Annotated in this window: 60 protein-coding genes and 1 pseudogene (1 of these 61 only partly in view); 14 read left to right on the top strand and 47 right to left on the bottom strand. The window is 54.1% G+C overall.

From position 1 onward, the window contains the following. Nucleotides 1-136: the start of a methyl-accepting chemotaxis protein gene (locus ACQZ2L_RS12580; protein ID WP_430326309.1), read on the bottom strand. 1,805 nt of this gene lie to the left of the window's left edge; only the first 136 of its 1,941 coding nucleotides appear in the window; its start codon is at nt 134-136; the stop codon falls past the left edge of the window. 250 nt (nt 137-386) lie between these two features. On the opposite strand from ACQZ2L_RS12580, the gene ACQZ2L_RS12575 reads away from it, so the two are divergent. After that, nucleotides 387-1,667, top strand: coding sequence for a Y-family DNA polymerase (locus tag ACQZ2L_RS12575; protein WP_430326308.1), 1,281 nt, complete (start codon nt 387-389; stop codon nt 1,665-1,667). A 2-nt stretch (nt 1,668-1,669) separates the two neighbouring features. Here the strand turns inward: ACQZ2L_RS12575 and ACQZ2L_RS12570 are convergent, their stop codons facing one another. Continuing rightward, nucleotides 1,670-2,101: a translesion error-prone DNA polymerase V autoproteolytic subunit gene (locus ACQZ2L_RS12570; protein WP_314877478.1), complete on the bottom strand. Its 432-nt coding sequence runs from the start codon at nt 2,099-2,101 to the stop codon at nt 1,670-1,672. Between the two features lie 102 nt (nt 2,102-2,203). Between ACQZ2L_RS12570 and ACQZ2L_RS12565 the strand changes: the two genes are divergently transcribed. Beyond that, nucleotides 2,204-2,911: an SOS response-associated peptidase family protein gene (locus ACQZ2L_RS12565; protein WP_430326307.1), complete on the top strand. Its 708-nt coding sequence runs from the start codon at nt 2,204-2,206 to the stop codon at nt 2,909-2,911. 42 nt (nt 2,912-2,953) lie between these two features. Here the strand turns inward: ACQZ2L_RS12565 and ACQZ2L_RS12560 are convergent, their stop codons facing one another. The 7 genes from ACQZ2L_RS12560 to ACQZ2L_RS12530 form a co-directional block, all read right to left on the bottom strand. Next, entirely contained in the window at nt 2,954-3,163 is a 210-nt protein-coding gene (locus ACQZ2L_RS12560; protein ID WP_103438003.1) for a formate dehydrogenase subunit delta, read from the bottom strand. Next, nucleotides 3,160-6,045: a formate dehydrogenase subunit alpha gene (gene fdhF, locus ACQZ2L_RS12555; RefSeq protein ID WP_430326306.1), complete on the bottom strand. Its 2,886-nt coding sequence runs from the start codon at nt 6,043-6,045 to the stop codon at nt 3,160-3,162. Before fdhF ends, ACQZ2L_RS12560 begins: the two co-directional genes overlap by 4 nt. Further along, nucleotides 6,042-7,595 (bottom strand): formate dehydrogenase beta subunit, encoded by a 1,554-nt coding sequence (locus ACQZ2L_RS12550; RefSeq protein ID WP_430326305.1) that lies wholly within the window; start codon nt 7,593-7,595, stop codon nt 6,042-6,044. Before ACQZ2L_RS12550 ends, fdhF begins: the two co-directional genes overlap by 4 nt. After that, the gene (locus ACQZ2L_RS12545) at nt 7,589-8,074 is read right to left on the bottom strand and encodes a formate dehydrogenase subunit gamma (protein ID WP_181108103.1); all 486 of its coding nucleotides are present in this window, start codon (nt 8,072-8,074) and stop codon (nt 7,589-7,591) included. The genes ACQZ2L_RS12550 and ACQZ2L_RS12545 overlap by 7 nt, the downstream gene beginning before the upstream one ends. Nucleotides 8,075-8,599: 525 nt before the next feature. Next, nucleotides 8,600-8,854, bottom strand: a complete 255-nt coding sequence (locus ACQZ2L_RS12540; RefSeq protein WP_430326304.1) for a hypothetical protein — start codon at nt 8,852-8,854, stop codon at nt 8,600-8,602. Nucleotides 8,855-9,049: 195 nt separating this feature from the next. After that, nucleotides 9,050-9,682, bottom strand: a complete 633-nt coding sequence (locus tag ACQZ2L_RS12535) for a hypothetical protein (protein WP_430326303.1) — start codon at nt 9,680-9,682, stop codon at nt 9,050-9,052. An 11-nt stretch (nt 9,683-9,693) separates the two neighbouring features. Then, nucleotides 9,694-9,984 (bottom strand): hypothetical protein, encoded by a 291-nt coding sequence (locus ACQZ2L_RS12530; RefSeq protein WP_430326302.1) that lies wholly within the window; start codon nt 9,982-9,984, stop codon nt 9,694-9,696. Between the two features lie 351 nt (nt 9,985-10,335). Here ACQZ2L_RS12530 and ACQZ2L_RS12525 point away from each other — a divergent pair, with 351 nt between their 5' ends. The 6 genes and pseudogenes from ACQZ2L_RS12525 to ACQZ2L_RS12500 all read left to right on the top strand — a co-directional run bounded on the left by ACQZ2L_RS12525 (nt 10,336) and on the right by ACQZ2L_RS12500 (nt 15,961). Then, the gene (locus ACQZ2L_RS12525; protein WP_430326301.1) at nt 10,336-10,899 is read left to right on the top strand and encodes a type 1 glutamine amidotransferase domain-containing protein; all 564 of its coding nucleotides are present in this window, start codon (nt 10,336-10,338) and stop codon (nt 10,897-10,899) included. 546 nt (nt 10,900-11,445) lie between these two features. Then, on the top strand, nt 11,446-12,180 hold the full coding sequence (locus tag ACQZ2L_RS12520) for a hypothetical protein (protein ID WP_430326300.1): 735 nt from the start codon (nt 11,446-11,448) through the stop codon (nt 12,178-12,180). Between the two features lie 94 nt (nt 12,181-12,274). Beyond that, a pseudogene (locus ACQZ2L_RS12515) lies at nt 12,275-12,445 on the top strand (transposase); the annotation flags it as partial. 1,113 nt (nt 12,446-13,558) lie between these two features. Continuing rightward, nucleotides 13,559-13,885 carry a plasmid mobilization protein gene (locus ACQZ2L_RS12510; protein ID WP_430326299.1) on the top strand — a complete coding sequence of 109 codons (327 nt, stop codon included), beginning with the start codon at nt 13,559-13,561 and terminating at the stop codon, nt 13,883-13,885. A gap of 4 nt (nt 13,886-13,889) precedes the next feature. Then, a complete protein-coding gene (locus ACQZ2L_RS12505) occupies nt 13,890-15,083 on the top strand; it encodes a relaxase/mobilization nuclease domain-containing protein (RefSeq protein WP_430326298.1) in 1,194 nt (397 codons plus the stop codon). Between the two features lie 77 nt (nt 15,084-15,160). Continuing rightward, complete coding sequence (locus ACQZ2L_RS12500; protein WP_430326297.1) at nt 15,161-15,961, top strand: hypothetical protein; 801 nt, start codon at nt 15,161-15,163, stop codon at nt 15,959-15,961. Between the two features lie 31 nt (nt 15,962-15,992). On the opposite strand, the gene ACQZ2L_RS12495 is transcribed toward ACQZ2L_RS12500, so the two are convergent. From ACQZ2L_RS12495 to ACQZ2L_RS12460, 8 genes are all read right to left on the bottom strand, one after another. After that, complete coding sequence (locus tag ACQZ2L_RS12495) at nt 15,993-16,388, bottom strand: hypothetical protein (RefSeq protein WP_430326296.1); 396 nt, start codon at nt 16,386-16,388, stop codon at nt 15,993-15,995. Nucleotides 16,389-16,600: 212 nt separating this feature from the next. Further along, nucleotides 16,601-18,976 (bottom strand): phage tail protein, encoded by a 2,376-nt coding sequence (locus ACQZ2L_RS12490; RefSeq protein ID WP_430326295.1) that lies wholly within the window; start codon nt 18,974-18,976, stop codon nt 16,601-16,603. Between the two features lie 17 nt (nt 18,977-18,993). Then, nucleotides 18,994-19,794, bottom strand: coding sequence for a phage BR0599 family protein (locus ACQZ2L_RS12485; RefSeq protein ID WP_430326293.1), 801 nt, complete (start codon nt 19,792-19,794; stop codon nt 18,994-18,996). Beyond that, the gene (locus ACQZ2L_RS12480; RefSeq protein ID WP_430326292.1) at nt 19,754-21,439 is read right to left on the bottom strand and encodes a hypothetical protein; all 1,686 of its coding nucleotides are present in this window, start codon (nt 21,437-21,439) and stop codon (nt 19,754-19,756) included. Before ACQZ2L_RS12480 ends, ACQZ2L_RS12485 begins: the two co-directional genes overlap by 41 nt. Continuing rightward, the gene (locus ACQZ2L_RS12475; RefSeq protein ID WP_430326291.1) at nt 21,432-22,376 is read right to left on the bottom strand and encodes a hypothetical protein; all 945 of its coding nucleotides are present in this window, start codon (nt 22,374-22,376) and stop codon (nt 21,432-21,434) included. Before ACQZ2L_RS12475 ends, ACQZ2L_RS12480 begins: the two co-directional genes overlap by 8 nt. Then, complete coding sequence (locus ACQZ2L_RS12470) at nt 22,376-23,248, bottom strand: hypothetical protein (protein WP_430326290.1); 873 nt, start codon at nt 23,246-23,248, stop codon at nt 22,376-22,378. Before ACQZ2L_RS12470 ends, ACQZ2L_RS12475 begins: the two co-directional genes overlap by 1 nt. Before the next feature lie 37 nt (nt 23,249-23,285). After that, nucleotides 23,286-26,081, bottom strand: coding sequence for a phage tail tape measure protein (locus ACQZ2L_RS12465; protein ID WP_430326289.1), 2,796 nt, complete (start codon nt 26,079-26,081; stop codon nt 23,286-23,288). 302 nt (nt 26,082-26,383) lie between these two features. Further along, nucleotides 26,384-26,791: a phage pre-tape measure protein gene (locus tag ACQZ2L_RS12460; RefSeq protein WP_430326288.1), complete on the bottom strand. Its 408-nt coding sequence runs from the start codon at nt 26,789-26,791 to the stop codon at nt 26,384-26,386. Between the two features lie 211 nt (nt 26,792-27,002). Between ACQZ2L_RS12460 and ACQZ2L_RS12455 the strand changes: the two genes are divergently transcribed. Further along, nucleotides 27,003-27,449: a hypothetical protein gene (locus tag ACQZ2L_RS12455; protein ID WP_430326287.1), complete on the top strand. Its 447-nt coding sequence runs from the start codon at nt 27,003-27,005 to the stop codon at nt 27,447-27,449. A gap of 192 nt (nt 27,450-27,641) precedes the next feature. Beyond that, entirely contained in the window at nt 27,642-27,971 is a 330-nt protein-coding gene (locus ACQZ2L_RS12450) for a hypothetical protein (protein ID WP_430326286.1), read from the top strand. Between the two features lie 93 nt (nt 27,972-28,064). Here the strand turns inward: ACQZ2L_RS12450 and ACQZ2L_RS12445 are convergent, their stop codons facing one another. From ACQZ2L_RS12445 to ACQZ2L_RS12375, 15 genes are all read right to left on the bottom strand, one after another. Continuing rightward, on the bottom strand, nt 28,065-28,838 hold the full coding sequence (locus ACQZ2L_RS12445) for a hypothetical protein (RefSeq protein ID WP_430326285.1): 774 nt from the start codon (nt 28,836-28,838) through the stop codon (nt 28,065-28,067). Nucleotides 28,839-28,880: 42 nt separating this feature from the next. Beyond that, nucleotides 28,881-29,324 carry a hypothetical protein gene (locus ACQZ2L_RS12440; RefSeq protein ID WP_430326284.1) on the bottom strand — a complete coding sequence of 148 codons (444 nt, stop codon included), beginning with the start codon at nt 29,322-29,324 and terminating at the stop codon, nt 28,881-28,883. A gap of 10 nt (nt 29,325-29,334) precedes the next feature. Then, nucleotides 29,335-29,796, bottom strand: a complete 462-nt coding sequence (locus tag ACQZ2L_RS12435; protein WP_430326283.1) for a phage virion morphogenesis protein — start codon at nt 29,794-29,796, stop codon at nt 29,335-29,337. After that, on the bottom strand, nt 29,793-30,098 hold the full coding sequence (locus ACQZ2L_RS12430) for a phage protein Gp36 family protein (RefSeq protein WP_430326459.1): 306 nt from the start codon (nt 30,096-30,098) through the stop codon (nt 29,793-29,795). The genes ACQZ2L_RS12435 and ACQZ2L_RS12430 overlap by 4 nt, the downstream gene beginning before the upstream one ends. Nucleotides 30,099-30,288: 190 nt before the next feature. Next, nucleotides 30,289-31,239, bottom strand: coding sequence for a minor capsid protein (locus ACQZ2L_RS12425; RefSeq protein WP_430326282.1), 951 nt, complete (start codon nt 31,237-31,239; stop codon nt 30,289-30,291). After that, nucleotides 31,236-31,733, bottom strand: a complete 498-nt coding sequence (locus tag ACQZ2L_RS12420; protein WP_430326281.1) for a lysozyme — start codon at nt 31,731-31,733, stop codon at nt 31,236-31,238. Before ACQZ2L_RS12420 ends, ACQZ2L_RS12425 begins: the two co-directional genes overlap by 4 nt. Before the next feature lie 2 nt (nt 31,734-31,735). Next, on the bottom strand, nt 31,736-32,260 hold the full coding sequence (locus tag ACQZ2L_RS12415; RefSeq protein ID WP_430326280.1) for a hypothetical protein: 525 nt from the start codon (nt 32,258-32,260) through the stop codon (nt 31,736-31,738). After that, nucleotides 32,257-32,532, bottom strand: coding sequence for a hypothetical protein (locus ACQZ2L_RS12410; protein ID WP_179179368.1), 276 nt, complete (start codon nt 32,530-32,532; stop codon nt 32,257-32,259). Before ACQZ2L_RS12410 ends, ACQZ2L_RS12415 begins: the two co-directional genes overlap by 4 nt. A 68-nt stretch (nt 32,533-32,600) precedes the next feature. Next, the gene (locus ACQZ2L_RS12405) at nt 32,601-33,320 is read right to left on the bottom strand and encodes an HNH endonuclease (RefSeq protein ID WP_430326279.1); all 720 of its coding nucleotides are present in this window, start codon (nt 33,318-33,320) and stop codon (nt 32,601-32,603) included. A gap of 33 nt (nt 33,321-33,353) precedes the next feature. Next, nucleotides 33,354-33,734 (bottom strand): phage tail assembly chaperone, encoded by a 381-nt coding sequence (locus ACQZ2L_RS12400; protein ID WP_430326278.1) that lies wholly within the window; start codon nt 33,732-33,734, stop codon nt 33,354-33,356. A gap of 5 nt (nt 33,735-33,739) precedes the next feature. Further along, nucleotides 33,740-34,954 carry a hypothetical protein gene (locus tag ACQZ2L_RS12395; protein ID WP_430326277.1) on the bottom strand — a complete coding sequence of 405 codons (1,215 nt, stop codon included), beginning with the start codon at nt 34,952-34,954 and terminating at the stop codon, nt 33,740-33,742. Between the two features lie 159 nt (nt 34,955-35,113). After that, complete coding sequence (locus ACQZ2L_RS12390; protein ID WP_430326276.1) at nt 35,114-35,434, bottom strand: hypothetical protein; 321 nt, start codon at nt 35,432-35,434, stop codon at nt 35,114-35,116. A 295-nt stretch (nt 35,435-35,729) separates the two neighbouring features. After that, nucleotides 35,730-36,899, bottom strand: coding sequence for a P22 phage major capsid protein family protein (locus ACQZ2L_RS12385; RefSeq protein WP_430326275.1), 1,170 nt, complete (start codon nt 36,897-36,899; stop codon nt 35,730-35,732). 116 nt (nt 36,900-37,015) lie between these two features. Next, nucleotides 37,016-37,789: a hypothetical protein gene (locus ACQZ2L_RS12380; RefSeq protein ID WP_430326274.1), complete on the bottom strand. Its 774-nt coding sequence runs from the start codon at nt 37,787-37,789 to the stop codon at nt 37,016-37,018. Nucleotides 37,790-37,876: 87 nt separating this feature from the next. Continuing rightward, nucleotides 37,877-38,572 carry a hypothetical protein gene (locus tag ACQZ2L_RS12375; protein WP_430326273.1) on the bottom strand — a complete coding sequence of 232 codons (696 nt, stop codon included), beginning with the start codon at nt 38,570-38,572 and terminating at the stop codon, nt 37,877-37,879. A gap of 519 nt (nt 38,573-39,091) precedes the next feature. Between ACQZ2L_RS12375 and ACQZ2L_RS12370 the strand changes: the two genes are divergently transcribed. Continuing rightward, entirely contained in the window at nt 39,092-39,574 is a 483-nt protein-coding gene (locus tag ACQZ2L_RS12370; protein WP_430326272.1) for a hypothetical protein, read from the top strand. An 86-nt stretch (nt 39,575-39,660) separates the two neighbouring features. Here the strand turns inward: ACQZ2L_RS12370 and ACQZ2L_RS12365 are convergent, their stop codons facing one another. The 6 genes from ACQZ2L_RS12365 to ACQZ2L_RS12340 all read right to left on the bottom strand — a co-directional run bounded on the left by ACQZ2L_RS12365 (nt 39,661) and on the right by ACQZ2L_RS12340 (nt 43,158). Then, entirely contained in the window at nt 39,661-40,314 is a 654-nt protein-coding gene (locus ACQZ2L_RS12365) for a hypothetical protein (RefSeq protein WP_430326271.1), read from the bottom strand. After that, on the bottom strand, nt 40,295-40,711 hold the full coding sequence (locus ACQZ2L_RS12360) for a hypothetical protein (protein ID WP_430326270.1): 417 nt from the start codon (nt 40,709-40,711) through the stop codon (nt 40,295-40,297). Before ACQZ2L_RS12360 ends, ACQZ2L_RS12365 begins: the two co-directional genes overlap by 20 nt. After that, complete coding sequence (locus tag ACQZ2L_RS12355) at nt 40,708-41,526, bottom strand: hypothetical protein (protein WP_430326269.1); 819 nt, start codon at nt 41,524-41,526, stop codon at nt 40,708-40,710. The genes ACQZ2L_RS12360 and ACQZ2L_RS12355 overlap by 4 nt, the downstream gene beginning before the upstream one ends. Nucleotides 41,527-41,617: 91 nt before the next feature. Beyond that, entirely contained in the window at nt 41,618-41,878 is a 261-nt protein-coding gene (locus tag ACQZ2L_RS12350; protein ID WP_430326268.1) for a hypothetical protein, read from the bottom strand. Nucleotides 41,879-42,030: 152 nt separating this feature from the next. Continuing rightward, complete coding sequence (locus ACQZ2L_RS12345; RefSeq protein WP_430326267.1) at nt 42,031-42,702, bottom strand: GIY-YIG nuclease family protein; 672 nt, start codon at nt 42,700-42,702, stop codon at nt 42,031-42,033. Nucleotides 42,703-42,777: 75 nt separating this feature from the next. Next, the gene (locus ACQZ2L_RS12340; RefSeq protein WP_430326266.1) at nt 42,778-43,158 is read right to left on the bottom strand and encodes a histone-like nucleoid-structuring protein, MvaT/MvaU family; all 381 of its coding nucleotides are present in this window, start codon (nt 43,156-43,158) and stop codon (nt 42,778-42,780) included. Nucleotides 43,159-43,612: 454 nt separating this feature from the next. Here ACQZ2L_RS12340 and ACQZ2L_RS12335 point away from each other — a divergent pair, with 454 nt between their 5' ends. From ACQZ2L_RS12335 to ACQZ2L_RS12325, 3 genes are all read left to right on the top strand, one after another. After that, on the top strand, nt 43,613-43,942 hold the full coding sequence (locus tag ACQZ2L_RS12335) for a hypothetical protein (RefSeq protein ID WP_430326265.1): 330 nt from the start codon (nt 43,613-43,615) through the stop codon (nt 43,940-43,942). Nucleotides 43,943-44,076: 134 nt separating this feature from the next. Then, entirely contained in the window at nt 44,077-44,670 is a 594-nt protein-coding gene (locus tag ACQZ2L_RS12330; protein WP_430326264.1) for a hypothetical protein, read from the top strand. Between the two features lie 22 nt (nt 44,671-44,692). Further along, a complete protein-coding gene (locus ACQZ2L_RS12325; protein WP_430326263.1) occupies nt 44,693-45,304 on the top strand; it encodes a hypothetical protein in 612 nt (203 codons plus the stop codon). Here the strand turns inward: ACQZ2L_RS12325 and ACQZ2L_RS12320 are convergent. The 9 genes from ACQZ2L_RS12320 to ACQZ2L_RS12280 form a co-directional block, all read right to left on the bottom strand. Then, nucleotides 45,293-45,964 carry a hypothetical protein gene (locus tag ACQZ2L_RS12320; protein WP_430326262.1) on the bottom strand — a complete coding sequence of 224 codons (672 nt, stop codon included), beginning with the start codon at nt 45,962-45,964 and terminating at the stop codon, nt 45,293-45,295. The genes ACQZ2L_RS12325 and ACQZ2L_RS12320 overlap by 12 nt on opposite strands. 106 nt (nt 45,965-46,070) lie before the next feature. Continuing rightward, nucleotides 46,071-47,018 carry an STM4504/CBY_0614 family protein gene (locus ACQZ2L_RS12315; RefSeq protein ID WP_430326261.1) on the bottom strand — a complete coding sequence of 316 codons (948 nt, stop codon included), beginning with the start codon at nt 47,016-47,018 and terminating at the stop codon, nt 46,071-46,073. Nucleotides 47,019-47,080: 62 nt separating this feature from the next. Continuing rightward, on the bottom strand, nt 47,081-48,409 hold the full coding sequence (locus tag ACQZ2L_RS12310) for a DUF4055 domain-containing protein (protein WP_430326260.1): 1,329 nt from the start codon (nt 48,407-48,409) through the stop codon (nt 47,081-47,083). A gap of 35 nt (nt 48,410-48,444) precedes the next feature. After that, on the bottom strand, nt 48,445-49,962 hold the full coding sequence (locus ACQZ2L_RS12305; RefSeq protein WP_430326259.1) for a terminase large subunit domain-containing protein: 1,518 nt from the start codon (nt 49,960-49,962) through the stop codon (nt 48,445-48,447). Further along, nucleotides 49,959-50,396: a hypothetical protein gene (locus tag ACQZ2L_RS12300; RefSeq protein WP_430326258.1), complete on the bottom strand. Its 438-nt coding sequence runs from the start codon at nt 50,394-50,396 to the stop codon at nt 49,959-49,961. The genes ACQZ2L_RS12305 and ACQZ2L_RS12300 overlap by 4 nt, the downstream gene beginning before the upstream one ends. Beyond that, nucleotides 50,371-50,895, bottom strand: a complete 525-nt coding sequence (locus tag ACQZ2L_RS12295; RefSeq protein WP_430326257.1) for a hypothetical protein — start codon at nt 50,893-50,895, stop codon at nt 50,371-50,373. The genes ACQZ2L_RS12300 and ACQZ2L_RS12295 overlap by 26 nt, the downstream gene beginning before the upstream one ends. A 2-nt stretch (nt 50,896-50,897) precedes the next feature. Further along, nucleotides 50,898-51,383 (bottom strand): hypothetical protein, encoded by a 486-nt coding sequence (locus tag ACQZ2L_RS12290; protein ID WP_430326256.1) that lies wholly within the window; start codon nt 51,381-51,383, stop codon nt 50,898-50,900. A 22-nt stretch (nt 51,384-51,405) separates the two neighbouring features. Then, nucleotides 51,406-52,164 carry a hypothetical protein gene (locus tag ACQZ2L_RS12285; protein WP_430326255.1) on the bottom strand — a complete coding sequence of 253 codons (759 nt, stop codon included), beginning with the start codon at nt 52,162-52,164 and terminating at the stop codon, nt 51,406-51,408. 164 nt (nt 52,165-52,328) lie between these two features. Beyond that, entirely contained in the window at nt 52,329-54,518 is a 2,190-nt protein-coding gene (locus ACQZ2L_RS12280) for a replication protein RepA (protein WP_430326254.1), read from the bottom strand. Nucleotides 54,519-54,653 lie beyond the last annotated feature (135 nt).

The raw sequence follows: 54,653 nt of genomic DNA, 5'->3' as shown, positions 1-54,653 counted from the left end.
TTTCCCGCGTGCTGCCATCGACAAACTGCTCAAGGGCATCGGCGCGGATATTCAGCACCGATATAACCCCGACCACGCTGACCGGGATAAAGGCTACCGAGACGAAGGCGAGGATCAATTTGGTTTTTATTTTCACTGTCACAACCATCCATGTAGGGCGGGGGCAAATGGCCGCTGCTGGCCAGTAGTGGCGACCTGCTACTCACTCTGTTTCGGCCGCACGGATCCATATCTTTAGCCAATCTCCTGTACACAATTTAACTGACGATTGTTGTTGATCTACTAGTCAACTTTACCGATGACCCCGAGCCGGTGGTCGCTGCCAGCTTGACCGCACCAAACCTCAGCTGTTTACTGTATGCATATACAGCCAAAAGCCAGCCACCATGCCACCCTCCACCTCACCGGTATTCGCCCTGATCGACTGCAACAGCTTCTACGCCAGCTGCGAACGGGTGTTCCGGCCCGATCTGGTACGCACGCCAATCGTGGTACTGAGCAACAACGATGGCTGCGTCATTGCCCGCAGTGCCGAGGCCAAGCAGTGGGTGAAGATGGGCCAGCCGTACTTCCAGGTGCGGGATGTGCTGCGCCGTCATGGCGTGGTCGCGTTCTCCTCCAATTACGCGCTGTATGGCGACATGAGCCAACGGGTGATGACGGTGATCGAAGGCATGGTCCCGGCCACCGAGGTGTATTCCATCGACGAAGCCTTCGCAGACCTCAGCGGCGTGCCCGGCGACCTCGAGCAACTGGGCCGGGACATCCGCGAGCGGGTGCTCAAGTACACCGGCATCCCGGTCGGGGTTGGCATCGCCGGCACCAAGACTTTGGCCAAGCTGGCCAATCACGCCGCCAAGCGCTGGACCGTGCAAACCGGCGGGGTCTACGACATGCGCGACCCGGTGCGGCGCGACTGGGTGCTGAAAAAGTGCCAGGCCGCGGACGTCTGGGGCATCGGCCCGCGCATGGCGGCGCACCTGACCGCGTTGAACATCCGCAGCGCCTGGGACCTGGCTCAGGCCGACCCGTGGAGCCTGCGCAAGCAGTTCAGCGTGGTGGTGGAAAAAACCGCCCGCGAGTTGTCCGGCACGCCCTGCCTGGAGCTGCAGGCGCAAGAGCCGCCGCGCCAGGAGATCTGCTGCAGCCGCATGTTCGGCGAGCGGGTCAGCGAGCTGCGGCCGATCAGGCAGGCGGTGGCGACCTACGTCATGCGCGCCGCGCAGAAGCTGCGTGCGCAACGCTCCCTGGCGCGCAAGCTGCGGGTGAGTATTCGCACCGGCATGTTCAATCCTGAGGAGGCCAAGTACGCCAGCGGCGTGGTAGTGCAACTGCCCTACCCCACCGACGACGTGCGGCTGCTGACGCGCATGGCGCTGGAGGCGGTGGGCACGATCTTTAGACCGGGCTTTCGCTACAGCAAGGCCGAGGTGTTGTTGATGGACCTGTGCCAACCGGGGGAGTTTTCAGATGACCTGTTCGCCCCCAGACAATCCCCCACCTGTGATCGCCTGATGCAAGTGATGGATGACATCAACGCGCGCTGGGGCTCGGGCACCATGCGCGCGGCCAGTGTGCCTGCGGCGCCGGACTGGGAGATGCGCCGCGAGCTGATGAGTCAGAGCTTCACCACCCAATTCAATGCACTTTGGCGTGCCCGATCTTGACCTCAAGCCTTGGGATCATGGCTGCGCACGCTGAAGGTGACCACACCCCAGATCGCCAGCTCGTCGCCCTCGAGAATATGCCGTGGGGCAAAGCGCGGGTTGTCCGAACGCAGCACCACCTGCCGGCCGACCTTGTGCAGCCGCTTGCACAACGGCTCGCCATTGACGGCGGCGATCACCACATGACCGTGCTGGGCTTCGATCGAGCGGTCGACCAGCACCAGGTCACCATCGAAGATGCCGGCGCCCTGCATGCTGTCGCCGTCTATTCTCACCAGGTACATATGCGGCGCACGCAGGTTGAACAGCTCGTCCAGCGAGATCGGCTGCTCCATGTGGTCCGCCGCAGGCGAGGGAAAGCCTGCCGGCACGCTGAACAGATAGCGTGACAGCGCGCCTGCGCCGGCTGCGATGGGGCCGAGGATGGTAGTCATGGGGCACGCCTTGCAATTAAACTGTACGGATATACAGTTAATCGAGCGCCACGGCTTTGGTCAATTTCGGCGTAGGAAATTTCGACAAGTGGGAGACCTGCAATGTGCGGACGCTTTGTTCAGTCGCAAGGCCTGGCCGATTATCTGCGTGAGCTGGACGCCGAGCAGGATGTCATCAGTGGCTACGACAACGTGCCGATCGACCGCTACAACGTCGCCCCGGGCAGCCGTGTACTGATCCTGCACAGTGTCGCCGAGGGCCTGCGCATCGACCCTTGCCATTGGGGCTGGGCGCCGTTCTGGGCCACCGGCAAACGCCCAGCACCGATCAATGCACGGGTCGAGACGGTGACTACCGGCAAGTTCTTTCAACCCCTATGGCCGCAAGGCCGGGCACTGGTGATGGCCGATGGTTGGTATGAATGGGTGGTCGACCCGTCCGACCCCAAGCGCAAGCAGCCGTACTTCATCCGCCTGAAAAGCCAGGCGCCAATATTCATGGCGGCGTTGGCGCAAGTGCACGCCGGGCTTGAGCCGAACGAGGGCGATGGCTTCGTCATCATCACCGCAGCCAGTGACCAGGGCATGCTCGATATCCACGACCGCCGCCCGCTGGTGCTGGCGCCGGAACAGGCACGTGTCTGGCTCGACCCGCAACTGCCCGCCGATCAGGCTGAACAACTGGCCCGCGAACGATGCTTGCCGGTGGCTGATTTCGAGTGGTTTGCGGTGAGCAAGGACGTGGGCAACATGCGCAATGAAGGTGCCCAGTTGCTGGTGCTGGAGACGGTACAAGGAACGCTGTTCTAGGCTTAACGCAGCGGCAGAACGCCGCTGCGTGCCTCTCTTGCTTCAACCCTCCGCGAGGGCCTCACGCACCAGACCGTCCACACCTTCATCGGGATGTGCCTGCATCCACTCGACGATCTGCTTGCGCATCAGCGGCGTCCAGAAGCTGTGAATATGCTGGCGTACCCCCTGCACCGCCAGCGTCCGGTTAGGCTCGCTGTCAAAGTAGTGGGCGATCTGGTTGGCCATCTTGACCAGGCTATCGACACTCATCGGCGTACCTCAGCAGTTTCCGGTTGCTCGCTGTTGCGCCGCTCCTGCAGCAGACGCCGTTGTTCGTCACTGAACGCCTGATAGCGCTGCTGCCATTGCGACGGCTGCGACACGCGCACCACTTCTACCGCGGTGACCTTGTACTCGGGGCAGTTGGTGGCCCAGTCGGAGTTGTCGGTGGTGATGACGTTGGCGCCCGACTCGGGGAAGTGGAAGGTGGTGTACACCACCCCCGGCGCAACCCGAGTACTGACCTGAGCACGTAACACCGTCTGCCCGGCGCGGCTGCCGATACCGACCCAGTCGCCTTCGACAATACCGCGGCTCTCGGCATCGCTTGGGTGAATCTCAAGCCGGTCCTGGGCGTGCCAGGCGACGTTTTCGGTACGCCGGGTCTGCGCGCCGACGTTGTACTGGCTGAGGATGCGGCCAGTGGTCAGCAACAGCGGGTAACGGCTGTTGACCTTCTCGTCGGTGGGCACGTAACCGGTCAGCATGAAGCGACCCTTGCCGCGCACGAACTGGTCGATGTGCATGGTCGGCGTGCCGTCTGGCGCCGCTTCGTTGCATGGCCATTGCAGGCTGCCATGGCGCTCCAGTTCGCTGTAGCTGACGCGGTGGAAGCTCGGCGTCAGCCGGGCAATCTCGTCCATGATCTCTGACGGATGGCGGTAGTTCATCGGGTAGCCGAGGGCGTTGGCCAGGGCCATGGTGCCTTCCCAGTCAGCCTTGCCGGCCAGTGGCTGCATGACCTTGCGCACCCGCGAGATACGCCGTTCGGCGTTGGTGAAGGTGCCGTCCTTTTCCAGGAACGAGCTGCCCGGCAGGAACACATGGGCAAACTTGGCCGTTTCGTTGAGGAAGATATCCTGCACCACCACGCATTCCATCGCCCGCAGGGCGGCGGTCACGTGCTGGGTGTTGGGGTCGCTCTGGGCGATGTCCTCGCCCTGGCAGTACAGCGCCTTGAAGCTGCCATCCAGCGCCGCCTCGAACATGTTGGGGATGCGCAGGCCTGGGTCAGGCTGCAGGGTCACGCCCCAGGCCTGCTCGAACTCGGCGCGCACGGTAGCGTTGGAGATGTGCCGATAACCCGGCAGCTCATGGGGGAACGAGCCCATGTCACACGAGCCCTGGACGTTGTTCTGCCCGCGCAGCGGGTTCACCCCCACCCCCTCACGGCCGATGTTGCCGGTGGCCATGGCCAGGTTGGCAATGCCCATCACCGCGGTGCTGCCCTGGCTGTGCTCGGTCACGCCGAGGCCGTAGTAGATTGCTGCGTTGCCAGCACCGGCATACAGCCGGGCTGCCGCACGGATCTGCTCGGCCGGTACGCCACAGGTAGGGCCGAGGGCTTCGGGAGAGTTCTCCGGCAGGCTGACGAAGTCTCGCCAGCGAGCGAATTCCGGCCCTTCACAGCGGGCGTCGATAAAGCCCTGATCAAGTAGCCCTTCGGTAACGATCACATGCGCCAGTGCGTTGAGCATGGCCACGTTGGTGCCGGGGCGCAGTTGCAGGTGCAGCTCGGCGCGGGCATGCGGCGAGTCGACCAGGTCGATCCGCCGCGGGTCGATGACGATCAGTTTGGCGCCTTCACGCAGGCGGCGTTTGAGCTGCGAGCCGAACACCGGGTGCGCGTCGGTGGGGTTGGCACCGATCACCAGAATCACGTCGGCCTGCATCACCGAATCAAAACTCTGGGTGCCAGCGGATTCGCCCAAGGTCTGCTTGAGGCCATAACCGGTCGGCGAATGGCAGACCCGCGCGCAGGTGTCGACGTTGTTGTTGCCGAACGCCGTGCGCACCAGTTTCTGCACCAGATAGGCTTCTTCGTTGGTGCAGCGGCTGGAGGTGATGCCGCCAATCGAATCGCGCCCGTACTTGAGCTGGATGCGGCGCAGCTCGCTGGCGGCGTAGGTGACCGCCTCGTCCCAGCTGACCTCTTGCCACGGGTCGTCGATGTGTTTGCGAATCATCGGTTTGGTGATGCGGTCCGGGTGGGTCGCGTAGCCCCAGGCGAAGCGGCCTTTGACGCAGGCATGGCCGTGGTTGGCGCCGCCGTTCTTGTCCGGGACCATGCGCACCAGCTGGTCGCCTTTCATCTCGGCGCGGAACGAGCAGCCCACGCCGCAATAGGCGCATGTGGTAATCACCGCACGTTCTGGCTGGCCCAGTTCAACCAGGCTTTTTTCAGTCAGGGTTGCGGTTGGGCAGGCCTGCACGCAGGCGCCGCACGACACGCACTCGGAGGTGAGGAAGTCAGTACCGCCAGCCGCCGCTACCCGCGAATCGAAACCGCGGCCAGTGATGGTCAAGGCAAAGGTGCCCTGAATGTCTTCACAGGCGCGCACACACCGGCTGCAGACAATGCACTTGCTCGGTTCGTAATTGAAATACGGGTTGGACAGGTCCTTGGCGTCGGCAAGGTGGTTGGCGCCTTCATAGCCATAACGCACCTCGCGCAAGCCAACCTGGCCGGCCACGGTCTGCAACTCGCAGTTACCGTTGGCCGAGCAGGTCAGGCAGTCCAGCGGGTGGTCGGAGATGTACAGTTCCATCACATTGCGGCGCAGATCGGCCAGGCGTGGCGTCTGCGTGCGCACCACCATGCCCTCGGTGACCGGTGTGGTGCACGACGCCGGGTAACCGCGCATGCCGTCGACTTCGACCATGCACATGCGGCACGAGCCAAAGGCTTCGAGAGTGTCGGTGGCGCACAGTTTGGGGATATTGGTGCCGAGCAAAGCGGCGGCGCGCATCACCGAGGTGCCAGCGGGCACGCTGATGGCGCGGCCGTCGATATTCAGGCTGACCTGCACCTGGCTTTCACGCGCAGGGGTGCCGAGATCGGCATCACTGGCAGGGTCGAAATAATTGATCATTGGGCGGCCTCCGGGCTGGCCAGACCGAAGTCGGCAGGGAAGTGCTTGAGGGCGCTGGCCACGGGGTACGAAGTCATCCCGCCCATGGCGCATAGCGAGCCGTATTGCATGGTGTCGCACAAGTCGTGCAGCAGGTTGGCCTGGTCGGCGCGATAGGCCGGGTCGCTGCTGGCGATCAAGCGGTCGACCACCTCCATGCCGCGGGTCGAGCCGATCCGGCACGGGGTGCACTTGCCGCAGGATTCTTCAGCGCAGAACTGCAAGGCAAAGCGCGCCATGTTGGCCATGTTCAGGGTGTCATCGGCGACTACCACACCGCCGTGGCCGATCATCGCGCCAAGCGCGGCGAATGCTTCGTAGTCCAGTGGCGTATCGAACTGGCTCGGCGGCACCCACGCACCCAACGGCCCGCCGACCTGAGCGGCTTTCAGCGGACGACCGCTGGCAGTGCCACCGCCGTAGCCTTCGACCAGCTCGCGCAAGGTCAGGCCAAAGGCACGCTCGACCAGGCCGCCATAGCGCACGTTGCCCGCCAGTTGGAACGGCAAGGTGCCCAGCGAACGGCCCATGCCGAAGTCGCGGTAGAACTGCGCGCCCTTGGCCATGATGATCGGCACCGAGGCCAGGGTGAGCACGTTGTGCACCAGCGTCGGCTGGCCGAACAGGCCTTCGAGCGCCGGCAGTGGTGGCTTGGCGCGGACGATGCCGCGCTTGCCTTCGAGGGATTCGAGCAGCGCGGTTTCTTCACCGCAGATATACGCGCCAGCGCCGACCCGCACTTCCAGGTCGAACGCCACGCCGCTGCCGGTGGTGTCCAGATAGCCCGCCTCACGGGCCAGCAACACCGCCTCGTTGAGCGCGTGGACGGCATCCGGATATTCCGAACGCACGTAGATGTAGCCCTTGCTGGCACCCACCGCCAGCCCGGCGATGATCATGCCCTCGATCAGCAGAAACGGATCGCCCTCCATCAGCATGCGGTCGGCAAACGTCCCCGAGTCGCCTTCGTCGGCGTTGCATACCACGTACTTCTGCGCTGCCGGGGCATCACGCACCGTGCGCCATTTGATCCCCGCCGGAAACGCCGCCCCGCCCCGCCCGCGCAGGCCGGAATCGAGCACTGCCGCGACCACCTCTGCCTGGTCCAGCAGCGCGGCTTTGGCCAAGCCTTCGAAGCCGCCGTGGTTACGGTAATCGTCCAGCGACAGCGGTCGGGTGATGCCGGCACGGGCGAACAGTAAACGCTGCTGACTGCTCAGGTACGGGATCTGCTCGACCAGGCCCAGCGCCAACGGATGCTCAGCCGGCACCGCCGTCAGCGCATCGAACAGGCCCGGGACATCTTCGGCAGCGACCGGCCCGAAGCCCTGCCGGCCTGTTGGAGTTTCTATCTCAAGCAATGGCTCCAGCCAGTACAACCCGCGCGAGCTGGTGCGGTGAATCTGTACCTCGACCTGGCGCCGTTGCGCCTCGGCGCTGAGCGCGTCAGCCAATTGATCGGCGCCGACTGCGCGCGCCACCGAGTCGCAAGGAACAAAAAGCTTCAGCATGGTTTCACCTCCTGCAGGCAACCGCTGACCAGTGCGCTCAAGCGCTCCGGCGTCAGCCGCGCATGCACCTGGCCATCCAGCTCCAGTGCCGGCGAACAGGCGCAGGCCCCCAGGCAATACACCGGCCGCAGGCTTACCGCGCCGTCGGCGCTGGTACCGTGATCATCCAGCCCCAGCTGCTCACGCAACTGCGCCGCCAGCGTCTCGGCGCCACGGCTTTTGCAGGATTCGGCCCGGCACAGGCGCAGGATATGCCGCGCCGGCGGCGCGGTACGGAAATCATGGTAGAAGGTGATCACCCCGCGCACCTCAGCCTGGCTGAGGTTCAGCGCATGAGCAATATCCGGCACGGCGGCATCGGGGATATACCCAACACCGGCCTGGATCGCATGCAGGATCGGCAACAGTGCGCCGGGGGTGTCACGGTGGTGATCCAGCACACGCTGGATCACGGGCAGGTCAAGCGTCTCATCAGGCATACAGCGGACCTCGGCGTCGCGAGCGCAGGCAATACCTGCGCCCGACGTGTTCTGCTGCGGCGCACCGGCCACGTCACGGTTGCGTGGTCGCCGGGCACCTCCTTGCCCACGGCCGCGCATCTACGTGCACTGGCGTCGAGGGCATCCTGACAGCATGGCACTCCTGCCAGCACAAGGATGTGCGCCAGCGACCAGACGTATCCTGAAACCGACCTGATGACTGAAAGCGCAACGCCAGCCCTACGCGGTCCGTGTAGGAGCGGCCTTGCCGGGGCGCCGGACCGGTCGCGAAAGGCCAGCGTAGCTGGCCCGGCGATCTTGCGAGGCTGCGTAGATTTTGGGGCCGCTGCGCGACCCTTTCCGACCGGTCCGGCGCCCCGGCGAGGCCGCTCCTACATTTTCGTCCGCGTACGGCTTGCTCATAATGGCACCCTCCAGGCAAGTCGCTGAGCCGACTGTAAGGCCCAACCTGCCGATGCGGTCTGGCGGTTCTTTGTCCATGTGCAATCCTCCGACTTGGCTGATTCAGTGCAACGTCGGCTTGGTCGGCTCATCGATGCGCTGTAGCTGGGTGATTGCCGTATCCACCAACGCGCGAGCGGTTTCGAGCTCATGCATGATGGTCAGCATCATGATCAAGCCGGGCGTGCGCGGTAGAAGCAAGGCGGATTGATGGGCCACCGTCAGTGCGCACAGGACGTAATATGCGGCTTGGATCAGGGTGTCTTCGAGCGCGTGGAGGGCGTTGGGATGGGGTGGATCGGGGACGATCTTGATCATGTCGACTTCTCCTGCGGGGGAAAAGTCAGACACCTGTCCTTTTCAGAGGATGGGTGGCGGCTACGTACAGCCTGCAAAGCCGGGGCAGAAGAAGGAAACCCGGTAGGTCCGAAAACCTCCCATACGCAGCCACCATTGATCGAGCACTGGCATTCAGCGGCTGGAGCTGAGATAGCTAGGCGGACACCAGCGCCATCAAACCGCGAGATACACAAGCTTGCGTAATTCCCCAATCACCTCAGGGTTTCGTACCTCATGAACATCCGCCCGAATCCGCGCAATCACTGATTTGAGCAGCTCGGTCTGGCTCATCTGGGTGCGTTGCAGCAGCGCCAGAAAATCCTCGGCAATATGCGGATTGATCTTCATCGACAGCCGCCGCGTTGCAGCCGGGGCCGCCAGCCCCCGTTGACGCAATTGCTCATCCAGCGCCAGAACAAACGCCTCATGAGCAGCCTGCAGCCCGGTGGCATCGTCAGCCTGCGCCAGCGCCTGAAAGTAGTAGCCCAGGAAGAACTTGCGCAGATTCACCCCCGCATCACTGCTCACCTCATGCATAGCCGCATCCAGCACATCCAGGTAAACCGCAGGCAAGCGCGCCTCGATGGACTTGAGCTGCTGCTTGCGCGCGTCACGAATCGCTGGCGTGGACTGCGGTGGGATCGCCACCACCGTTTCGCAGCCGCTGCAGACGCCTACAAGAATGTCTCGCGCCTGACCCTGGCCGTCGCTGAATGGCACATCGCGGCGCCTGTAAACAAACGCCACCAGCGCTTGGCAGTGCTCGCACAGCGCCCTGCCGGTGTCGCCTTCAAAATGGATCTGCATGATCTGGATACTCACTGATGAACGCTGAGGAACCAGGTGTCTGGCTCGATGAAATAAAACTTGATGTACCAACCGTGCCGCCTCAGCACATGAACGATGACCTCAGGCGCCATGTGGTGCGCGCTGCAGCTGTGGTGAGCGCCGCTGCATGAACGGATCACCTCGATGACTGTACGTGCCGACACTGCACCCACCGCCAGCAGATTCTTGATCGCGATGTCACCCCGGGCCGCATGCAGATAACTGCCTGTCTCGAGCGCTGCAATTACCGCGCGCTTTGCCGCTTTGAAACCGTTGCCCATAGTCATCCTTGACCAGTACGAAAATCATCGTACATTTTTATAGTTTGGTCCAGTCCGCCTGTAGAGGGGAGCGACCAATGGTCGTCCGCCGCAAAAACAGAAGCGCACACCCTTGAATGACTATGGCAGGGCCACGCGCCAGAGCCCTTGCCGTACCGTTACCAGCCTTTACCCGAGTTTGCACAATGTGTCCGGCTACAGATTGGCACCGCCCATTTCAGGCGCAGTCGCCACCCGCGTGAATCCAGCTGAACTTTCGAAACCGCCCTGCCCTCACATTTTTACGTGTCGGGCAAAAGCATTCGACCGAACCATTTCCATTACCTTGATCGAGAGGACCGAGAGACCACCATGAGTAATCAACTGGCAGGTAAAAAGGTACTGTTCATCACCGCAAACACCGGCATTGAACGCGATGAGCTGGTCAAACCGCTGGAAGCGCTGAAGGCTCACGGAGCTGAAGTCACCCACGGGTCGAGCGAAGGCGGCACCACCCAGACATTCGTTGGCGACACCGAGAAAGACCGCACCGTCGAGTCCCAGACCGCTCTGGCTGGGCTCAGGGCAGCAGACTTCGATGCGCTGGTGATTCCAGGCGGCACGGTCAACGCCGATACGCTGCGACTGGACGAGAATGCCCAGCGTCTGGTGAAGGAGTTCGCTGATGCGGGCAAAGTTATCGCTGCGATCTGTCACGGGCCGTGGGTGTTGATCAATGCCGGGGTTATCCCTGGCAAGACCCTCACCTCGTACCCAAGCGTCAGACTTGATCTGGAAAACGCCGGGGCTGAAGGGTGGGTTGATGCTGAGGTGAAGCAATGCAAGGCCAATGGCTGGACCTTGATTACCTCGCGGACTCCGAAGGATATTCCGGCCTTCAATGACGCTATCGCTGCAGCGATTGAAGGTCAATAAGGAACGGACCGCGGCATGGCAGCCTGCCTGGGCTGCCATCAATCCCAGCCCCCTTGCATGGCCAGCATTCGTCCGATCTCATGCATCCTCCAGCGCCCCTTTGAAGCCTCAGGGGCGCAAATTCAATTTCGTAATCACTTCACCTATATTCGTCTGTCTAGAGTCCTATCAGGCTGGTGAGAACGATACAGTTAACCGATCCATCAGCTTTGTTCCATGCTCTAATTGTCGCCATGTAGATTTTTTTGCCCGCGATTCAGTCGGCAATGGCGCAGGTTGCGCTTGGCTCGCCAGTGCTGCGGCGAGAAGCAATTGGATATAAATGTTTACACGTTGAATATCCAGCCACGCAAACGCATCAGTTCAAGTGCCCGATCGAAGTAATGACGAAATTAATAGCGAAATAAAAAAAGCGTGCCTACTTCAACCCAACGAACATACCGACCCCAGCTTGCAATTCCGCTATTGACAAAGCCCCAACCCTCTCCTAACGTGCCATCACTAACAAGAAAGCATTAGTCATGCATATATACGGAGATACATGCCATGCCTGCAGTGAAAATACATTACAAAACAAATGTTCAGTCTGAAGCCACGTTTGACGGCGTAGTAGAGTCAAACGGTAGCACGGGGTATAAATTTTCCGGAACGCTTAAAGCCACTTATAAACTTTATCGAATCCTGGAAAGAGATGGCTTTGTCAACACGGTGCGCCTGGGACATGGCGGCACCTCTGGCGAGTACACCTATCTGGAATTCAAACCAGTCGGCAGTAGTGAAAATGTATTTTCCGTATCCGGCGAAGGAAACCGAAAGCCAAATGAAACTGTTGATTTTCGGATCGGCTTCAATGAAGGGTTAAGTGGCCAGTTTGATAGTTACTACAGTACTAAAGCAACAGTAGTGACCGGCGGCCCAGCGCAATCTGTCAAGCCCGTATACAGCGACAAGGACGGCCTGGGAAACACGCAATACGATGTTCGTTTTGATGGTACCGTGCGTGCTGACGGCCCCACGGGTTTTGTCATCGAAGGTGAGTTGTCTGGTTATGGGGGACCTGGCGCAGCAACAGAACAGTCATGCCGACTCTGGTATAAAGCAGGCAATGGCAGTGGTGACCATGTAGCCTACTATTGCAAGGATACCCCGGTTACAGTCAAAATTTACGGAACTCGTAAAGCCGGTGATAAAATCACCGTCGCGGTCGGCGCAACCAGCAGACTGTTCAATACGTATGCGTATGGCTCAGAAGTAACCGTCGGAATTCCAGATGAATTTTGAAGCCTGAATTGATTTGTATTGGCTAGGCTCGGTACGAAATCCCGCGAGAACCAGTCGGCGCCCTTCAGAAGCTGAAATTCTGGAGGGCTCCCGGTTAGATGGCGTGCTGCTCTGGGTACTCTGCTCAGGTGTTGCGTGGCGAGGCATTCCAGAACGCTCCGGCGCACGGTCAACGATGTATCAGCAGTCAGTTCCGGTGTTGGCGAAACCAAGGCGCCTTCGATCAGATGCTTAAACGCTACATCTGAGATTGAATGAGCAAGGCTTGACCGTTTCGACTTCACTACTTTTTAGGCGCAACCTGAGCCTCTTCTAAACCCTGCGACCTACTCTGACGGCACCCTCGATAGCCTCAGGTTCAGGAGACGCGGTTTCCCGTCGCTTCGCCCAAACCACCGCAGCCTGTTTGCGGACGAACGTCTGGCTCTCTTGGTAGACTGTCAGCCTGTCACGATCAATGCTGATCTGGACGAGGTGGCCAGTGCTGCCATCAAATCCTTTCTACGCGTTCTGGTCGTCGCCATCCGAGATTGGTACACGCCGTCGGACGACTGTTACCCACGGTTTAGTAAAAACGCCTACCCCCCGAGAATTGGTACAAAACACGTTGATCGACATGACCGCAAAATCAAGCTCAAAGCCACAAACCACGAGCCCTGAGCCCTCTCGCCGCTTCAGCGTTGCACCCATGATGGATGGGATCGACACAACCCTCTGCAGGCCTTGATCTTACTGGGATACAGCCTTCATAGACGCTACCTCGTGTGCACTCAGTGTGCAATTTCAGAATCACTCATCGCATCCCGCTCGACCTCCTCACGACCCCTTTTCGTTCCCCAGGCCTAAAATCAGTCCAGTCACCCTCTGAGCTCTACATCAGGTCTGTCTGTCCAACCCATGGCACTCACGACTGGCACTGCCTACTGAGGTGGGAGCGTAGACACGAGCCTTCCGCTCAATCGGGTTGCGACATGACCATGAGTCACTTTGTTCTACTGCGGCATATCACCCTCTCGCACAGCCTTCCAGCGACACGGGCGCAGTTCACTCTCATCGCCTGTGACAATTCCTAGTTTCGCACTCACGTACTGCGACATTGAGTTCAGCCCGCACCCCACGAGAGTAACGCTCATGATATATCGCATTGACAGTGTGCGAAGTTAGAAGTATATCGCGCCATTTGAGGCACTCTTATTGCCAGCGCTGGCACTTGAGTTGCCATTTTAGGCACCTTTATCGCCATTTAAGTCAAATATTTCTCATAAAACACTTCCACCACCCTTTGCTCCATTTGCATAATAAAACTAGATCTTATGAGTGGCCAGTTGTGTCTATGATAGACATTTAAGCTGCTCACTCTCCTTTGGAGGTTGCGCTGATGGACAATAACAATAAAAAAGGCAGGCCAACTCTTGATGCTTCAAAACGTCGGGACAAGCCACTCATCATTCGCTTGAGCGAGAAAGAGCGGGCAATTATCAAAGCCAGGTGCGAAGAAGCAGGCTACCAAGCTGCAGGGGCATTCGTGCGTGACTTCCTGGTCAACTCGAAGGTGGCAGGCAAGGTGCGCATTCCGCTGTCGCACATCCAGCTCTCACTAGAACTACAGCGTATTGCTGGCCTTATTAGCAAAGGCGAAGACAGCGATATTGTTGTTCAAAGGCTCGTAGACATTAATAACCGCCTAATGGACATCGGGGAATAATAAGATGATTGGTAAAATCACAGACAAGGGCATTGGCTCATTTCGTAATCGAATCGAGTATATATTCGGCTTGAGAAAGCATGAGCACGCACTCACCACAATCCGAACAATCGGCAGGAACTGCTTTTCTCCCGATCCGCTTCGCAATGGTCATGACAAAGACAAAATTGACGTCGAGGGAATGATTGCTGAGTTCGACGTTGTTGAGAAGCTCCGTAACAACGCCATCGACAGCGATCGGATTGTGAAGCCGGTTTGGCACGCGATCCTGTCACTCCCGCCAGGCGAGGAGCTCACAGATGCTCAATGGCAGGAAACCGTCGAGATGTACCTCCGTGATCTTGGATTCGGAGATGACAACAAATGGGTGGCTGTCCTGCACGGCGATACTGACCATCAACATGTGCATGTTGTGGCCAACAGGATCTGCATGGATGAAGAGTTCTCAATGGTCAAGGACAGCAACGAGCGCTCGCGCAGCTGCGACAGCACAAGCCGCATCGAAGATCACTTCGGCCTCAGCAAAGCACCTGCTCCCACTGAAACCTGGGGCACCGCCATCTCCCGCAATGCCCTGGAAGCCGCTGAACGCGAAGGCACGATCCCCCTGAAACACAAAATGATTGCAAAGATCGCGGGAGCTGTAGAAACAACTGCTGCAGCCCAGGGCGACATGTTCATGCTGGTGTCACTCCTACGCCGGCAACAGGTCTACGTTCACTTCACGAAGAACGCTGATGGCCAGCCGACAGGCATCAGCTACGAGTACCAAGGCACCGTCATCAGTGGCCGTAAGCTCAAACGGAGCCGACTAACATTCCAAAAACTAACAACACAGGAAGGCATCGAATATGACCCGGAAACCTTTCCAGCTCTTGAGAGAGAGGCTGCTCGAAGAGATGAGGAGCGCCAAGAGCGAGTGCGAATCTTCTACCTCGTCTTGCGAGCCCGTAATCGCAGATCCATCCGTCTTAGCTTCCAAGCGAAAAAGCAGCAAGAGCTCGAAGTCACGATCAAGCTGATCATCGCCTTGCTCCTGAGCCTATTGGGCATCCGGGCAAACTGGGATCTTGAAGACAAAAAGCCGGGCGAGCACTACTGCCAGCTGCGATCAGGGTGGGCTTCAATCTCGGAAGCTGAGCAGCAGGAGGATGTCAGTCAGATCTGGAAGGATGAGAAAAATCTGGAATATACCTAAAGATAGGCTTGCCGGAAGCTTGATCACCCTATTGCTCACTGCGAAAATACAAATATGGGTGATCAAGGAGAATAGTGATGACAGGCATTACCGTCGTGAAAGCTGATTCCGAGCTTGAGATAGAAGTTGCTCGTGAAATAGAAACTGAATTTCAGATGCGATTCAAATCAGCCAGCCGTAGAAGACCACGTTTTCACACCAAGACCCATATTCGATTTCATATGCCCAACAAGCCAGAAAGCATACGGAAACTCGAAGAATTCAATGCCCAGTCGCAACAGCCACTGTTGGAGGCAGCTCAGGCCAGGTATAAGCCTCGGGCAGATAAGACGTCTGTCATCATGGACTTCCAAAGCAACGAACATCAAACTCTTTGCAGAGCAGAGATCTTGCAGGCCAAAAGCTACCCGAGATTTGTGAGTCTAGAGAATTACTCTGTAGCGCGAATCTACATGCCCCAGAAAATCTGCCAATTCCTTGTTGATAACGTCGGCATTTTAAGAACCTTGGGTTATATCAAAAGCGAATGTAGTATAGAATTTGCAACAATAAAGGAAGCTTTGACATTTAGCGTCGCATACAAGGAGACTGAAAGCGGCAATTTGAAACCAGGCTGGATCAACTACAACCCATATGAAGTTAAATTCGGAGTAATTGACATTTGCGATGTTGGCTCTAGCGAAAAGATTTGGGATACGGAGATCCTTATAAGTGCCATCTACAAATGCCTCATCGACAACATTGGAAAGAAAACGGCGAGCTGCAGAACACTGAACTATGAAGACTTATTTGATATCGGAGCCATCTCTCGCTCCGATTTGCAAAACCTCAGCTCTAAAGCGCAAGATGCCATATTCTCGATGGATCTGGGCCTGTAATCAAAAAGCCCCGCAGTTCGGGGCCATTGGATCATTCGGGAGAGTTCATGTAGAGGATCAGCTCTTGCTCTTGATGGGCAAATGCAAGCAGTTCCTCCTTTGGAAGCATACTGAGATCATGGAATCGAATAATCCCCAGCTTCAGCAACCGTCCAAGGCTATCAATCACCTCTTCGCTCCAACTCGATGACCGGCGAAGAAGAGCATCTGAAACCCGGATTCTGAAATCCTTTGGATCGCATTGATCATACTTACCAGGCTTGAAAACCCTGTAGTTCATCAAGTGGTAGCTGCACATGTAGAGATGTGCCTTCTGATTACCAAGAGCAACAAGGGCATTATCCAGCTGATCATAGCTCATAGTCTCAGCCAGGGCTTCAATAACTGATACTGGATCAGATTTTTCAGTGTTCAATGTGATGTTCATGGCCTTGTCCTTATTATTAATGGCACTTACCATAATAATACCAATGAGCCATTCCCCGTACAACCTTGCAACCCTGCAAAGCCAAGGTATACAACAAACATTTTGCAAGAAAAACCCTACCCTCCCAATAACTAAAAATCCCTGGAGTTCAGGGATTCTAAGTATTTTGGCGCTTGAGTAATGATTCTGAACGCAGAGCTCAGATCCCATCATCACTCGGCGAGAGCAGGTCGAGTAACTCTGACGACGATGGGATCTGAGCTGACGCCACCACTGTAGGTGCTAACCCTAAACTCCAGATCCCCCCGCAGCACCCCACCATTACTACTGGCCTCGCCCTCATACACCCAGGAATTCCCGGTCAAATTATCCACCTGTTCAACCTTCACACCATCACTGAAGACTGCAATCGACACGCTGCCAGCAAAGGCTTGGTCATGATCGTCAGTGTAGAAAGCCACCTCCTGCGCACCCCCACTCCGGTACCTCCAGGACACCTCGGCCAAACCACTAATCACTCCACCATCAACCCCATTCACAAGCACCCGAGCAGGCGGGAAAACCTGGTCATTGACGGCTTTGACGACAAAGCTTTTTTCGGCTGCTTCGTCTTCGGTTTGACGCCGGGTTTGAGTTTTGACCAAGGTTTTCAGATACACCGCAGAGCCTGCTGTGAACTGGCCCAGGGTAATGCCGTAGCCCTCGCTGACTGCCCAAATTTTGGTGGCCGATGGGTGGGCCTTGGCGGTGCTGCCGAACAGTGCTCTGCGGACGTTTTTGAGTTGAGCGGTCGAGCTGGTCAGGATCGTGAAAGTCTCGTAAGACAACCACTCGCCGTCGATGTACAGAATGCCCAAGGCCTCGCGGTTTTCGTTTTGGCTGTAGTTGTCGAGAAGGCTGATGTCGCCGGAGATTATTGGGCCGGTGGCCATGGTTGCTGGGGTTGCAGGGAGTGCTTCGCCGAGCGTGAAAACTGGCGTGTACGGGTAGTCGCCTTGCTCCGACCAGGACTCTATTCCCTGCCTAGTGATCAGCTTGTAGTTCTGGCCAGCAGTTGGTTGTTCAGCGAGCACCATGACCGTTCTTGTGAGCCCTGCCGTCTCGTTGAAGATTGCCGGTGCTTCGGCTATTTGAATGCTTGGTGGGTCGACTGGCTCGAAAACTGGTTTCGTCCATGTGCGCTCGCCGCCGTCTGCATATACGGTGTTCTGAACGCCGAAAACGTCTTGCGTGAGGCTCAGTTTGATCGAGCTGTCGTTCAAGCTACCGACGTCAACGGACATCACACGCATGACCAGGCCTTGGACATTGAGTGGCGGCCAGTCAAGAGTGACAACGTCGAGCATTTCGATGTCGTACATGCTCCTGTTGCACTCAACGATGCAGCTCGCCAGTGGCACCGAAAGCGGTCTGAGCTCTCGCTGCGCGACCTTGGCAGCCAGTGCTCCAGTGGAGATGGACATGAAGTCGTAGCTGACGCCGTCGCTGTCGCCCTTGTGGATTCGCAGGCCCAGATTTTGCGCCGTGGCGGTACGCTCAGTGAAGCCGTCGGCAATAGATATATACTTGATTTTGACTTCATTGGCCGCTGTATCTAACGAGCCTCGATTGAAGTTGCTGATGCCTTTGATGTTGCTGGCATTGAGCGTTGGAAGGTCGGAGATCAAGTAGTCTTCGCGTGCTAGCTTGAGCTTCAGCTGACCGGTGCCGGCGTCGGTGACGAGAGATCCATTGATAACCTTTAGAATGTCGTCGATCACCGCTGACGCCTGTTTTGCCGAATCGACCGCGCCGCTCACGCCATAGCCTTCGTCGTAAAGGATTTGGGCGCAGGCCTCAATCGTCGACTGATCGACCAGAGAGGCAGAAATGGAGGCTCCAAAGCGCTTGTCAGTCAGAAACTCGTAGATAACAAAGGCCGGGTTTGCGTCATCACCGATGACCTCCAGGGTTGCGTTGCCACTGGGTGATTTCGGGAAGCGGCTGCAGACAAAGGAGATCTTGGACGGGGTCTCAGTATTGCCAATATAAAATTGCTCTAAAACGGCGTAGCACACACCCCGCAGCCCAGACACAAGGTCGACACCCACCACACGCTGGAGGTACGCATTTGCTTTTTGGAGCAGCCCGCCGCTGTAAAAACTGACCGTGCCCTGGACACCACCACCGCTCTCTTCACCGCCGAACAGGTCTGGCTTGTTGATGGTGAAAGATCCAGACGAGACTTGGCCTGACCATGCCTTGTCGTCGTCAAACCACACCTCACGCAAAGTAACGTCCGGGCCGTGGCAGATACCAAGTTGCACGCCCATAAAGTACTTATAGCCGATCGTCATTTTTTTTGACGAAAAGCCAGACTTAACTTTCTTGGTGATCTCTTTAGAGCGAAGATCTCCATACCAGAGAACGTTTGCCCCGCCGAGCTTTCGAGTCCCATAAAGAACTTGAATTGGTCTCTCTGCAGCAGTCGGGAAAGTGAAATCCTCTAACCCGGCAGGCTTGCGGTCATCTTTTACTTTGCTGCCAATAAACATAATCGCGACAGCTATAACCATCATGATTATCTGGAAAATTGCTAAAGCGCCCATTTTGTTTCTTCTTATTTTTATAGGAATGGGTTTTCGTCAGGAATGGTCAGGCATCCTGAGAAATTGTCAAAGTTGTTGAACGAGTGGCAGGCCTTGGCTGATCTGTCACAGCCCTTGGCTAGCCTCACCTGGTTGCCGGCGCTTAGGGAGTCCATGCCTGAGATCATCGTTACTGAGTTCTCTTCAGGGTTTACCTCTAAGATCATTCGGTAGTCAGTTTCGTCAAAAGAGACCAGGCCTGCTAAATAGTATTCGGCTTCATGGTTTAGCGTTGACAGGTAGATCTTTGCGCCGCCGTCTTCGACTCTAAGGACTGTCTGAGTTTCCTGATACTGCGCGATGTCTAGAGTGCAAAGATTGTCGTATAGATGGTGGTTGCATTGACTTTGGTAGCCGAAGCGCAGGATCTGGCGGCGAAGCAAAGCGCTGGCGGGGTTGCAAGTTAGTGTGGCGATTGAGTTGTTCCATGCGACAGCACTGACTTCGCCAGCAAAGACATTCACATACAGGCTCTTGTCGTCGCGTTGGGATCTGAAGATTTTGAGGTTTACGTGCTTAGCGGGCAGGTGCGATCGGAACAGCAAGGGCACCGGAGAGTCGCCAGGGAGATCAATTGTCAGCTGGTTTTTGTAGTCTTCAGCAGTTCTCTGGACTTTGCCACGTTTCATTGCCAACGGTTCATAGATGACACCATCAGTGTGAAGATGTGGCCTAGAACCGGACGTATAGGCAAAGAACTGCGAGCCAAATTCGAACAGATACAGCTCGACTGGCTTGTTAAGTGAGAGTGACCTCTCGATTGATTTCAGGGTCAACATAGATCAGCTGCTTTATTATTTTTGTTATGGAGCTGTCAGCAGGCGTATCGAAAGTGTGAGCAAACTCATCAGACTCGAAACGACCTAGAAATAGAGGCGCTATGTATTCAACGTCATCGATTTTGATGTTTTCGACTGGCTCCTGAAGCGTAACTACTTCGGTGTTGTCCTGACCTTGGGTCGCACTGTCGACGTTTCGATATAGCACAGTTCCATTATACAACTTGAGTGCAATCGCCGGGGCAAAGGTGTTGGACCTCAGGAAGTTTTTGTAGTTAGCCTCGCCAATGGTGATTTCCAGGGTCGCTGCTTCGATATCTTTAGCCAGTCTCATGGAAACTAGCGCGCTCTCGATATAGAACTCGCCCTGAGCACCTCGTTCAAGCTCTGCAAAGTCATCAAAGCGCTTTCGGGAACTCTGGTCAAAGAATCTCCAACTGTACTGGAGATATTTCACTGCGCCCTGCACGCGATCGTGGATGAAGCGCCTACCGATAGCTGGGTCTAGTGTTTCCCTCAAGCGTTTGTATTGAATAGTGCAGTCTTTTGAGCGGTCGGGCCTAATGTCTAACACCCGTCGATTGTTAAACATGGTGAAGTTGTCAACTGGAGCAGGACGAAGCAGCTCGACTTCGTCGAAATCTAACGATACCCCCGTTATCTCTACATCCATGCCATGCGCAACTGATGAAACGTCTTCACCGATCCAGGCCTGGCTTACTGGAATCAGGCGAGAGCCGCTTCGATAGTTTTTCTTAACCAAATCACCAAAGACCACTTCCCTGCCAGCAACTGACGCAACCTTGCACACTTCCCACGTATCAGCGTCAGACAACATCACTCGGCAGCCTGGCACGACCCATGCGCTCAGATCGGACACAATGGCTTTGCTTTCAAACCTCGAAACAGGCTCTGCGAGCTCGGACTGAAACGGCCAGAGAGGCACCAGGTACCGGCCTGAAAAATTGCCTACAAGGTTGCTGAAGAGGTACTGATCCGCATCAGCCAGGCCAAACTGGTAAGTGGCCGACAGCCGAGGTTGGTCACGAAGGGAAATCCTCTGTTCAATGCCACTCCAGCTCTCGATCGTCTCCGTCAAGTAGCTGTGCCGAAGCTCCGGCTGCATGCTCCAGTCGATCTGAAAGTGCAGCACGATGGCATGTGAGGCGCTCAGCTTGAAATCGTATGAGCCTGCAGATCCGAAATCGAAGGCCGCTCTGTATGACGTATCGCTGTTTGTTTGGTTAAGAGAAACCAGGTATTTCGTCGACTCAAAGGCGTTTACAGAGCCAGATTTAGTGCCAGTCAGCTCGACGCTATCCCCCCCAAACTCCGCGATGCCCTGGAGCTCAATGCTCGATCGATAGGTGTGCCAGATCGAAAACTCAAAACTCTCGTCGCCGGTAACGAGGCCTGCATCAATCACTGCCGGCGATACGAAAACATTGTCGAAAAACACGTCTCCCCACCCGCCAGCTTCGAGCCCTTGCCAAGCCATGTTCAAACCCGAATAGCCGACGTAACCATACCCACCTCGCACCATTTTTCGGGTGGCGATAGGCCGAGATCCGAGCACGAAGTCATACCCGGCGTAGCCAGGATCTTTCGCAGAGATCGACAGAAACCGTGGTGAGATCTTAGACATCGACCTTCACCGCAAAGCCCAACTGGTACAGAGGCCCAGTGCGAACAGCCGGGATCTGCTTGCCCAGGAACGGGAGAATTTTGAAGGTCTGGTCACCCACCACGTAGTCTTGCTCAGCGGCCATCAGATCGCAGTTCACGAAAAACAGATCGCTGAACTCCGAGTACGGGCACCAGGCGCCGCTGTGCCTCACATACATGTAAATCGGCATCAGTCCAGACAGCCCATTCAACCTATTCGAACTTCTCGCCGAGCTTCCGACGCTCCCAATCTGACTCGTCGATCCTGGGCTGAAATTTGGCACTCGAACAAGGTTGGATGACGAGAACGATGGGCAGATGCCTTGGTTTGCGATGTAGCTATCGTTAGTCAGCCAGCCCGTGAAATCAGACTTCACGACTCGCACGGAGGTGGTGTCTGTCGACGTGTCAAAAGGCACAGACCACTCAGCAAATCTTGCCCCCTGCGTGCCCGCTAAGAACTGCCCACCAGTGCCACCGACATGGGTGTTGAGCAAGCCAAACAGGACGTGGGAGTACCTGCCAGTTTCGTACTCCGCAACCAGAACAACCTTGGAAGCGTCCGTGAACAAGTGATACACCCCAGAAGCCCCGGTTTGCACGTAGCGTCCGACTGACGAAAACCCTGGCTGTTCGTACCAGACGCTCGAAGCGCTGTAGCCAGTGCTGACGCGAATATCAATGCCAGTCTTCCCAAATCCAGTGGCTTTAACATCACGCGCAGGATCGTAGTCATCGAAGTTCCGGAGGCTCACATACACATCACCACGGTGCAGGTGCAGACGCTTACCAAAGGTCGTGTCAGCAGCATCCACGTAGACATGAGAATCAGCAGTCCAACCCTCAGCCGCCAGCTTGTCCTTCAAGAGCTGCAGGAGGTTTTCGGACGACGAGTAAGAGCCAGTTTGGTATTTCATTATGCGAGCCTGAATGCGTAGTACTGAGCACCCCGGTACACGTTCGGGACGAGCAGATATTGAATGGAATCGATGGTGATGACTGACTCGGCAGAAGCCCCAGCATTGCTGCAAGCGAAGATCCCATCTAAGTATCCAAGCCACAGTCCATCGTCAGTGCCGTCCCCCACTGCAGGAGATCCAGACACGATCATCGCGTTGTAAATCACGTGATCCCCGGCAAGGGTTTTGCCCAGCCCGCCGACGCCGCCGTCGAATGGCCATGTGTACGCATAGTCCGAGCTGTAAGTGGGCTTAAAGTCCAGAGTGTCACTACCCCCACTCTTAGCTACAGCTTGCCAGCCACCACCAGGAAGGCAGACCTGGCTAGGTCGTGAGGTGCCGCCGTACCACGGGTAAGCGCAAGCCTGGGTAGCGGTAGAAGACCAAAGCTCAGCATCACCACTCCCACCCGCAAAACACGGGAACGGATAGCTCTCCGTATTCGCAAACGGCAGCAGCAACCCCAGGTAGAAAGAGTGGTAGCTATTCGAAATCCTACACACACCCGCCAGGCGCCTTTCCGAGACTGACAGCCAAACCTGAAATGCCTGGTCATGCAGCGGCACCCGAGGCAGCTGGTACCCCCCGACAGGCGTCTTGATCGCACCAATCTGATCACCAATGGCACGCCCAGGGTCGAATGATCGAAACGCCTGCAGCTCGATATTCACGCCATCAATCAACAGCGCAACATAGCCCCCAGCCGGTATACGCAAGACCTTCGAAGAAGCAGAATCCGACTCAACAACCCACCCCTCAGCCACCACGTTGGCAAGGAGTTTGGTCACAAAGTCGGTGTGTGAGGCAGCAGTGAAAGTGTAGAGAGCCATGTTGTTATTCTTCTTGGCTTTTTATTTATTATAGCACTTAAAGCCTTTTGATTTCAGCGCGATTTGCTCGTATGAAGTTCATAAAGACACTCTCCCCCTCGGGGCCTTCCATTGCACTTGCGATGCTTGGTGCGTCGATCATGTTGTTGATCGTTAAGCGAGGTTGATCACTGGCGGAATTACTGGCGCCCTTGCCCAAGTTGTTGCGGTGCCGGGGGTCATTGGCTGTCAGCATTTCCTCGCCTTTCTCAGCAATGATTGGTACCTCGTTTGGCTTGAGACCGATGAGCCCGCCAGTGTGGTACTTAAGAGCGCCGGCAAATGCCCAGTCAGACATTGCCCTGGAGCGACCACCAGAGCCGATGATACCCCCGCTGTGCTGAACCTCTTTGTCTAGCCCGGCAAGGTTACTGAGTCCGGTTGTCGTGCCACCGCTGACCATCCCCAACATCGACTGAATCGCATATTGCACAAGCAACTGAGCAATGACCTGCATGATCGTGCTGATCATGGCAGCGCCCATGTCTGCGAAGGCTTCCTGTGCCGTTTTGGAGCCGGTGGCGATCGAGGTGAACACGTCACCGAGGTCGTTGGACATGCTGCCCTGCAGGTCTTTCCACGTCTTGCTGAAGCTAAAAACCTCCGACCTCGCTGATTCCAGGCTGTCCTTAGTGCGGTCAACGTCATCCCGGTTGCCAGTGGTTTCTGCAGCTTTCTCGCCGCGATCGCCAAGGGCATTGACCTGCTGCAGGTAGTCCTTGGACGAGATCTGATTGCTCTCAAGCTTCCTCTTCAGCGCAGCGTATTGCCGGTCGATCTCATCCAACTCGATCTTGGCTTTTTTCGCGTTGACGAGTTCCTGAGCAGCAGTGGAATCCTCACCCATCGACTCCAGGATGCGTTTGGTATCAGCAAAATCACGCTCGACTTCCAGCAGATCGGCTTTGAAATCGCTACCCCGAATACGCAGCAGGTCGACTTCCAGTTGATCCTTGATCGCCTGCACCTGAGCCTGGGAATCCGCAAGCGCAGAAGCCCTATCAGCCTTTAGCAAAGCCTCCTGATTCGCCAAGGCGCTGGTCAAATTCAGCTGCTCCTGGCGCTTCACTGTTATCCGAGATTCGATGTCAGCGATCGCACCAAGCGCAGTGCCACGCTCCGAATCAATGGTCGACTGACCCAGGACTTTTCGCTGTGCCGCGAGCTGGGCCTGCAGCACCTTCAAGTCTTCGCCGATCGAGGCTTTGCGCTGATCGCTGATCTCGCGGTTTGCTTTCAAATCAATAGCGAGCCTGGCTTCGGCAATCTCACCTGCGGTCAATTTCTCTGCGGTTGCGCGGGCGTCGAGGGCCTTCTGGTCGAGCTGCTGTTGCGTCTGAATTCGCTCGATGTTCTTATCGATGGCCATCTTCGCGAGATCGGCCTGGAGCTTGGCCTGAGTCGCTGCCAAGGTTGCTGCGGTCTGCGTATTTGTCAGTGAGTTCTTGGCGTCACCGCCCTTGCTCGTACCAAGTTTTGCGCGCTCCTGGTCTTGCTTCACCAGAGCCTCGTTCGCTTTGTTCAGTTCGTCGCCGCGAGCCAGAATTTGCTGAGTGAACCCTTTGATCGCACCAACAGTTCCGCCCTCGCCAGTAGCAAAGGCTTTCGTGGCTTGCTGGCCAAGCTGATCGGCGACCTTACTCAACTTGTCGACTTCAGCAGCCGCGCCCGTCAGCATTCCGCCTAGGTTGATGGTTACGGGCTTGTTGAGCTCTGTTGCATAGCTGCTTATCGACTTCTGGACGCCCTCCATGGCCGCCGCCATCGAGCTCGCCATGCTGCCTGGAATCTTATCGAGCAACGCTTTGATGCCAGGTACGAAGCTGTTGGCAACAAGATTGAGGACGTCTGCAAATGCCTGGCGATAGAACGTGACAAAGCTGCCAGCAAACTTACCCACGTAGGTGAGGATGGTGTCGATGCCAAGCAGGAAGAATTTGACGAAGTCGGCTCCGTAGGTGACCAAGCCGAATAGCAGTGCGTACAGCCCATCGACTGCTCTGCCGAGCCTCGCAAATCCATCTCCGACGGCCTGTATCACTGAACGCCATATCTCCCGGCCAGAGGAACCCATCTTGTCCATGTCACTGGAGGCCTGGGTCGCACCCTGAGTGATCATTTCAAAGAGTGCCTGAACCTCGGGGGCAGCATCAGCCACACCCTTTTTGAATCCAATGCTCAGAGTGCTGGAGAGCTCATTGAATGAGCGATTCATCTGCTCGACGCTTTTTGCATCCAGACTGCTGAGTGTCAGGCCGGCTTGTTTAGCGCTAGCCATGAGCTCTTTCATTTTCCCGGATCCGTCCTGCAGCAGCGGAAGCAGGTTGCGTAGATTGTCTGAGCCAATCTGATCCAGGAACGTGAATTGAGCAGACGTCGACATGCCCTTCATTACGTCCGAGATTTTTTGAAGTTGCTCTAGTGGGTTGAGTTTCATGAACTCAGCGCTAGAGGTTTTCATAATCTGGAAGAAGTCGATCGCACCACCTGATTGGATCGAATTCATTTCTTCGATTTTTATCCGGACTTCTTCAAGGGCATCAACCAGCTGCTCCGCACCAACCCCAGTAGTCTTGAATGCAGCATATTGAGCAGCGGTAAGATCCTCTACAGTTACCCCCAGGCGGCGAGCAGCAACATCCAGCTCGGTAAGCTGACTTACTGTTTCTTTAATTGCACTTGCGCCTGCAAAAGCTGCAATGAGTCCGGCAATCTTAGCAGTAGCACTACTAAGGCCTTTGGACATGTCGTCACGGGCTCGCAGAACGAGCTGAATAATTGTACTTCCAGCCATTTGTTATTCTTCTTTTTGGCTTAATTGGTCGATTAGATTCTTGAACTCTTTCCCGTCGCCTGTCGCAATTGCAATGCGAGACATATGGTCAGCGATGATTCGGGTCATGAGCTGGTCACGCAGACGCTCTTTATGAACGCCAACCAAATGCAACAGGCGCTTGATTGAGTACTGATAGGGATTCAGCCCGGCATGACCATTAGCTATCAGCAGTTCGCAACATTCGATAAGAACTAGCGCGAACTGCTCCGGGTCTTGCTCTTCAGTAGCCTTAGACTGCTTCCTTGACGCTTCAAACTGCTTTACTTTTTCAGCAGCGGTAAGATCGTCGGCAGCAGCTTTTCCAGACTTTTTTTTAATCCGCCAGGGAATGTCAGCGCGAAGACTGTCGCCAAGAGCTCAAGCTGGATGGGAAATGGTAGGTTGCGGACGTATTCCTCAGCACTACGCTGTTTACAAGCAGATGCAACACACGCAGCAGCAAACCCTGGAAAGCTCATCAAGATCTCTTTCGAAACATCCGGATCAGCTAGCGACTCTTTTACATTGCGTAGAAAAATCGCAGCTAGGGCATCACGATAACCGTCGACAAGATAGATGAAGTCTTCAGTATTCAAACCGAAGACATCAATGGTTACTTCCGGTTTGTCAGCGGATGCCTGGGTAATTGTGATAGGCCGCGAGGGGATCACGAGATCTGAGAGTGCCATGCTTTCTACTTATTATTATGTGTGGCTTTTCTCCATTATACCGAACCCCACAACCCCCGTGGGCCAAACCCCGTTTGACAACAAAGGAAATCGAGGTATGACATTCTTCGCTGTATACCTGATCTTTGCTGACTGCATAGTAGATCGGACAAAAGCTCAGGGGTAACATAAGAATTGTGGAGAGAGCCACATAACAACAAGAGAGAGCGCCATGACCACCACAAATTCCGACATTGAGCAGATTCGCAAAGCACTCGCTGCATACAACGACTTCTGCTTTGACTACCACGCTACCTCTGGCTCCTGGCACGCCAAGGCCGTCGCAGAAGTAACCAGCCGCCTGGGCTTAACAAGCGAAGAAGCAATTGAGCTGAGCGAAACAATTCATGGCATCGCTGATGAGTTCGCAGAATCTCGAATTGATCCAGATGCTGAGTGTGACTACACCGTTGCTGCTGATGAGTCTGATATTCGAGAAGCCGTCAAAACGACTGCTGGTGATTTTGAATTCTGTTCATTCGCAGATTTCAGAGATCAGGCAAAGTCTGACGCGCACGGCGAACTGTGCATTCGCGTTGAAGACGAGTGGATTCTTGATGAAGCGATCGATGAGTTTTCCTCCGTGGCACTGGCGTCATACGAAGAGGAGGAAGCGTAATGCGTACTTCTAATCCAGTTGATAGAGCAGCCATCGCACTGGCTTACACATCAGTCACAGTCAAAATGAGCGATTTCCGAGTTGAAGTGGCTGCAGAGCTGGAACGGCAGGGCCTCACGACTGACAACTTGTCCAGGCTCTGTGCTGCCGCATGCCGCTTCGCAAACCACTTCCCTGCCCAGGAGAATCGCTATGTTTGATCCACGCCACGATCCATCAATTATCCAAGATGGCAACGGACTCACGCTTCAAGAAGAGTTGGAAATCGAATGTGCGAAGCTCAAGCGGATGATGACCCTTGGCACTCCAGAGAACGTCATTTATGAACGCCAGCTCATCGACGATCTTGCCGCCTGGATCGAGAACAACTCCCTAGATGTCATCGATCTAGACGAAGACAAGGACGTGTTCCGGTTCAATGCGCTGATTCATGTCCGAGACAGTCATCGAAACGCCAAATTGATCAAAGATCGGGTCAAGGTAGCGGCAGCAAATCAGGTCTGGCACAAGTTCAACCACTGACTGTCATGGCACCAAGCCGGCCTCGGGGCCGGTTTTTCTTTGCGCGCAAAAAAGGGCCCGTAGGCCCTAGTTGTTCATGCGGTGACGCAGGCATTACACGATGTCAGCATGCTCTTCTTTGTAGTAGCGAGACAGGCCTGCTCCGGTGATGTGCTTAGCGAGCTGCACAGTGCCCTTGAGCTCCAGCTCACCGAAGTCGGTACCGATGAGCTGACGTTGCGCCATAGGGGACAGTGACACGTTGTAGATGGTCACTTTCACCGGAGCCTTGCCCTTAGCTACGTTCATGCCATCAAACACGATGCAGAGCTCGATGTCGCTGTCGATCAAGGCTTCCAGGCGCTTCGTGCTCACGGTGGCATATGTGACAGTTACTTCAGTGCCATCTTCGACCGAACCGTCTTCGTAGAAGTGAATGTGACCGTTGCTGACAACGTAGTCTTCTCCAACAACCAGCGGTTCGCCCCCCGCAGTAATGGAGGTAACGGATGAGATGATTCCGTCAGGGACGATGGAGCGACCCTTGTACGCGATATCGGTGTAAGTCTTGTTCGCTACAGCGGCATCTTTCACAACAGAGCTGTAGGCACCAAGCGCCACGTTTTCTGCGCTAACTGACTTGAGTGTGAACGTGGCTTCGACGGTAGTCTTGATAGTCTTCGACTGAGCGACACCTAGAGACCCAGACATGGTGTCTTGCATCTCAACTTTGTCCGCCGTGATAGCCATCAGTGCAGAGCTAAGCTGACCCAGGTTGAAGAAACCGCCTAATGGCTTTCCGGTGGATTTTGAGATGAGGGAGGCAAGAGCTGGGCCATTGCCGATGAACCCAACGGTGTTGTCGGGGGAGTTGTAGCCGATGGGCATGTTGTCACCTATTTTTGTTGTTATTGGTGTAATGCTGCTGGATTAACCGATGATGATTCTTTGAGTCCAAACGACCTGCCATGCAGAGAAGCTGATTTTATTTCCAAACCCTGAAAACAGCTCCTCTATTGACTGGAGCTCGGGAAGCTTAGGGTTGGTTTGTGGGTTGCCGTAAAAGTTATCAATGGCGCTGGCGATTTCGTTAGCAGTAGACATAGCCTTCCTGCTTAGACCCTTTGTGTCGTTATCAGCCTTCGCGACAACAAACGCCCCGAATACAGCCTCGCACTCAAGATTAATGCGATCTTTTTTTGGTGGAATTGGGCCGCCTGGGCAACCAAGGTAGACGTAACACTTTTGACCATCAAGCGTCAGCTTTTCCAGGGACTCGATCGAAAGAGTGCCCGCGAATAGCTCCACTTTCGGCTGGCTCGGAAGTTGCTCTATCAGGGACTTGCAGGCTTCGAGATGTTCAGTAAGGTTCATGGTTTTATTTTTATTTTACTACAGACGTACTGGTCTGGAGGGCGTTTTCGATGTTTTCGATAAGTATTTTTTCATATTCCGCCAACCAGGTTTTTGGAACACCCTGCTGATCTGGCAGGAAGCGCCGCTGTTTGACTGTAATGCCAAGCTGATGATTGTCGGCATATATGAGATTGGAAGCCAATTCGAGATTAGTGCCCCGGACGTTATGCTTGATGCTATTCCTGAGGCGTCCAGTATCGAGTAGTGGCTGGCCTTGCCGGTGTGTGATGGGCGCCCAGGGCTTGCCGTATGGATCTATTGACCGCTGAAAGCATACTTTGACCCTGGCCACCCAGCGCACGCCGATCTGATTGAGACCTTTTTTAACGTGAGCATTGTTTGGCCCGAGCTGATTGACCTTGCGGACTAGCTCCTGGAGGGCCGCCGTTGAGACCTCCAGGGTGATAGGCTGAGATGCCGCAGTGATCACGAGCGAACGAGCCTAACATTATGAAAACCGGACTTCCGAGTCTCTTTCTCGGCTACCCGCAACCGGTTGCGCCCAGTGCCAAGTCCGACGAGCCAATCGATAGCGTTTTTGTAGCGAGCAGTGATCGCTTCAGATGGATTGTCGTAGACCAGGTATCGAGAGATATCCAGGATTGGGCCCTGGAGGTCTAGGACTGCATTTGGATCGGTAACGGGAGTGTCCAAGCCTGCAGCGAGAATGTAGCTGTTGGCATCTCTGGAAGCCCGCTCAATCGCACGGACAACACGGGCTTCGCCCCCCATCGGGAGGTCATCATCTCCGAATTCGGTGACGTAATCTTGAAATGTCGAGTACATAGTTTTTCTTAACCAATTTACTGGGTCTATGGGCTCCCTCCCTAGGATCCTTACCCTCAACCCCTCCTTCTATTTATAAAAGGAAAGAGACCGTTGAGGGTGACTGTGAAGACCTTTTGGTTAAGAGAAACGCTTTTTATGACAGTGACAGGCCTTTCATTTCACTCAAAGGAATGACGTGATGGGAGTCCTGGTCAACGAAACCATCAAGCGGCATACCCTTTTTCCACATTCTGAATCGAGTGGGGCCGAGGATCTTCATCTGATCATCTTCATCCAGACCCTTTAAGAAATCGTCGAAGGTACCTGGTACTGGCTCATCATCCGGATCGAACATGGCGATCATCGTTGTGCGGCACCCTGGGTGGAATGGAGGCACTTTCCGCTTCGGATCTGAGACCTTGAATTTCTTGCCATTGAGCGAAGCGCAAATGAGCGTGGTACGAGTGTCCAACACCGAGCTCAGCTGATACTGCTCCACGCCAGCCTGCTCAAACCCAATCATGTCCGCATTCGCTGTGACATGGGCCGCCGCCGTCCGAACCAAGATCTCCACATTCCGCCGCGAAGCATTGAATGGATTAACAGGATCACTCACCACCGCATCGACGATCTTGCTTACCGGCAGCCCATTCACGACACCCAGCCGCACAGCCCGCTTGACCGCATTCTGTGTAGCCAGGCTCTGCTCGCTGACCCATTCCTTCAAAAGTTTGCCATCAAAGGGATCGGACTCGATGAACGATCGAATGAAGTCCTCACTCGTCTGAGCACCGCCAATGTCGACTTCGAGGGCTCCGGAATTCCAGTCCGATTGTGACTTGTAGAGCTCCGTAAGCTCGTCGACCAAGTCTCGTTCCATTGCTGAATACTGATCGTCGATCGCTCTGTCGATCCTCTTGAGCCTGGCTTTCGACTGAAAGATCGTAAGCATCGAGCTGCGCTTCAAACCGTCCTGAAGCTCTGCCGCTACTTGCTCCCTCAACTGTTTGAGCTGAGCTACAGCACCACGCGCAATCCGGGTGTACTGCCCCCTCAACTGTATCTGCCGCCCGATGGCCTTCTTCGCAGTAATCCTGGCCATCATGCAGCCCTCGCGAACAATTCAGCCTCAGCACGACGACGCCTGACCAGGCCAGGAAGCTTTACGCCTCTGGAGTACACCCATCGCTCTAGCTGCTTCGGAACTGACCCGAAGTCCCTGCGATTTACGACCTTGCGAAGCGCCGAAATCCGCAAGTTTCCGACTCCAGCGTTGAAGACGAAATCGATCAGCGCGGCAAACTGGAACACGTTGAGCTGAGTCGTAATTTGGCTCTGGACGCCTTTAGCTGCGATACCTAGATCGACCATCAGCAATGCCTTGGCTTGGTCTACGGTGATCGCCGGGTACTTCTCCAGCGGCTCCCAAGCGACCTTCGACAGCAAATGTCCGTACCCAATCGTTGGATACCCCGAGGGATCATGGTACGGCTCAATAAGCGCGGTGCGCTTGTTCGGATCATGCAGGCTGTCGAACTGTGGGCTCGTGACCAACGCGTGCGCAATCTTGATAGTCTGAGCCAGGAAATCCGCGTCCATTTTTACTTACCCGACATGTGACGGTGAAGAATTCGCCCGCCGAACCAGAATGAGATCACAGCCGCGAGCATGGCTTCGTCAAACTCTGTCCACGAGGCCTTGAGCGCATCAAACCCCGTCAGTCCTGCAGCTTCAAGGGCATGGAACACCGCCACTTTGTAGAACATGTAGAAGCCAACCATTAGGTACGTGATTACAGGCCGGCACATGCGAATTACAAAGTCGACATGCACACCGACCAGGGCAACGTAGCCGCGAATCCAAGTGGGCAGATTCCCGCCACCCACGGAGGTAATCAGTTTTTCCGCATAGGGCTCTTCAGGCTTGTGAATCGCAATCGACTCCTGGATATCAGCCCTGGCGTTGATTTCCTCCAGCTTCCAGATGTGCTCGGAACTGGCCGACTCCATCCGCAATTTCATAAGCTCAATTTCCTGCTTATGATCCTGACTGGACTGTAAGTAATCAAACACCTTGGGAACAAACGGCCCCAGGAATCCAAAGATGGCAGATACGATTGCGATCATTTCGACACCCCCTTAACAATAAGGGCATCAATCCTCACACTGATCTTGTCGAGTTTGTCTTCAATACGCTTGCTGTCTTCTTTGCGCTCAATCTGATAAGTCTGGATTTGAGCTGAGACGATATCGACGCGCTGATCCAGGAGTTCGATTTTCTTGTCGAGACCTGAATAAGCCCAGACTCCTGAAACCACCAATGACAGCAGTGGAATCAGGGCATACAGGGAAATAACCAAGTTCGAGGCGTTGGTGGGCGCCGGAGGGGTTGCTGACATTGTTATTCTTCTTATTATTAGTCAGAAGAGCTCTTCGGCCCTTTCTTATTATATTACCATAGCCAATATCAGCTAGTGGGCTTACTCATAACTCTTTTATGTAATTCCTGGAGTTCTTCGCACTCATTCCGACTAGACTCGTTTAGCAACTCAAACAGCTCGTTATGACCCATCCAATAACCGGCATGATCCACTCCCGTCTGAAGCTGAACGAGCTGCTGGTGAGTGAGCTTTGCAGACCAAGCCCGGAAGCTCATCTCGACCTTCTCGCGCTTCTCATGGCAGTCAGGGCACAGGGCCCGCAGGGCGCTCAATGGATATTCCCAGGGATGGAATCCGTTGCTCATTCGAGCGTAGTAACAGTGGTGTGCTTCAAGTCTGCCACCAGCACCGCAGTCTTGGCATTGTCGCTTCGCCACATCCTTGACCAGGTCGGCCTTCCGCTTCCACCTGGGGTCTCTAAGGAGCTGTGCGTACGACGATCGAGGTGGTGGTGTGAAGTCGTAATCTTCAATCGGGTAAATGCCCAAATTCCAGCTATGGCCCATCTCGTACCAGAACCCAAATGACTCAAAAATATCGTCGAATTCAGTGGTGTCACAGCCAAAATTCAGCATGTGATGAACACTGCTGCTGTCGAACACAAAGACATATGCAGCGTCGTTCAGCCAGCTCTCACCACGCTGCTGCCAGTCTGCAGGTGATATGAAGAAGGCATCTCCCAGAAGCTCCTCGCGTACCAGCCAGTCTTCAAGCGCTAGTAACAAACGTCGTAGATTCGCTTCCATGTCGAGCTCCCAGTGATTGGAAACCACATGCTATCACCAAGGCTTTTGCGGCCAAACAACACCTGCGGGGTCAGAGGTTTCTGGGATGTCGCGCAGTGCCTGACGGTAAGCTGCCAAGGCATGGCGCGTTTCGTGATCGACCTCGGTGCCTGCGATCAGGGCCTGGTCATTCAGCATGCAAACCCTTGCGTCGGCTTCCTGCAGTAGCTCTGCGCGTTTCTCTCGGACGGCTTTCATCAGAGCTGCGCGGTTGGGCTCGAATATGAGCTGACCACCTCGGACTACTGGCACCAAACCCTGGCTGAGGCTGGTTGCTGTCGCGAGGTCTTCTGGAATTTCTAAATATTGAAGTCCTGGCATGTCAGCAGTGGTGATACGAAAGACGTAGCCTGAGGCATTGTAGTAAGCGCGCATGATCGTCACTTTTTGATGTAGTAAGCCAGATTTAGCTCTGGTCGAGCTATGTTTGGCAGGATGAGCGTGAAGCCAGGGCCGAAGTCCGCTGCATTCGTCTGCACGCTGCCGCTTTGCCCCATCAGCGATCCCGTTGAGCCCTGACCGCCGACAAAGACAAACTCGTTACTCAATGGGTCGAAGTCAGCGTCTGCGTATCCCGACATTACCGGAGCCTGCACCCAGGTGGCGCCGCTGTCGAAGGAGATCATTGCGGGGGTGTTGGTTTCTGGGACTGCGACGAGCACGCTTGAGCCGCTGTTGACCGCCACCAATCGCTTTAAGCTCATCAGCCGAGGAAGACTAATCGGAAAGCTGGACTCGTACTCAAGCGCCCTGAATTCAAGGCCACTTCTGCTTGTGTAGATGTAGACAGCACCGAACCCAGCGCTCTCGATGCACCCGTGCGCAACGTCAGCAGAGATTTCAAGCATCAAGTCCGTCGAGACCCCTTCACCATCCAGCGTGAGTTTGTAAACACCCTGGACACCTCCGATGGTCAACTGAGCATAGATCTCACCCGATTCTACAAACTTCATCGGCTTCAGAACGTCGGCAGCGATCGTGCCAGATTTGTTAAAGCTTACGCCGTCATCAGATCTGTAAATCGTTAGGACACCGGACTCGACCACGGCGATGATCGTATATCCATAGATGGACTCCGCAGCACCTGCGACACTTTCAAAAGAAGCGTTGAGCGCAACTGCGCCGACGTCCTGAAAAACAGTGCCAGATGTACCATAGAAAACATGGCTGGATGTTTTGAAGACAGTCATGTCAACCGGGTAGTTGCTTGGTGTGGGATTGCCAGCCTGGAACAGATGCCAGTACCCGTCCGTCTTCGCTAGGGTCGCCACACCGCTTCGGTATACGTCAGTGTAGAGTTCAGTACCAAAACGGAGCTCGGAGTTTTCGTTTAGCGCCACCCGAGCGGCACCGTATTCCTCGAAATTCAAGGCTGCCTTGAGGTCATCAAGACCCTGGTCATACAGATACGAGCCATCGCACTCCAGCAAGCCCTCGTACGTTCCACGCGGCTTAAGCATGATGTCGCCGACCCTCGCGGCTTTGGCCGCAACATCCCCAATCGACACGGCCTCGGATGCCCCAGGCTTGTGTGCATGCAAGCGCATCTCTACATCACCGCCCCAGGCGGGCAATTCACTGATCGTTTTGCTCATAAATCACTACGTCATTGTCGTCAGTTCGTTCGAATTCGTACTGCCCTTTGGCAATCTCATAAACCATTGCGTTGAGAGGAATCAAAGGCGCCGTGCCGTCGAAGCGCCGATACCCTTTGCTCAGCACCCCAAAAATTGCGAAAGCTCCAACTCGCCTTATCATTTGACTGCATGCACCCAGCATTCAGCGGCGTCGACACCGTCCATCAGCCGCACCTGCAGCACGGCACCTCGATCAACGGCGATAAAGGTTCCTCCACGGGCATCCATGGGCGCTGAGTCAGTGCTGACAACGCCTCCAGCGGCCACATGGATGAGAGAGTTGCAGAAGAGATAAGCGGCCTCAGATTCGCAAGGCTCAGTCACAAGCACCTCATCGCCAGAAAGCTCTTTCCGCCCCAAAAGCTCAGCAGGCGCAACGATCGGCAACGGCTCCCGCTCTCTTGTCTGAGCAGTGAACAAGCCAGGGCGCTTACTCATCACCATTCACCTCTACAACGGCCTTCCGACCCCGCCGCTTCGGCTTCTCATCAGCAACACCAGGTTCACCAGGAGCAGATTCGACCGCAGCCGAATCCTGATACCCCAGGCCCAGCCAATGACATTCAGCAGATGTTCCACGGTCGACAAACACAGTGTGATCACCCAACTGCAGGCTGTAAGTCTCGATTTCTCGCTTCACGTTTGTTCTCAAAAGGGTCGTGTTCCACGTGGAACATATTATGGCGAATAGTTACTTTCACTCTGAAGAAAGGGCCCCGCAGGGCCCAGTCTGTCAGTGGCCGCCAAAGCGAAGTGCCAGCTCTGGATTGAAGCACTTGATGCCGTACAGCGTGTCCAACTTCCAGGTGGTGTTGTGGGTGTACATGTCGTAGTGAGTCGACAGGCGCAGTGAGAAGCCGGTGACTGGGTCGGTCATCTGGTAGATCTTCACACCTTCAGTGCTTGCCGGGCTTTCCAGGGGACGGAAAGCGATGCTGAACGCTTCAGGCTGGAATGCAAGATCAACCCTGTGTGACTTCATTACAGTAACGGCAGCGCCCGAGGGGATTGCGTCGAGCAGAGCTGGAGCGATCGTGACAACAGCCCCGGTCGCATCAGCTGTCACGACATGAGTCTGATCATAGCCAGCGATGGAAACGATATCCCCGTGCTTGAAAGTAGAAGCTCCCACACCATCCAGATTCAGACGGTCGGAACCAGCAAACCCAGGTGTCGCCAGTGTGATGCCGTTGTTCAGAGAAGCAGTACCTGCAATGTGCATCGGTGCCGCAGCATCAACAAACATGTCGAAGCCAAGCTTGCGACCCAGCGCGCCTTCACGCACCAAATTGGTATCGCCAGATTCGTTGATCTTGGAGAACTCCATCGCCAGCGAGCCCTCGGTGACAGGATTGAGCACCATATTCTTAGGGCCGAGAATGTTCTTTTCCAAGAACGCCGTTCGAGCTACACCAAGGTCATCTTTGGTGCGAGAATTGGTGGAAGTAGGATCACCGCAGACGCTATAGACTTCACGGTACATAGAGAAGACGTCGCTGGTCATGCGAGAACCCATAGCTCTGAATCCAGCCTTGACCGCGCCTGGAATGATGTTCTTGCTGAGAGAGCCGAGAGCTTCACGTTCAGTCATGCTCCACTGTACGAAAGGCTGTTTATTCAAGATCAACGAGCTTTTGCTGGTGTTGATCGCCTGACTGGTTGTTGGAGTCCCGTCAGTGGGGTGCTCCTCAGCGGGCTTCATCACGATTGGTCGAGGCACGCTGATTGTTTCGCCCTTGTATCGAGCCTCATCTTCAAAGGATCTGTCGATCAGCTTCACAATCGTGGCGTGAGGATCAATTGCCAGGAAGCCCTCAGGCAAGAGAACTTCCTGAATAAGTGCATCTAGGTCGTTACCATTACCATGTCGCATAAGGGCAACAAGATTGAACATTGCAGACATTATTTCACCTTTATTTTTATAGTTGTTGGTGATTAATAGGAGGCATTACTTTGAACGATCAACTCACAGAGTTTCACGGCTTCTGGCCCTGCCAGAAAGGCCCGAAGGCCTATAGATCAGTGTTGAATTTCAATCTCGCCGTTACTGCGCTTTGCGAGGAGAGCTTTGCGCTCTTCAGGAGATGCAGTTACTAGAGATGCTTGCCAGTTCTTTAGGCTGACAACTTTAGCTCCAGACTGGCCACCACGAGCTCCAGTTCCTGGCATATTTTTGAAATAATGGGGCTTGGTGCTAGTTAGGCCCTGAACCCACTCAGCAGGCGTAATCGGAGCTCCATTCTTGCCGAGCATGATGTTCCCAGAACCGTCACGGGCAACTAGACCACCATTGTCACTGAGTTTCCAAGTCTGGCCAGCGGCATGCATCAGATCATCCAATGCGGACTGTTGGAAAAACTCATTCTGCAGTGCGACTTGAGCAACTTGAGAGCGAATCTGGAAGTCCTGGAGCTTCAATTCCCTATCCGAGATTGCTTTGCGCAGATCCTCAGCTTCCTGATCTTTTGCGCTCAAACGATCTTGCCAGTCTTTGTTCGCGGCGCCGACACGCTTGTCGAGCAAGGTTTGGAAATCGAGTTGACCAGCCTTCAGGGCTTTGAGGTCTTCCTCTTCTTGAATGCCAGACTCAAACTTACGAAGGGCGTCCTGGGCTTTTTTCTTTTCACCCAGCAATTGATCAGCCTTGGTGCGCAGCCCTTCCGTTTCTTTGGATACTGCAGCAGTCAAGAACTCTTTGAACGCTGGGTTATCAGCAAGAGCATTGAAGTCGATTGGCGGTACCTCGTCTTCACCGAATCGAATGAGACTTACGAGCTTTTGTGCTTGAAACATTAGTCCCCCCAAGGGATCTTGTTTTCTTATTGGTATGTCCCATTATACCAACGCCAAAACACAAAGGGGGAAACAATGCAAACTATTTTAGGCTTCTTTCCGAGCATGGAACTGCTTAAGGAATTGCTGCTCAGCTGGTTTGAGTAGATTCAGTGCATTATAGAATGACTGGCTCGGAGCAAAACGCCCGGTCTGCGCCTTATATAGAATGTTGTGAACAAACCCAGTTTCCACCATCAGCCCCATGATCTCCGCGCTCGCAAACTCTTCATGTCCCTGGCTATTAAACGGGACAACTTCATCCAACGCCTCGAAAGCATCGTAAAGCTCCATGGCAGTAAGCTTTCGCTCGGGCTTTCGACCAGCCGGCAGCTTGTGCAGGTAAAACCGAACGAGCAGCATGCCCACAGCAAACTGGGAGTTCATCAGCGCACCAGAAATCTGCGGAATGACCAGTTCGTCCTGATGCTCTTGCAACTGGTTCAGCAAGCACCGCACCAGCTCGTAATCGCCGCTGACCCCAGCCCCGCGCTGACAACCTAGCAGCACCGCCACAGGCCCCACCAAGGTAGCCAATTCCAGCAACTGCTCGCGATACTCATCAGACAGCGGCTTGCTTTTGCCATCAAAGCCAAGGGCGTGCAGGTGATCGGCGATGTCAGCCAGGAGCTGCACTGTCCCTGCCTGTAGCTCCTGCTTGTCCAGATGGTGACGGATGGACTGGAGACCCCGGAGGTTGCGGGCCTTGAAGTGTTGAAAGACCAGCTCAGCTGCTTCTGACATAACTCACCATTCGTTTATTTGGGCCAGCACCTCCCATGTCAGGGAGTCCAGTGTCTCTTCGTCAAACATATCGACGCGGAATTCGTAAGTCGTGTGCCTGAATTTGAATCGCCCCGAGCTCAGCAGGTACATGACCATGCATTTGAAAATATGCCAGTGTTGCGGGTCGCCAAGCTCGGCTTCGATACCCCAGTCTTGGAGAGCTTCCTGCCGCTGGCCTCGAAAAAAATGCGAGACGCCAGGGTACCAGGTCTTAGCTTTGTCATACCCGCCGCACAAGTACACAGCACATAGGTGTCGAGAGGACTCGTCACATACAACCACGGGCTCGACCAAGAATTTTGAGGTCATAAGGGGTTACTCTTTATTATTGTTTTTATGCTTCATTGTTACTCATGATCTAACGCAAAGTCAATATCATGGCAGTTACTAAAAGCCATGGATCGGCTACGTCATTAGCACCAGAGGCGTGTAAACTGGCGACACGCCATCAGCTCGCCAAAGTAAACAGGATTTACGATGAGAAAAGTACAGATAGCAGCACTTGTGTTCGCAATACTACCTGCCAGCGCGTTCGCCGAGTCCATCTTCCTAAACTGCCAGCAGATCTCTGGATCAGGCTTCGATATCGCCCAGGCCTACAAAGTAGCGCCCAAGAATCCTAGAGAGCAATTTATCCAAGATGCCCTTGAGCAGGGGATTATCGGCTTGTTCGTCGAACCGCCAAAGACTTGGGAGGTGAATCTCTCTGAGAAGACGATTATCTCGCCGGAGCAAAGCCACAAGATATTTTCGCTCACATCAAATTCTGGAAACAAAATCGAAGGAGCCTATCAGTCCGGGGCATTTCTTTCTTTGAATAGAATCAATGGCGTAATGGACTACAGCTTGCCTGTAAATGAGAGTGCCAGAAACGCCTGGCATTCAGCTCACGGAGGGAAAATACCAGCCGTGCTCTCGTACAAATTAAAATGCCAGTCCCAGGGGAAACCGGCTATCTGACCAATACCCCAAGCGATGCAGAAGTGGTCGCTGGGCTGCCATGATTATCTTCTGCATCACAACAAGTACAGCTTCTCTTAACCAAGTCACAAGCCAAGGTCAGCTGCAGTTAGCTCGTCAACCAGATCGGCCTTTCCGGCGTCCAGCAATCTCTGCCGAAGCACAGGCATGAATTCAGAATCATTGCGCAGAAACCTGTCGCACTCAGACTCTGTCTTGCACTCATCGAGAATGGCAGCCCGCTCAGGATTAACCAGGCGATATCGGCGAATGAATTCTTCGCGTTTTTTGTCATGGAAACTCTGTATTAATGACTTCATATTTCCTCCATAGAGCATATCTTTAAATTTGCCCATGTAGTGCAATGCAAACTTAATCAATGCCAGGTTGTCAACGACAGACAGGCACCAATAATACCGATCGGCTGCATTTTCTTTTACTATGAGAATCTTGTCCAGTCTGCCGACAAAACCCTGATCCCAAGCAATCCCAGCAATCTCATTCCCGAGCTCATGAAACAGCAGGTCTTCGTCAGCAATCGAGTCAACCAGCGCCCAAACCTTGTCAAATCCTCGCTCTCGATAATAACTCTCTGGCAACGCAAGGAAGTTTGAGTACAAAACAATAATCAAATCACGCTCAGATGTATATTTCTGGCGATCGTAGATTACATGGCCGTCGTGGGCTCTGAGTAGTACTGGAAACACCCATTGCAAGTATTTAACTACTGGCAGGCGCATGCTCGCCCCCTGTTGCTTGTCGAGCGTAGTCAGTGATGGCATTGCAGCATGCATCGATATTGCTATGCTTTAGAGACCAATAGACCTTGGCCATGATTGTATCCAGGGCTTCATTGCGGCCCAGGTCTTCAAAGAAAACTGTGCGTAGCAGATGCCACAGAAACTCAACATCATCAAGGTTAGTTTGCTCATCTGAAATAGTATGAGCGATGCTGCTGAGGCATTCGAACTCCCAGTCTATGTGAGTGTTCGTCTCAGAGAACGAGTAGACTTGAGCGACATAGTCAAAGAACTCAATGAACGTACCAAATTCGCACTTATCGAAATAATACTTGCCACCATCAAACCGAATGGAAGCTTGTGAGCAGAACCTAATAATATTCTGCAGATACATCATAGACCCAACTCCGACCCAAACATGTATTCCCGCTGCTCAGAAGTCATTAAGGCCATCCTTGCGCGCAAAAAACCCATGTCCCCACCAAGTAGTCGACGTAGTTCTTCTTCTGTTTCGCAAATGGAATGGAGGTGATAAGCGTGAGGCCTGTTGAGCTGCAGGTCTTTGAGAATCAATGGTTTCATCAAGTCGAAGATATCCGATTGAGCTTGGCGCTTATCGATCCCCAAGCACACAAGCTCAGAAGAGTATTGTTCTCCTACATCTGCCTCGGCATATACGGACTCATAGTTATTGCACAGAATCCCAGCAACACATTTAACCTGAGCAGTCCTGGAGGCATCGCTATCTCTTTCAGTAGTCAGGTACGCAACCCAAATCCTTCGCAAATGATCCAGCTTTTCTTCTTTCAGAGTTGCCAAGAATTTCTGAATAAAATCGTCAGGGCTCCTGGCATTTAGTGCAACCCTCGCAAACGACGGAGCAAGGCACACTACAGCACCATCCCAGACTTTGAACTTAAAGCTCACAACCGTGGCGACTTCGAGCAGTGACGAGCAATAACGATCAACTACACCACCGCTGGCAGTATTAAGTTTCAACAAGTACTGCCCGTTTTCGAACGTAAATCCCCCGCTCATCGACCAGACGTCATAATTCTGAATTTGCTCGTTCAAGGCGCGCTCCAGGAACGCATGGCTGTCAGCAGAAATCCCGACAAGCCCCTTGGCTTTCGCAAACCACCTCCACGCCGCGACTTTTGGCTTCAAAAGCTTGAGTAGTAGCCGGTCTTTCGGTGTGATGAAGGTAAGCATGGCCAGCTCTCAATATCATGGCATTTATTGACAGATTGGCAATCAGGCTTGGGAATGTCAAGGCCCTGCGGGGGTGCTGGGCTTGCTTCAGCTAGGGCGCTGTGCGCGCCAGGGCTCGGTAGAACTCGTTTTCACAAGCCATGGCGCAGATGTATTGCCACAGCGGGAGCTCGTGCAATGATGGGTGTTTCGAGGCCTTCGTAGACCCCAGGCGGAGCGCTTCTTCGACAAGGCGGATGCACTCGCTCTGACAAAACTCCTCGACTTCGGCTTGCATCTTGAGGATGGCATGACTGCCAGACTGAACGATGTTGACTGTGTTGGCTTCGACGATCGCTGCTCGAATGTCCATGATTGCGCTCTCTTATTATTCTCATCTCTATAATGCAGATGGAGCAAAAGAGAGCGCAACACCTAACACCAAGCTTCTACGCGCCGAGAAAATAGGCAGTTCAGTTTTGGCAATGTCTTTGGCGCCCAGCCCGCATTGCCATCCACCAAAATTCAATTACTGATTGACTTGAATGCCTTGAGTTCGGGCGGCTTGAGCGTACCGTTTGCTTTATCGTGCTTAATCTGCTCAAGAAAGTCTGAAACCTTTTTCCTGTTGTCTACCACACTTTGAGGTGGCTGCTGCTCTCGCTCCCTCACACCAGAAACCGCTTTGAGATTCCTGATAGACCATCCAATGGTTTTAGCCAAGCCCATAATCATTCCCAGAATAATGCCCCTGAAAACGATGTGTCGCTTTGCCCTAACTTCAGATGAACAGGTTCTTCTTTCAATAGCAAGCTCAACGGCCTTCCTAGTGAAATTTGCTTGTGCAGATGTGAAATCTTTATCCAGGTTCAGCACGTCGTCGTAGTACAGCTCACTTTGGCCATTTTTCGGCAGAGGCATGTCAACATCTGCGCTATATTGCCCAAACGCAGCCTTGTCGTGGAAATGACCGTGCAAGCACTGCTCCAGATCCAGTGCGCCAAAATGAAACTTGAAGTATAAGACCTCGTCGATATACTTCTCATCCCCAGTACCCTGAAAGGCAAGGCGACTACTGACGGAGTTCATGCTCGTAAATCCGATCTTGTAAAATTTACCGAGGGGCGTAATGAGCCTTACGTAGTAAATATTCCCAACATCCCCCGTGAAATTTATCTTGCCAAAGTCCTTTAACATGTCACACCTCAATTATTGGCAAGATATTTTTCAACGCTGATGCTAGTCAGGCAGCAGATGGAATGGACTCCATGATTACGCCTGCAGCCAGCTTTCTACTTGTTCAGCACCGTGCTGTGCCTTCCAGGCTTTCAGAGTGCTGTGATTACCACCTTTTGTTTCAACGACCTCGCTGGTGTGTGGGTTCAGATAGCGCTTCAAAGCCCGTGGCGCTCGGGGCCCACGACGCCCGTCAACCTTGCCAGCCCCGGCAACAACAGCACCCGCAGCAGCCTTTGGATCGAGGATCGAGATCACATTCCGTAGAGACATGCCGTACTCACCCAGGAGCTTGCGCAGTTTGTCTTCAAATTCGAGCTCGGCCTGGAGAGCTGAGCTGCCTTTCAGGGCTTCCAGGGCTGCGAGTTGTTCGGCGATCTGGCGCTCCAGGGCTCTGTATTCTGCGGCTTTTGACATCGGCAATGCTCCTTTTAGTAAGTGCCATGAAATATACATAGGTTGTAGCCGCTGTCAAATTCACGCCATGACTGCATATTGTACGAGTCGAGAATAGTTTCATTCCGGCATTGCATTACTGTATGGGCATACAGTATATTTAAGTCAGTACACAATAAAAACAACAAGAGAAAAAGACATGCGAGGCACGATCATCATCGAGAATGGCTTATTCAATAACGCCCTTGAAATTCGAGACTGTGAGATAACCCTTAGAGATACAGCGAGCATCAGCGAAGATTGCGATTCGAACAAGAAATATGCTGAATTGACATACCGGGGCGACCCATTTCTGCATAAGTGTGTTGAGGATGTGAAAGCGCGCTTCCAGTAGCCATCAGATCATAGAGAGGCTCACCCGCGAGCCTTTTGTTCTCAAATCAACCAGCAGCACATAACAATAAGAGAGAAGACAATGAAAGACTTCCCCATTATGGTAGGCGACGGCTTTGTGATCCACCGAAAGGATCTGCTCGCCAAGATTTACGAGTTCGATCGTAATTCTCATGAAATTAGCATAACTGACTCACACTTAGTTCGCCTAGCAATTTTGGAATTAGGGGAGGACGAGGTAAGGAATATTTCGTTTGGACAAACAAGCAATATTCGATCCATCCCATTCGATTCAGAAAAATACTTCAACGTGCTTCGATCAAGGCTTGCTGATGCCTACCTGTCTGACACATCGAAAACCCACTTGAGAGAGTACATTGACCACAAGTTAGGTGCCGACCTAGGGCTGTGAGACGACACCGCCAGGTGGCTTTTTGTTTACAAGCAGTTTTTCTTAGCCAAACTACTATTGAACCGAGCCCTCCTCAATGGGAAAATGCAATTGAGAAGCCCCTTCATGCCCCCACAAATCTTGGAGACTACAAAATGAAGCTGCACGACACCTGGAGTTCAAATGGCATGAAGATTATTGAACTTACTAATGAACGCGGAGAGCGGGAGTTCAAGATGGTTCATGAATTTGACTTTGGCATGTTCGATCTCTTTGACATCAACTGCACAGACTCCGCAAGCGCCGTGGAGGAGGCAATGGATTACTCAGATGAGCTTGGTCGAGAACACTCCGACACTGTTGAATGCATCAAAAATCTATACGCTCTGATTGATGAAATGAATGACATCGAACTAATCCAGACAATTGAAGATCTCGCTGATCGAGCAACAAGCAAAGGCTATGAGCTATATGACGAGCTCTCTCCTGATCAGACGTCAATTGATGTAAAAAATCACAGGCTATTTGATATGCCGGAGGGGTTAAACTTCGACGTAGTGCAATGGAGCAAGCGCTATACTTACTCACTATTCATTTGTAGTTATGCAGATGAAATCGAGTATGACCTGATCGGCTGGCTCAATGAATTTACTCTCGACAAGCTGCATGACATTTATACAGAAAGCCCCAGAAAAGCTCACTTGAGAGAATATTCTGATCGAAAGTTCGGAATGGATTTGGGATTGTGATTTGGTTAAGAAGGACTCTTGTATGCAAAAAATCATTGATGTCGACGACGAACTGAAAGTAATCGTTGCAGATGATGACTCGTACAACATCTTCTACATCGGCGCATGGGGACGCGAGCAGGTCACTGCTGATATGGGTGATATCGGGCTGCAGGGTACAATCTCGTCTGCAAAGCGCCTGGCAAGATATCCGAACACGATGTCCACGCTCCGAGAGAACCAGCTTCTAGCGCGCCTATTCCATACCCTTGTTCAAAACCTCGGCCTATCTCGTACAACCTGCGAGCTCGCAAGCCTTGGACTCTTGGTACTCACCACGCACGCCGGCACCACCGCCCAGGCCGATCCTCACAAACTGCCATTCCCATACGACCAGCTCTCAACGCCGCTGAGCGAACTCAAATACTCAGCCACAGGCAGCCGCTACCACTTCCAGCTGACGACCACCGGCGATGAGATAGCATTCCTGATCCCAGCACAACCAGGCAATCGCTGGAACGACAAGCAAACCCTGGGGCCAGTGCTTCATGATTTTGCAGTCAAAAGGCTTTTTGAGATCTACCGAGATGACCAGACCAAGGAGCACTTGGCCTGGATTGCGGAGCTTGGGCTTGCAGTGGATTTAGGACTGTGAGGACTTGATGAAGTAAGCTAGAACTGTGACTAGAGCCCCTAGGAATATCGTGAACCCATTAGCGCCTCCGAAGACTTTATCAAGCTTCTTAGTTCTGACGTCCAGAAAGGTCAACCAAAGCCTCCAGATGTAATCAATTGGTGACTGATGGTGTATTGCACTTGTAATCGAAAGGTAGTGAAAAAATATTGAGAATAACTTTTTAAGTTTCTTTTCTGAGAGCTTTGAGGGGTCTTTATAGTGCCCAATTACTATATTCTCCTCATTCATACTAACCACTTCCGACTTGTACGGTGCTACGAAAACCATGACACCACCGGAAGCTGATTGAGAAAACCAGAGGGCAGCATTTTTCTCCATTCTGATTTTCTTTTTTGGCTGGTTCCCGTCTACATCGACGCCGTTTAGGCCTAGCAGCCTCATACCGCAGCTAACCTGGATCTGATTGAGCCTTTGGGTGACATAGAACTTCTTGGCGTTGAAGTGCAGACCTTCGTGCAGGTAAAGATTTCCATACCTTGATGCAAGTTCGGAATGTTCGATCTTAGCGAAAACCGTCTTGATTCTCTCTTCCATGTCAATCCACATGACACGTCGGATGAATGCCTTACTCCAATCTGACTCCATCGCTTTAGCGTACTTCTCAAACGCCTTTTCCACTGAGCACCTCCCTGAAATCCGCCCAGCATACCGGCAGGGAGGCGCTTCGACATCAAAACATTTTGTGTGGCTTACCTCTCGCCACAGCGACGGATCACACAGGGCATCACTCGTCAGGTGCGGTTTGGGCGGTCTTCTTCTCCAGGCTGCACAACATTACGATTGCCGATGCAGTCATGTGCAGAACGTAAGCAGCGATCTCAGGCTCAACTTCTGAAACCTCAGAGCCTTGTCCGTGGCCACCCTCTTTATTCCTGATGGTAGGAACACTGCTTTCCAAAAGCGTGGAAAGAGCGTTCAGGTGGTTCTGGTGATACGACGGCAGAAAATTGTTTGCCAGAAGCACAGCCAGAAGCTTCTTAGCTGGTGAAGTTCTATCGTACTCCCAGCCCCGCAACTCCAGCACAACCTTAATGGTGCTTTCAAATGCCTTCAGCGCGTCGTTTAGGGCCTCTTTCAAATTACCGTGCCGATAGTGCTCATAAGCACCAAAGAACTCATCCCTTGGGCCAGCATACTCAGATTGATTCAGGAAGCTTATGGCTGGCTTGACCGCTTCTGCATGCAGAAACTCGGAATCAATACGCAAAACCATACCGCCACTTACTTCATAGCCTTTTCCATGCTCCTTGAAGCGAGTATTTATTTCCGAAATACAAGCATCAATCCACGACCCGCTATCCTCTCTTGGATAACCATATGCATATGCTTTCTCGCGATAGTTTTCAGAGATTGCAAAGCATAACTCAACAGCATCCAGAACTCGATCAACGTCCTTTTCAACTTTTATGAACTCGACTAACTCCTCAACTACTGATGAGCGGTCATAAAGATCCCGCACAAGTCTCTGCACCCCATACTCACGGCGTAGTAGCTCACAAATGCCACCGAAATTTCGTTCCTGCTCATTACGATCTTGAATTCCGAGGACGTCACCGATCACATAGCATATCTGAGCACGGAGATTGGCATTAAAGTCGTCGTAGGTATAGACATCAGGCTCCAGGCCGAGCTCACGCTTCCTACGTTTTGAATACAAATCGATGACTGGCATAGGCCCTCCCGGCGCTGTGAATGGGCATCATAGCGGTCGGTGGGTCATTTGACATCAAACCGTCAGGCAGCGGCGTACTCAGTCGCAAGCCTGTCAGCGTTGTCCTCGATGCTGAAGTCATTACCCATGATTCCACGACGCTTCAGTTCCCGGAGGTATTCGTACTGACTGAGATCGCCATTGGCACGGGCGGTGGCCAGCGCAGACAATTCTTGAGCATTCGCGTTGATGCCGAAGTCAGTGTTGATATCGACCTGGAACTCAGCGTTGGACACCCGTGAGAACCTGGCAAGCATGCCGAACACCATCTTCAGAGCCGAGGCAGTGCCCGTTGCCATCGACGCGATTTGGTTGTTGTTGTCACTGGCATTGAGTGACCGGCCAGTAGCTGTCTCAACCACACCAGTGTTTTGCAGCATTTCGTTGCCGTGGGAGGCCATCAGCACCTCCAGGTCTTGAAGGCTGTCCCTGCCGGCAGTGATCGCAGCGCCCGTGTGCTCAACAAACTTGAGATCTGCACCCTCGGCACTGCACATGATCGCGCTGTCCACGCCAATCTTCACAACAGTGCCTTCAGGAATGCCCTTACCGAACAAGATGGGTACACGCGCAACGTGCAGGATGTTGTCCTGGTCGCTCTGGGATTGCCAATGCTTGATATTCATGTGAGCCAGGTCTTTCAAGGGGGGCTCGCAGAACAGAGTGCCTCGGGTGTCAGCAGGGTTACTGTGAATCGGCACCACCGGAATCTCGCTCAGCCCGAAATCCCTCCAGGCCTCGATCTGTACAAAATCAGCACCATCAGATTCCTGCCAAATTGACCACAGAACCTTGCCATTCACTTTCCGAAACACGCGCACGCGGGCCACGGATTCCTCACCCCACTCACCATCCTCAACCGTGGCCTTTTCGGAGATCCGGATCTCACGAAGCTTGTCATCTTCGTCGAGCTTGTAGCCCAAGATGTCATCCCCAGAAAGCCAATAAGCGTAGGGCTGCCCGCCACCGATAGGCGCATCAACACAGAGGAAAGACGACCCATTCCAGAGCGCATCCTGGAACGCCATGGCCGCTAGGGCGCTGACCGATGTGCCCTTGCCGTCGATGTTGTTGCTGAACAGCTCTGCCAGTTCCGGATGCGACTCCGAAGTGACAGCCACGGGCCGGGAAAAAGGCTTTGCAGACAAACTCTTCACGACCCTGGCCATCCGGTTGTTTAGCGTCGTTCGGCATAGCCTGGCTTTGTAGGATTCTGGAGTTTCACCACCCATTCTGTGCAGGAATTCCTGACCGGCAGCTCGCATGGCGTCAGTGCCACCGCGCAGGGCGCGAATAGGACGTCTGTCTGAGTAGAACTTGGAGCAAATTTCGGACTTGTCTTGGACTTTCATACTGGTCTTTTCGACTCTTATTGTTGATGTTGCTGTTAACCCATGATGCCGTGGGAGACCGTGGTGACCGGGCGTTTCCAAGTCAGTCTGTACGCCAAAGCGTCCCAGGCATGGTCATCCGGCCCTTTGGCCACGGCGTCGAGTTGATCATCGTCACGCTGCAGAAATGGCAGGGTCTTGATCAGGTACTTGGCCCCTGGGAAGAAGTAGATATGAGGATGACCAGGATCTTGAGTTTTGGTGGCCTGTAGACGCCCGAACATCAGCTGTGCGCTGTTCACACGTGAGCCGGGAGACTTGTCGCTGTTCACAAAATCGATGCCCGCAGCTTTCATGTCTTTAGCCACTGTTGGAGCATTGCCTTTGTCTACGAGACTGCCGTTGAAAATCTGATTATCTGCAGGGCCGGGCGCGACCTTTTTGTGATTGCCCAGGTAGCCAGCCAGCAGCTTTTGCTCCTTTGCCTTTAGCCGAGCACCGATCTGGCTCGCTGACAGTCGGAGTCCAGCATCAGGGCGTGTTTGCTTGCCAGTGCGTGGATCGACTTCCGTCCCGTAATCCTCGCCAACCACAACCAGGCTGCCCTTCGGAGGGCAGAACTCGCGACCCCCTATGCGCACGGATTCTCCGTTAGCCTCAGCAACCCACAAGCAGCAAAATGGTGTGCTCTGCCCAAAGTCGAAGCACCGATCGACCTTCCAACTGGCAGGGATCTGGAACGCATCGAGCAGCAGGTTTTGAGACCAAACCGTGCCAAACATCGCACCTGTATCGACGGCTTCCCAGTCGCCTTCGAGCCACGCAGCTCTTTTTGCAGGGTCGGTGAGCTGGGCGAGGTAGTTTCGGATGTAGCCGTCGTCGATGTAATGATTTTGGAAGATCGTGCCGAACAGTGCAGTGCGCTGACGTGTGCCATCGGCGTTGTAAGTGATCTCGCCTGGTTTTCGGCCCTCGATGAAGCGCTCGTACACCCAGGTTCTGCCGGCGCCCCAAGGGTTTGTAGTGCTGCGGACTTGCAGGGGTGGCGGGAGCGGCTGTGCAGCTGTTGGCTGATAGGCAGTACGCAGGGTCGAGAGCATGGCCTCGTACACCTCGACCGTCTGCCATGTAGCCAGTTCGTCGAAGCCAATGAATGCATACTGGTGGCCGTGGAACTTGCCGTCATATTCCCTGACGTGCTTGATGTGATTAAAGATCAGGACTTCGCCCGTAGGGAACGTCCAGCTATGTTTCGTTTCGTTCCAGACAGCTCCAGGGAAGATGCGTGGAATCAGCATGCCGGCAGTCTTCACAAGGTCGGCAAGGTGCTTGAACTCTTTCCGGAGAATGATCCCGCGCCAATACGCCCCCCAACCCTTACCTACGTGTTGCAGAAACGCCATGATCAGCGCGTCACTTTTCCCGTTGCCCCGCGAGCCGTGAAACAGCACTTCCCGCGTGAGGTACTGAGGCTGGCCGAGCACAAGGAACATCGACTGCGACCCAGGCAAGGGCTTCCAAATGATGTTCTGCACAGCACGTGCAAGCGGACGGATCGCCTGGAAAGCACTCATGCCCTGAAGCCCGCTTCGCGGTTTGCGCACAAGCCGTTTTTGCTTACAAAGACCGCTTCGAGAACCACCATTTCGTAAAGCTCTCGGGGCTTCAGGGCTTTGGGGTCTGGGTCGTGTGCCTGGTGACCATCCCAGTACACTGCATGCAGGTTGTAGCCGTTGCGGGAGAGGATCGTCAGGATTGCGGGACGGTCTCGGATAACGTCGAGGCTGCAGGGGTTGCCGGTGGTTTGGAGGTGCTGGTAGAAATCCGGAAAGGTTGCGTAGACCGGGCTCAGGCCAAGGCTCAGCAAGGCGTTGCAGGTGTCCGCTGCGGTCGTGCCGAGCAGGTCTGCCTGAGGCCCAAAGCACTGCTGGGCTTGTTCGTAGGTGAGACCGAGTGCATTCGCCAGGCTGGCAATTCCGCAGTCAGTCGGTGTCCGTTGCGTGATCATTTGAGAGCTCTTTTGTTTTTGTTTTTGCGAGCTGTAGGGCGTCTTGTTGTTGCTGTGCGAGCACCTGGGCAATGTCCGCGTCGATCATGGTTGTGGGAATGAGTGCGATGCCTGTTCCTGTCTCACCTCCCTCCTGACGGATTACGATTTCACGGCGTGCCGGGGCTGCGAATTGATCAGGGAACATTCTCTGGAGGATATCGATGGCAACCCTCGGATCTTGCATTGCTCCTTTGAGCGCGGCGTCGGAAAGCCTTTGCCCGACCTTTGCGCGGGAGGCCTCGATCGTGTCCAGAAACTCCAGCAGGAGCTCGTCATCCGGACTGAGATTTTCGCGTCCAGGGTTGCCGTCAGCTATGTCCTGAGCCTGGGTTTTCCAGTAGTAAAATGTGGAGCGAGGCAGCCCAACACCACCGACCGCGACCTCGATTAATGGGGTCTTGGTGAGGGCTAAACCGAGGCGCTTGATGAGATCTCTGGTGAGTGATTTGGCAGCCATGTTCACTCCAGGAGCCGGATGCCAAATTTGGCGATCATCAAGGAATCAGAAATGCCATCTCGAACAGAGTAAGTGCCATCCTTGCGCTTACGCCCGTAGATCCCAGGTGCCTTGAAGATCTCGAATGCAACTTCGGCGGTCTGCTCTTTCGAGAGCCCGATAAGGTACTGGTAGCCTTTCCATTCATGGGATGTCGCGAACACCAATCTGGATGCATAGACCTCTGCCAGGGCCCGCACAACGCCATAGGAATCGCCGAAGCTAAACATCGACACGACGCCCTGGCCTGGGCGCGCACCGACTTTCTCGATGACTGCCAGGTCAATGGCATGGGATTCAAAGATCGCCTGAAGACCTTTCGGGCAAACCTTATCCTTGCCACTGACTTTCACCGTGGGCATGGAATAAGTTGCAATGAGGTTCAAGTTCTCGTCAATGACTGACAGACCTCCGGACTTGCCGGGGTCGATACCAAGGATTAAGCGCATGGCGGGACTGACTTTATTATTGTTATTGTACAGTCATTGTAACACTTCCCGATTGTTGTTTGTGCGCAAAGAAGCCTGGGCGCGTACTGATCTTCTCAGAAACCAACTGCTCTTTGAGAGATGGTAGATTTCGCCCCACGTTCTGGACAAGCCACTTATAACGCTCTGATTCGCGGAACGCAGACTCTTGGCCTTCGTAGCAATAGTCAAAGCCTTCTTTGCTAGCCCATTCCTCCATGGTCATAACGCTACCGTCAACACGGGGCCTGGCCCAAGGGCATTTGATATCTCTGTGCGAGAAGATGAAAACAATGTGTAGGCAGTTTTGTTTAGCGACATTGATGTACTTGCGCGCCGTTTCAAGATCTGCAATCACACCCTTACCTTCGTAGACGATGCGATCATTCAACGGATCAATCCAGTCAGGCTGATAATTGTGCTCGACATAGTACGGAATCTTGTACGCTGCTGGCTCGTAATCAAGACCTTTCATGCCACCGAAGTGTCCCATTCTGAATTCACTCCAGCTACGGTACGGACGCGGATAGCGAGGTAGGTCTGGAGTCTTGATGATTGACTCACCATCTTCAAACTTACGCTGGTAAGCTTGGCGATTGTAGTCATTCCAGGGAAAGGCCTGTTCGACTTGATAACACGCATCAGCGCAGAGCTTGAGTAATTCGTTGTCCACGCTGAGATAGCCATGGGGCTTTTGGAAATGCTTGGTGTATGACTCTGACTTGAAGATGTCAGCAACCTTCTGGGGGTCTAATCCGATCACAGTGCACTCTCTTATTCTTATTATGTGCTGCTTATGATCTTATTATCGTAAATGAGCAAAACCTCGCGCAACACCTAATCGCGTTTTTTATTCAATTATCTTAATTATTTCTAGCGTCGTACAAACTTGCGGAGAATGGGGCATCCTTGCCCCCCGGCAATCCCTTAAAGCCCAGTGTACCCTTGCATCTGCTCAAGCGACTTCGAATCGATCACATAGTAGTAGCCAGACTTACCGCCATCCTTCCGCTTTGTTTTCAAACCATGCATTGACATGATTTCGGAGATTGCGCCTTGTTTACTGCGATCGCTCACGCTGCCGGTGTTCTTGGGCATTTTGAATCCACCCAGGATTGCTTCATGCCGCACCTGGTTGATTCGATCGTACAGAGCGACTGAGTCAGCTGGAGTCCAGTTGTCACTGAGAAGGCCATTGTGCAGCTCCTGAACGAGCGCTTCGAAGGTGGTTGATGGCTCGACGAAGAGCTTGCGGTAGTTGTCGAGTTTCACCTGACCAATGCCTTCGCCCCAAAATTGAGCATCTTGGAAGCTGAGCTCTTTGCGTTTCAGGCCTGCCTGAGCTTCGAATCGAATGGCTGCATAGTGCTCAGCCTCGTTGCTGGAGCCGAGCTTTTTGGTGCGTTTTGCCTGAGCCTCGGTTGCCGCAGTGGCGTTCATCAGGGTCAGCGCGGTGTCTTTCTTCACTGCTCTGCGACCGGCGCTGTTTGCTTTGAAGCCTTCGATGCCAAGGTCATTGTCGTTCGGGATCATCTCCAGGCAGAACCCCTGACGCTTCAGCTCGTAAGGCAGGGTCAGCTGGATATTGTCGCGGAGCCAGCCAGTGCGAGTCATATGATCCTTGCGGGCATCGTCGAACGCAGATTTGGCAGAGGCGTCGAACTCGACTTGGGCGATCTCTTCCCGCTTGTTTTGAGGGTTGCGGAGGCCAATCATGAACTCCTTGGCAGTGCGGTCACGGCGCATCATCTGAATTGCTGAGCGCGGGGTGACAGAGCCCTCAAACAAGCCGTAATGCGCCTGGAAGTGGCCGCTGGTGATGCTTAGCGCTGAGGTGATGGCCGGTGAGTAGATTACTACCTGATGCTCGGTGGTGTTGGGGTTCGCGATGAAGGCTGCCTGGGCTGGCCAACCTGCGGATTTGCTGGTGATGACTAATGGGGCGATGCCAGCCTTTTCCAGGACTTTACCCATGGCCTCGGCGTCCCTGGCGATGTCGATGGCGATCAGGGTGTTCTGGCCTGCCTGGGCTGCAGATATGGCCATTGCTCGCACTTGATCCAGGGCACCGACCTTGCAGCTGACATCGGTGTGAGCCTGATCGATTTCGAAGCAGTTGATGAACTCTTTGCCCTTTCTGATCAGAGCCAGGCATTCGTCGTTGATGTCGGCGTCCGCGAAGACAACTGATTTTGCGTTGTGTACGACATCCTTCAGGGTGTTCCAGACGACTTCACGCTGCTGCACAGAGCCTTCAAAAACATGGTCGAGCACCTGTGCCGCTTCATCAATAACCACCAAATCGACATCTTTGATGAAGTCGTCAAATTTCGCGCTGATGAGTGAGTTGACAACCACCTTGAGTCCACGGGTTTTCTGCATCTGGCCTGGCTGTACGTCTTCGTAGTCAACGAGACCGGGGATGTCGATGCTTTTGATGATTGAGCGGCGATGGGAGATCACCAACACCTTTTTGCCAGCTGCCAGGAAGTCTTGGATGCAGGGGTTGATGACGAGGGAGCTTTTGCCCCACCCAGTCGGACACTTGATCATGGCGCGGCGGTTCGTGCGCAGCAGAACAGTTCTTAGCCAGTCCGCAGACGCTGGTTTGTGGATCACTGGGAAGTCGTGACGATCGCTGCGTGATTCAAAAAATGCCTGCACTCGCAGAGTTTTTGCGGCGATTGCCTGAGCGCATTCCTCCTGGGGCTTACCTGACGCATCAGCAAGTCGCTTCGATGCCAAGGCATAGTCACCGGCAATATGGATGTCTTTAGCAAGCTCGTATGCGGCTTTGCCGAAGGCGCTTTCGCTCAATTCACTTTTCAAAGCCAGCAGCGCGACGTCTGAACGATTGAGCTGGTAAATGTTATCCGTGAGTTTGCCGATTTTTTGATCGTAGAGACCAGACGCAGTCTTGTAAGCTGCTTCGATTGCCTGGCTAGCAGAGCTGGAGATGTTCACAAGTCTCTTGAGAGATGGGTACTCACTTTTGATGTAAGCGGCGGACTCGGTCAAGTCATCAACAGCAACGGTGCGAAACCCGTCAATCAGGAGATTGGTTCCGATGATTACTGAATTGCCGTTGCCTGCGATATTTTGTTCGACCTGGTGCATTTTCGTACTCTCTTATTGTTGTTGTGCTCTGTGCACATTTGAATTATCGAACATGAGCAAAACCCCGCGCAACACCTTTTCGGTTGACAGGTGAACAATTGGAGGTATGTAAGTTGAACTCGGTTGAACCAGGTT

It is taken from the genome of Pseudomonas shirazensis, assembly GCF_050496565.1.
Lineage (GTDB): Bacteria > Pseudomonadota > Gammaproteobacteria > Pseudomonadales > Pseudomonadaceae > Aquipseudomonas > Aquipseudomonas shirazensis_A.
Note: the sequence above shows the minus strand (reverse complement) of the source record. Positions and strands in the feature narration are given on the sequence as shown.

What these genes read in the sequence shown, in the direction of transcription:
- ACQZ2L_RS12575 (WP_430326308.1), top strand. Translation starts at nt 387, where the DNA reads ATGCCACCCTCCACCTCACCGGTATTCGCCCTGATCGACTGCAACAGC.
- ACQZ2L_RS12570 (WP_314877478.1), bottom strand. Translation starts at nt 2,101, where the DNA reads ATGACTACCATCCTCGGCCCCATCGCAGCCGGCGCAGGCGCGCTGTCA.
- ACQZ2L_RS12565 (WP_430326307.1), top strand. Translation starts at nt 2,204, where the DNA reads ATGTGCGGACGCTTTGTTCAGTCGCAAGGCCTGGCCGATTATCTGCGT.
- ACQZ2L_RS12560 (WP_103438003.1), bottom strand. Translation starts at nt 3,163, where the DNA reads ATGAGTGTCGATAGCCTGGTCAAGATGGCCAACCAGATCGCCCACTAC.
- fdhF (WP_430326306.1), bottom strand. Translation starts at nt 6,045, where the DNA reads ATGATCAATTATTTCGACCCTGCCAGTGATGCCGATCTCGGCACCCCT.
- ACQZ2L_RS12550 (WP_430326305.1), bottom strand. Translation starts at nt 7,595, where the DNA reads ATGCTGAAGCTTTTTGTTCCTTGCGACTCGGTGGCGCGCGCAGTCGGC.
- ACQZ2L_RS12545 (WP_181108103.1), bottom strand. Translation starts at nt 8,074, where the DNA reads ATGCCTGATGAGACGCTTGACCTGCCCGTGATCCAGCGTGTGCTGGAT.
- ACQZ2L_RS12540 (WP_430326304.1), bottom strand. Translation starts at nt 8,854, where the DNA reads ATGATCAAGATCGTCCCCGATCCACCCCATCCCAACGCCCTCCACGCG.
- ACQZ2L_RS12535 (WP_430326303.1), bottom strand. Translation starts at nt 9,682, where the DNA reads ATGCAGATCCATTTTGAAGGCGACACCGGCAGGGCGCTGTGCGAGCAC.
- ACQZ2L_RS12530 (WP_430326302.1), bottom strand. Translation starts at nt 9,984, where the DNA reads ATGGGCAACGGTTTCAAAGCGGCAAAGCGCGCGGTAATTGCAGCGCTC.
- ACQZ2L_RS12525 (WP_430326301.1), top strand. Translation starts at nt 10,336, where the DNA reads ATGAGTAATCAACTGGCAGGTAAAAAGGTACTGTTCATCACCGCAAAC.
- ACQZ2L_RS12520 (WP_430326300.1), top strand. Translation starts at nt 11,446, where the DNA reads ATGCCTGCAGTGAAAATACATTACAAAACAAATGTTCAGTCTGAAGCC.
- ACQZ2L_RS12510 (WP_430326299.1), top strand. Translation starts at nt 13,559, where the DNA reads ATGGACAATAACAATAAAAAAGGCAGGCCAACTCTTGATGCTTCAAAA.
- ACQZ2L_RS12505 (WP_430326298.1), top strand. Translation starts at nt 13,890, where the DNA reads ATGATTGGTAAAATCACAGACAAGGGCATTGGCTCATTTCGTAATCGA.
- ACQZ2L_RS12500 (WP_430326297.1), top strand. Translation starts at nt 15,161, where the DNA reads ATGACAGGCATTACCGTCGTGAAAGCTGATTCCGAGCTTGAGATAGAA.
- ACQZ2L_RS12495 (WP_430326296.1), bottom strand. Translation starts at nt 16,388, where the DNA reads ATGAACATCACATTGAACACTGAAAAATCTGATCCAGTATCAGTTATT.
- ACQZ2L_RS12490 (WP_430326295.1), bottom strand. Translation starts at nt 18,976, where the DNA reads ATGGGCGCTTTAGCAATTTTCCAGATAATCATGATGGTTATAGCTGTC.
- ACQZ2L_RS12485 (WP_430326293.1), bottom strand. Translation starts at nt 19,794, where the DNA reads ATGTTGACCCTGAAATCAATCGAGAGGTCACTCTCACTTAACAAGCCA.
- ACQZ2L_RS12480 (WP_430326292.1), bottom strand. Translation starts at nt 21,439, where the DNA reads ATGTCTAAGATCTCACCACGGTTTCTGTCGATCTCTGCGAAAGATCCT.
- ACQZ2L_RS12475 (WP_430326291.1), bottom strand. Translation starts at nt 22,376, where the DNA reads ATGAAATACCAAACTGGCTCTTACTCGTCGTCCGAAAACCTCCTGCAG.
- ACQZ2L_RS12470 (WP_430326290.1), bottom strand. Translation starts at nt 23,248, where the DNA reads ATGGCTCTCTACACTTTCACTGCTGCCTCACACACCGACTTTGTGACC.
- ACQZ2L_RS12465 (WP_430326289.1), bottom strand. Translation starts at nt 26,081, where the DNA reads ATGGCTGGAAGTACAATTATTCAGCTCGTTCTGCGAGCCCGTGACGAC.
- ACQZ2L_RS12460 (WP_430326288.1), bottom strand. Translation starts at nt 26,791, where the DNA reads ATGGCACTCTCAGATCTCGTGATCCCCTCGCGGCCTATCACAATTACC.
- ACQZ2L_RS12455 (WP_430326287.1), top strand. Translation starts at nt 27,003, where the DNA reads ATGACCACCACAAATTCCGACATTGAGCAGATTCGCAAAGCACTCGCT.
- ACQZ2L_RS12450 (WP_430326286.1), top strand. Translation starts at nt 27,642, where the DNA reads ATGTTTGATCCACGCCACGATCCATCAATTATCCAAGATGGCAACGGA.
- ACQZ2L_RS12445 (WP_430326285.1), bottom strand. Translation starts at nt 28,838, where the DNA reads ATGCCCATCGGCTACAACTCCCCCGACAACACCGTTGGGTTCATCGGC.
- ACQZ2L_RS12440 (WP_430326284.1), bottom strand. Translation starts at nt 29,324, where the DNA reads ATGAACCTTACTGAACATCTCGAAGCCTGCAAGTCCCTGATAGAGCAA.
- ACQZ2L_RS12430 (WP_430326459.1), bottom strand. Translation starts at nt 30,098, where the DNA reads ATGGGGGGCGAAGCCCGTGTTGTCCGTGCGATTGAGCGGGCTTCCAGA.
- ACQZ2L_RS12425 (WP_430326282.1), bottom strand. Translation starts at nt 31,239, where the DNA reads ATGATGGCCAGGATTACTGCGAAGAAGGCCATCGGGCGGCAGATACAG.
- ACQZ2L_RS12420 (WP_430326281.1), bottom strand. Translation starts at nt 31,733, where the DNA reads ATGGACGCGGATTTCCTGGCTCAGACTATCAAGATTGCGCACGCGTTG.
- ACQZ2L_RS12415 (WP_430326280.1), bottom strand. Translation starts at nt 32,260, where the DNA reads ATGATCGCAATCGTATCTGCCATCTTTGGATTCCTGGGGCCGTTTGTT.
- ACQZ2L_RS12410 (WP_179179368.1), bottom strand. Translation starts at nt 32,532, where the DNA reads ATGTCAGCAACCCCTCCGGCGCCCACCAACGCCTCGAACTTGGTTATT.
- ACQZ2L_RS12405 (WP_430326279.1), bottom strand. Translation starts at nt 33,320, where the DNA reads ATGGAAGCGAATCTACGACGTTTGTTACTAGCGCTTGAAGACTGGCTG.
- ACQZ2L_RS12400 (WP_430326278.1), bottom strand. Translation starts at nt 33,734, where the DNA reads ATGCGCGCTTACTACAATGCCTCAGGCTACGTCTTTCGTATCACCACT.
- ACQZ2L_RS12395 (WP_430326277.1), bottom strand. Translation starts at nt 34,954, where the DNA reads ATGAGCAAAACGATCAGTGAATTGCCCGCCTGGGGCGGTGATGTAGAG.
- ACQZ2L_RS12390 (WP_430326276.1), bottom strand. Translation starts at nt 35,434, where the DNA reads ATGAGTAAGCGCCCTGGCTTGTTCACTGCTCAGACAAGAGAGCGGGAG.
- ACQZ2L_RS12385 (WP_430326275.1), bottom strand. Translation starts at nt 36,899, where the DNA reads ATGTCTGCAATGTTCAATCTTGTTGCCCTTATGCGACATGGTAATGGT.
- ACQZ2L_RS12380 (WP_430326274.1), bottom strand. Translation starts at nt 37,789, where the DNA reads ATGTTTCAAGCACAAAAGCTCGTAAGTCTCATTCGATTCGGTGAAGAC.
- ACQZ2L_RS12375 (WP_430326273.1), bottom strand. Translation starts at nt 38,572, where the DNA reads ATGTCAGAAGCAGCTGAGCTGGTCTTTCAACACTTCAAGGCCCGCAAC.
- ACQZ2L_RS12370 (WP_430326272.1), top strand. Translation starts at nt 39,092, where the DNA reads ATGAGAAAAGTACAGATAGCAGCACTTGTGTTCGCAATACTACCTGCC.
- ACQZ2L_RS12365 (WP_430326271.1), bottom strand. Translation starts at nt 40,314, where the DNA reads ATGCGCCTGCCAGTAGTTAAATACTTGCAATGGGTGTTTCCAGTACTA.
- ACQZ2L_RS12360 (WP_430326270.1), bottom strand. Translation starts at nt 40,711, where the DNA reads ATGATGTATCTGCAGAATATTATTAGGTTCTGCTCACAAGCTTCCATT.
- ACQZ2L_RS12355 (WP_430326269.1), bottom strand. Translation starts at nt 41,526, where the DNA reads ATGCTTACCTTCATCACACCGAAAGACCGGCTACTACTCAAGCTTTTG.
- ACQZ2L_RS12350 (WP_430326268.1), bottom strand. Translation starts at nt 41,878, where the DNA reads ATGGACATTCGAGCAGCGATCGTCGAAGCCAACACAGTCAACATCGTT.
- ACQZ2L_RS12345 (WP_430326267.1), bottom strand. Translation starts at nt 42,702, where the DNA reads ATGTTAAAGGACTTTGGCAAGATAAATTTCACGGGGGATGTTGGGAAT.
- ACQZ2L_RS12340 (WP_430326266.1), bottom strand. Translation starts at nt 43,158, where the DNA reads ATGTCAAAAGCCGCAGAATACAGAGCCCTGGAGCGCCAGATCGCCGAA.
- ACQZ2L_RS12335 (WP_430326265.1), top strand. Translation starts at nt 43,613, where the DNA reads ATGAAAGACTTCCCCATTATGGTAGGCGACGGCTTTGTGATCCACCGA.
- ACQZ2L_RS12330 (WP_430326264.1), top strand. Translation starts at nt 44,077, where the DNA reads ATGAAGCTGCACGACACCTGGAGTTCAAATGGCATGAAGATTATTGAA.
- ACQZ2L_RS12325 (WP_430326263.1), top strand. Translation starts at nt 44,693, where the DNA reads ATGCAAAAAATCATTGATGTCGACGACGAACTGAAAGTAATCGTTGCA.
- ACQZ2L_RS12315 (WP_430326261.1), bottom strand. Translation starts at nt 47,018, where the DNA reads ATGCCAGTCATCGATTTGTATTCAAAACGTAGGAAGCGTGAGCTCGGC.
- ACQZ2L_RS12310 (WP_430326260.1), bottom strand. Translation starts at nt 48,409, where the DNA reads ATGAAAGTCCAAGACAAGTCCGAAATTTGCTCCAAGTTCTACTCAGAC.
- ACQZ2L_RS12305 (WP_430326259.1), bottom strand. Translation starts at nt 49,962, where the DNA reads ATGAGTGCTTTCCAGGCGATCCGTCCGCTTGCACGTGCTGTGCAGAAC.
- ACQZ2L_RS12300 (WP_430326258.1), bottom strand. Translation starts at nt 50,396, where the DNA reads ATGATCACGCAACGGACACCGACTGACTGCGGAATTGCCAGCCTGGCG.
- ACQZ2L_RS12295 (WP_430326257.1), bottom strand. Translation starts at nt 50,895, where the DNA reads ATGGCTGCCAAATCACTCACCAGAGATCTCATCAAGCGCCTCGGTTTA.
- ACQZ2L_RS12290 (WP_430326256.1), bottom strand. Translation starts at nt 51,383, where the DNA reads ATGCGCTTAATCCTTGGTATCGACCCCGGCAAGTCCGGAGGTCTGTCA.
- ACQZ2L_RS12280 (WP_430326254.1), bottom strand. Translation starts at nt 54,518, where the DNA reads ATGCACCAGGTCGAACAAAATATCGCAGGCAACGGCAATTCAGTAATC.